52 protein-coding genes are annotated in these 57,671 nt (G+C 36.7%); 28 read left to right on the top strand and 24 right to left on the bottom strand.

The genetic code is table 11. From position 1 onward, the window contains the following. Positions 1 to 66 precede the first annotated feature (66 nt). The 3 genes from VXS03_RS09685 to phnW form a co-directional block, all read right to left on the bottom strand. Entirely contained in the window at positions 67 to 465 is a 399-nt protein-coding gene (locus VXS03_RS09685) for a hypothetical protein (RefSeq protein ID WP_327763490.1), read from the bottom strand. A gap of 304 nt (positions 466 to 769) precedes the next feature. Beyond that, positions 770 to 1,582 (bottom strand): phosphonoacetaldehyde hydrolase, encoded by an 813-nt coding sequence (phnX, locus tag VXS03_RS09680; RefSeq protein WP_327763488.1) that lies wholly within the window; start codon positions 1,580 to 1,582, stop codon positions 770 to 772. A 50-nt stretch (positions 1,583 to 1,632) separates the two neighbouring features. After that, a complete protein-coding gene (gene phnW, locus VXS03_RS09675) occupies positions 1,633 to 2,748 on the bottom strand; it encodes a 2-aminoethylphosphonate--pyruvate transaminase (protein WP_327763618.1) in 1,116 nt (371 codons plus the stop codon). Between the two features lie 274 nt (positions 2,749 to 3,022). Between phnW and VXS03_RS09670 the strand changes: the two genes are divergently transcribed. The 4 genes from VXS03_RS09670 (at position 3,023) to phnR (ending at position 7,923) form a co-directional block, all read left to right on the top strand. Further along, a complete protein-coding gene (locus VXS03_RS09670; RefSeq protein ID WP_327763487.1) occupies positions 3,023 to 4,033 on the top strand; it encodes a putative 2-aminoethylphosphonate ABC transporter substrate-binding protein in 1,011 nt (336 codons plus the stop codon). Positions 4,034 to 4,210: 177 nt separating this feature from the next. Continuing rightward, positions 4,211 to 5,287, top strand: a complete 1,077-nt coding sequence (locus tag VXS03_RS09665; protein WP_327763616.1) for a putative 2-aminoethylphosphonate ABC transporter ATP-binding protein — start codon at positions 4,211 to 4,213, stop codon at positions 5,285 to 5,287. Between the two features lie 24 nt (positions 5,288 to 5,311). Continuing rightward, positions 5,312 to 7,051 (top strand): putative 2-aminoethylphosphonate ABC transporter permease subunit, encoded by a 1,740-nt coding sequence (locus tag VXS03_RS09660; protein WP_327763485.1) that lies wholly within the window; start codon positions 5,312 to 5,314, stop codon positions 7,049 to 7,051. 146 nt (positions 7,052 to 7,197) lie between these two features. Then, a complete protein-coding gene (gene phnR / locus VXS03_RS09655; protein ID WP_327763483.1) occupies positions 7,198 to 7,923 on the top strand; it encodes a phosphonate utilization transcriptional regulator PhnR in 726 nt (241 codons plus the stop codon). Positions 7,924 to 8,011: 88 nt separating this feature from the next. On the opposite strand, the gene VXS03_RS09650 is transcribed toward phnR, so the two are convergent. Continuing rightward, complete coding sequence (locus VXS03_RS09650; RefSeq protein WP_327763481.1) at positions 8,012 to 9,430, bottom strand: FAD-dependent oxidoreductase; 1,419 nt, start codon at positions 9,428 to 9,430, stop codon at positions 8,012 to 8,014. 652 nt (positions 9,431 to 10,082) lie between these two features. Between VXS03_RS09650 and VXS03_RS09645 the strand changes: the two genes are divergently transcribed. Next, positions 10,083 to 11,036 (top strand): TerC family protein, encoded by a 954-nt coding sequence (locus VXS03_RS09645; protein WP_327763480.1) that lies wholly within the window; start codon positions 10,083 to 10,085, stop codon positions 11,034 to 11,036. A gap of 90 nt (positions 11,037 to 11,126) precedes the next feature. Here the strand turns inward: VXS03_RS09645 and VXS03_RS09640 are convergent, their stop codons facing one another. Together VXS03_RS09640 and VXS03_RS09635 are read right to left on the bottom strand one after the other, a co-directional pair. Beyond that, positions 11,127 to 11,858: an HAD family hydrolase gene (locus tag VXS03_RS09640; protein WP_327763479.1), complete on the bottom strand. Its 732-nt coding sequence runs from the start codon at positions 11,856 to 11,858 to the stop codon at positions 11,127 to 11,129. 147 nt (positions 11,859 to 12,005) lie between these two features. Continuing rightward, positions 12,006 to 13,787, bottom strand: a complete 1,782-nt coding sequence (locus VXS03_RS09635; RefSeq protein WP_327763478.1) for a L,D-transpeptidase family protein — start codon at positions 13,785 to 13,787, stop codon at positions 12,006 to 12,008. Between the two features lie 619 nt (positions 13,788 to 14,406). Here VXS03_RS09635 and VXS03_RS09630 point away from each other — a divergent pair. Both VXS03_RS09630 and VXS03_RS09625 read left to right on the top strand, forming a co-directional pair. Beyond that, positions 14,407 to 15,939: a YjjI family glycine radical enzyme gene (locus VXS03_RS09630; protein ID WP_327763477.1), complete on the top strand. Its 1,533-nt coding sequence runs from the start codon at positions 14,407 to 14,409 to the stop codon at positions 15,937 to 15,939. Between the two features lie 17 nt (positions 15,940 to 15,956). Continuing rightward, entirely contained in the window at positions 15,957 to 16,829 is an 873-nt protein-coding gene (locus VXS03_RS09625; RefSeq protein ID WP_327763476.1) for a YjjW family glycine radical enzyme activase, read from the top strand. On the opposite strand, the gene VXS03_RS09620 is transcribed toward VXS03_RS09625, so the two are convergent. Both VXS03_RS09620 and folE read right to left on the bottom strand, forming a co-directional pair. Further along, positions 16,820 to 17,755 (bottom strand): LysR family transcriptional regulator, encoded by a 936-nt coding sequence (locus VXS03_RS09620; protein WP_327763475.1) that lies wholly within the window; start codon positions 17,753 to 17,755, stop codon positions 16,820 to 16,822. The two genes, VXS03_RS09625 and VXS03_RS09620, sit on opposite strands and share 10 nt — an antisense overlap. Before the next feature lie 88 nt (positions 17,756 to 17,843). After that, on the bottom strand, positions 17,844 to 18,497 hold the full coding sequence (gene folE, locus VXS03_RS09615) for a GTP cyclohydrolase I FolE (RefSeq protein ID WP_327763474.1): 654 nt from the start codon (positions 18,495 to 18,497) through the stop codon (positions 17,844 to 17,846). Between the two features lie 310 nt (positions 18,498 to 18,807). Between folE and moeA the strand changes: the two genes are divergently transcribed. From moeA to VXS03_RS09600, 3 genes are read left to right on the top strand one after another with little or no spacing between them, the layout of a single operon-like run. Beyond that, positions 18,808 to 20,040: a molybdopterin molybdotransferase MoeA gene (moeA, locus tag VXS03_RS09610; protein WP_327763614.1), complete on the top strand. Its 1,233-nt coding sequence runs from the start codon at positions 18,808 to 18,810 to the stop codon at positions 20,038 to 20,040. 47 nt (positions 20,041 to 20,087) lie between these two features. Beyond that, positions 20,088 to 20,855, top strand: coding sequence for a molybdopterin-synthase adenylyltransferase MoeB (gene moeB / locus VXS03_RS09605; RefSeq protein ID WP_327763472.1), 768 nt, complete (start codon positions 20,088 to 20,090; stop codon positions 20,853 to 20,855). Positions 20,856 to 20,880: 25 nt separating this feature from the next. Continuing rightward, the gene (locus VXS03_RS09600) at positions 20,881 to 21,120 is read left to right on the top strand and encodes a glutaredoxin family protein (protein ID WP_369925039.1); all 240 of its coding nucleotides are present in this window, start codon (positions 20,881 to 20,883) and stop codon (positions 21,118 to 21,120) included. A 97-nt stretch (positions 21,121 to 21,217) separates the two neighbouring features. Here the strand turns inward: VXS03_RS09600 and VXS03_RS09595 are convergent, their stop codons facing one another. Next, positions 21,218 to 22,060 carry a CvfB family protein gene (locus VXS03_RS09595; RefSeq protein WP_080157312.1) on the bottom strand — a complete coding sequence of 281 codons (843 nt, stop codon included), beginning with the start codon at positions 22,058 to 22,060 and terminating at the stop codon, positions 21,218 to 21,220. Between the two features lie 326 nt (positions 22,061 to 22,386). Between VXS03_RS09595 and VXS03_RS09590 the strand changes: the two genes are divergently transcribed. Next, positions 22,387 to 23,781 (top strand): hypothetical protein, encoded by a 1,395-nt coding sequence (locus VXS03_RS09590; protein WP_327763471.1) that lies wholly within the window; start codon positions 22,387 to 22,389, stop codon positions 23,779 to 23,781. A gap of 59 nt (positions 23,782 to 23,840) precedes the next feature. Here VXS03_RS09590 and cfa read toward each other — a convergent pair whose 3' ends face one another. Continuing rightward, a complete protein-coding gene (cfa, locus tag VXS03_RS09585) occupies positions 23,841 to 24,983 on the bottom strand; it encodes a cyclopropane fatty acyl phospholipid synthase (protein WP_327763470.1) in 1,143 nt (380 codons plus the stop codon). A 379-nt stretch (positions 24,984 to 25,362) separates the two neighbouring features. Between cfa and VXS03_RS09580 the strand changes: the two genes are divergently transcribed. Then, positions 25,363 to 26,829 carry a protein adenylyltransferase SelO gene (locus VXS03_RS09580; RefSeq protein WP_327763469.1) on the top strand — a complete coding sequence of 489 codons (1,467 nt, stop codon included), beginning with the start codon at positions 25,363 to 25,365 and terminating at the stop codon, positions 26,827 to 26,829. Between the two features lie 103 nt (positions 26,830 to 26,932). Here the strand turns inward: VXS03_RS09580 and gpmA are convergent, their stop codons facing one another. Further along, complete coding sequence (gpmA, locus tag VXS03_RS09575; protein WP_327763468.1) at positions 26,933 to 27,625, bottom strand: 2,3-diphosphoglycerate-dependent phosphoglycerate mutase; 693 nt, start codon at positions 27,623 to 27,625, stop codon at positions 26,933 to 26,935. A gap of 499 nt (positions 27,626 to 28,124) precedes the next feature. Further along, on the bottom strand, positions 28,125 to 29,312 hold the full coding sequence (metC, locus tag VXS03_RS09570; protein WP_327763466.1) for a cystathionine beta-lyase: 1,188 nt from the start codon (positions 29,310 to 29,312) through the stop codon (positions 28,125 to 28,127). A 162-nt stretch (positions 29,313 to 29,474) separates the two neighbouring features. Here metC and VXS03_RS09565 point away from each other — a divergent pair, with 162 nt between their 5' ends. The 3 genes from VXS03_RS09565 (at position 29,475) to VXS03_RS09555 (ending at position 31,697) form a co-directional block, all read left to right on the top strand. Beyond that, complete coding sequence (locus VXS03_RS09565; protein WP_327763465.1) at positions 29,475 to 29,957, top strand: hypothetical protein; 483 nt, start codon at positions 29,475 to 29,477, stop codon at positions 29,955 to 29,957. 80 nt (positions 29,958 to 30,037) lie between these two features. Further along, complete coding sequence (locus VXS03_RS09560) at positions 30,038 to 30,286, top strand: hypothetical protein (protein WP_327763613.1); 249 nt, start codon at positions 30,038 to 30,040, stop codon at positions 30,284 to 30,286. 247 nt (positions 30,287 to 30,533) lie between these two features. Then, positions 30,534 to 31,697 (top strand): hypothetical protein, encoded by a 1,164-nt coding sequence (locus tag VXS03_RS09555; protein WP_327763464.1) that lies wholly within the window; start codon positions 30,534 to 30,536, stop codon positions 31,695 to 31,697. 88 nt (positions 31,698 to 31,785) lie between these two features. Here VXS03_RS09555 and VXS03_RS09550 read toward each other — a convergent pair whose 3' ends face one another. Continuing rightward, positions 31,786 to 32,325 carry a DUF3332 domain-containing protein gene (locus VXS03_RS09550; RefSeq protein ID WP_327763463.1) on the bottom strand — a complete coding sequence of 180 codons (540 nt, stop codon included), beginning with the start codon at positions 32,323 to 32,325 and terminating at the stop codon, positions 31,786 to 31,788. Between the two features lie 426 nt (positions 32,326 to 32,751). On the opposite strand from VXS03_RS09550, the gene VXS03_RS09545 reads away from it, so the two are divergent. The 6 genes from VXS03_RS09545 (at position 32,752) to VXS03_RS09525 (ending at position 38,427) form a co-directional block, all read left to right on the top strand. Further along, complete coding sequence (locus tag VXS03_RS09545) at positions 32,752 to 33,054, top strand: helix-turn-helix transcriptional regulator (protein ID WP_327763462.1); 303 nt, start codon at positions 32,752 to 32,754, stop codon at positions 33,052 to 33,054. 178 nt (positions 33,055 to 33,232) lie between these two features. Then, positions 33,233 to 33,544 (top strand): helix-turn-helix transcriptional regulator, encoded by a 312-nt coding sequence (locus tag VXS03_RS20290; RefSeq protein ID WP_412547357.1) that lies wholly within the window; start codon positions 33,233 to 33,235, stop codon positions 33,542 to 33,544. A 9-nt stretch (positions 33,545 to 33,553) separates the two neighbouring features. Next, entirely contained in the window at positions 33,554 to 34,324 is a 771-nt protein-coding gene (locus VXS03_RS09540) for an EAL domain-containing protein (RefSeq protein WP_327763461.1), read from the top strand. A 347-nt stretch (positions 34,325 to 34,671) separates the two neighbouring features. Further along, entirely contained in the window at positions 34,672 to 36,288 is a 1,617-nt protein-coding gene (locus VXS03_RS09535) for a phosphoethanolamine transferase (RefSeq protein WP_327763460.1), read from the top strand. A 76-nt stretch (positions 36,289 to 36,364) separates the two neighbouring features. Continuing rightward, the gene (locus VXS03_RS09530; protein ID WP_327763458.1) at positions 36,365 to 37,048 is read left to right on the top strand and encodes a response regulator transcription factor; all 684 of its coding nucleotides are present in this window, start codon (positions 36,365 to 36,367) and stop codon (positions 37,046 to 37,048) included. A 2-nt stretch (positions 37,049 to 37,050) separates the two neighbouring features. Further along, complete coding sequence (locus VXS03_RS09525) at positions 37,051 to 38,427, top strand: sensor histidine kinase (protein WP_327763456.1); 1,377 nt, start codon at positions 37,051 to 37,053, stop codon at positions 38,425 to 38,427. 32 nt (positions 38,428 to 38,459) lie between these two features. On the opposite strand, the gene VXS03_RS09520 is transcribed toward VXS03_RS09525, so the two are convergent. Beyond that, entirely contained in the window at positions 38,460 to 39,410 is a 951-nt protein-coding gene (locus VXS03_RS09520) for a LysR family transcriptional regulator (RefSeq protein ID WP_327763454.1), read from the bottom strand. Positions 39,411 to 39,507: 97 nt separating this feature from the next. On the opposite strand from VXS03_RS09520, the gene VXS03_RS09515 reads away from it, so the two are divergent. From VXS03_RS09515 to VXS03_RS09505, 3 genes are all read left to right on the top strand, one after another. Next, positions 39,508 to 40,458 (top strand): MFS transporter, encoded by a 951-nt coding sequence (locus VXS03_RS09515; protein WP_327763452.1) that lies wholly within the window; start codon positions 39,508 to 39,510, stop codon positions 40,456 to 40,458. A 6-nt stretch (positions 40,459 to 40,464) separates the two neighbouring features. Beyond that, positions 40,465 to 40,719, top strand: coding sequence for an MFS transporter (locus VXS03_RS09510; protein WP_327763451.1), 255 nt, complete (start codon positions 40,465 to 40,467; stop codon positions 40,717 to 40,719). Between the two features lie 391 nt (positions 40,720 to 41,110). Continuing rightward, entirely contained in the window at positions 41,111 to 42,751 is a 1,641-nt protein-coding gene (locus VXS03_RS09505) for a SulP family inorganic anion transporter (protein WP_327763450.1), read from the top strand. A 226-nt stretch (positions 42,752 to 42,977) separates the two neighbouring features. Here the strand turns inward: VXS03_RS09505 and VXS03_RS09500 are convergent, their stop codons facing one another. Further along, a complete protein-coding gene (locus VXS03_RS09500) occupies positions 42,978 to 43,421 on the bottom strand; it encodes a hypothetical protein (RefSeq protein ID WP_327763448.1) in 444 nt (147 codons plus the stop codon). 326 nt (positions 43,422 to 43,747) lie between these two features. Here VXS03_RS09500 and VXS03_RS09495 point away from each other — a divergent pair, with 326 nt between their 5' ends. Next, the gene (locus VXS03_RS09495; RefSeq protein WP_327763447.1) at positions 43,748 to 44,692 is read left to right on the top strand and encodes a DMT family transporter; all 945 of its coding nucleotides are present in this window, start codon (positions 43,748 to 43,750) and stop codon (positions 44,690 to 44,692) included. A gap of 83 nt (positions 44,693 to 44,775) precedes the next feature. Here the strand turns inward: VXS03_RS09495 and VXS03_RS09490 are convergent, their stop codons facing one another. Beyond that, complete coding sequence (locus tag VXS03_RS09490; RefSeq protein WP_327763445.1) at positions 44,776 to 45,009, bottom strand: hypothetical protein; 234 nt, start codon at positions 45,007 to 45,009, stop codon at positions 44,776 to 44,778. Positions 45,010 to 45,277: 268 nt separating this feature from the next. Here VXS03_RS09490 and VXS03_RS09485 point away from each other — a divergent pair, with 268 nt between their 5' ends. Together VXS03_RS09485 and VXS03_RS09480 are read left to right on the top strand one after the other, a co-directional pair. Next, on the top strand, positions 45,278 to 45,964 hold the full coding sequence (locus VXS03_RS09485; RefSeq protein ID WP_327763443.1) for a pilus assembly FimT family protein: 687 nt from the start codon (positions 45,278 to 45,280) through the stop codon (positions 45,962 to 45,964). A 157-nt stretch (positions 45,965 to 46,121) separates the two neighbouring features. Further along, the gene (locus VXS03_RS09480; protein WP_327763442.1) at positions 46,122 to 46,424 is read left to right on the top strand and encodes an antibiotic biosynthesis monooxygenase family protein; all 303 of its coding nucleotides are present in this window, start codon (positions 46,122 to 46,124) and stop codon (positions 46,422 to 46,424) included. A 94-nt stretch (positions 46,425 to 46,518) separates the two neighbouring features. Here VXS03_RS09480 and VXS03_RS09475 read toward each other — a convergent pair whose 3' ends face one another. Beyond that, positions 46,519 to 47,220 (bottom strand): proline dehydrogenase, encoded by a 702-nt coding sequence (locus tag VXS03_RS09475; RefSeq protein ID WP_327763441.1) that lies wholly within the window; start codon positions 47,218 to 47,220, stop codon positions 46,519 to 46,521. A 3-nt stretch (positions 47,221 to 47,223) separates the two neighbouring features. Further along, entirely contained in the window at positions 47,224 to 50,373 is a 3,150-nt protein-coding gene (gene putA / locus VXS03_RS09470) for a bifunctional proline dehydrogenase/L-glutamate gamma-semialdehyde dehydrogenase PutA (RefSeq protein WP_327763440.1), read from the bottom strand. A 251-nt stretch (positions 50,374 to 50,624) separates the two neighbouring features. Here putA and VXS03_RS09465 point away from each other — a divergent pair, with 251 nt between their 5' ends. Then, positions 50,625 to 51,260 carry an SDR family NAD(P)-dependent oxidoreductase gene (locus VXS03_RS09465; RefSeq protein WP_327763439.1) on the top strand — a complete coding sequence of 212 codons (636 nt, stop codon included), beginning with the start codon at positions 50,625 to 50,627 and terminating at the stop codon, positions 51,258 to 51,260. Between the two features lie 54 nt (positions 51,261 to 51,314). Here the strand turns inward: VXS03_RS09465 and VXS03_RS09460 are convergent, their stop codons facing one another. From VXS03_RS09460 to VXS03_RS09435, 6 genes are all read right to left on the bottom strand, one after another. Next, a complete protein-coding gene (locus tag VXS03_RS09460; protein ID WP_327763437.1) occupies positions 51,315 to 51,944 on the bottom strand; it encodes a LysE family translocator in 630 nt (209 codons plus the stop codon). Between the two features lie 99 nt (positions 51,945 to 52,043). After that, positions 52,044 to 52,424 carry a hypothetical protein gene (locus tag VXS03_RS09455; RefSeq protein WP_327763436.1) on the bottom strand — a complete coding sequence of 127 codons (381 nt, stop codon included), beginning with the start codon at positions 52,422 to 52,424 and terminating at the stop codon, positions 52,044 to 52,046. Positions 52,425 to 52,785: 361 nt separating this feature from the next. Beyond that, a complete protein-coding gene (ykgO, locus tag VXS03_RS09450) occupies positions 52,786 to 52,920 on the bottom strand; it encodes a type B 50S ribosomal protein L36 (protein WP_080157270.1) in 135 nt (44 codons plus the stop codon). A gap of 290 nt (positions 52,921 to 53,210) precedes the next feature. Continuing rightward, positions 53,211 to 53,843, bottom strand: coding sequence for an HD domain-containing protein (locus tag VXS03_RS09445; RefSeq protein ID WP_327763435.1), 633 nt, complete (start codon positions 53,841 to 53,843; stop codon positions 53,211 to 53,213). A gap of 314 nt (positions 53,844 to 54,157) precedes the next feature. After that, positions 54,158 to 54,826 (bottom strand): cold-shock protein, encoded by a 669-nt coding sequence (locus VXS03_RS09440; RefSeq protein WP_327763434.1) that lies wholly within the window; start codon positions 54,824 to 54,826, stop codon positions 54,158 to 54,160. A gap of 374 nt (positions 54,827 to 55,200) precedes the next feature. After that, complete coding sequence (locus VXS03_RS09435) at positions 55,201 to 56,910, bottom strand: L,D-transpeptidase family protein (RefSeq protein ID WP_327763432.1); 1,710 nt, start codon at positions 56,908 to 56,910, stop codon at positions 55,201 to 55,203. Positions 56,911 to 57,671 lie beyond the last annotated feature (761 nt).

Genomic DNA, 57,671 nt, shown 5'->3' with positions numbered 1-57,671 from the left:
GCCAACAACTACACAAAATTGAGATATTAAAAAGGTGACGCTAGCGTCACCTTTTTATTAACTACTTTAATCAAGAGTAAATAATAATTGCTCCGTATTGCCTTGTACGAAATCAACCGTCCCTTTTATTTCACTCTTTAATTCAATTAATTGTTGTTCTTCAAGCGAATATGGAAGATAAACAATAAGCCGCATAATACCTTCTAGTTTCGCTAAAGATGACAACTGAATTAAATTATCAATATCACTCATATGGCTTGATAATACTTTTAATGCTTTTTTTTCTAATTGATCAGCACAGGGTAAATGATTGTCCCCTATTGTGTTAATTGTTAGTTTAAAGAAAGGAATTAAATATGTTAAAGCATCCATAAATGATAAACGTTGCTGGCATGATTTAGATAGAAACTTCGTGTAATCAAAAATCACATCCTTTTCTATAACCTTATCAACTACTGTTTCCATAGCTATCCTTAGTCAGAAACATACAATTCATTTAGGTATCGTGAATAGGACTACCTAATGTAATTACTATACGTCGATATCAATTTTAATTGTACGCTTCACGATTAAAGTCTGTGATGGACATCTCATTCTATTTACGCTAAAACCAACCAAAACACAATAAAAACACAATAAAAACAATTATTTAACAACAAAGCTACAATGAATGCTTTATAAATAATTCAATATATATAAAATCATTTCATCTTTACAAAAAATCGTTAGTGCCAATAATTCACATTGAAGCCATGCGTTATTTTTTATATTACGATGGCCTTTCTCCCTGTAATAATCGGCCATTAATTTCATGAATAACACGAGGTAAATCTGCTATGGTATCAATCATATAATCTGGTTTTGAAGCTTGAAATGCCTCTTGTGCCCGTTGTCGTACTTTCTTCAATGTGGTTAAATCAGCCTTTTCATATTGGGCTAATGTCATTCCTGCTTCATTACCTGATAACAATAATGCGACAGTCCACATTCCTGCATTTTTTCCCTCCATAATTCCCGGTACTGAGTCATCTATTTTTACACACGTTTTTACATCATCAATACATAACTCAATCACATTCTTTAATGCCATATAAGGACCCGGTCGCCCTCCAGCCGCAAGATCATCCGTTGCAAGAATACAATCTGGTGTAAAGCCATTGGCCGTTAACGCAGGTAATAACGCATCCAATACGGCTCGTGGATAACCAGTACAAGCACCGATTTTAATCAATTGTGAACGTAACTCACTCACCACTCGTTCAGTCTGCGGAATCAATTCAGCATGATCAGCCACTTTGGCTATTTGTAAAGGCATAAAAGTACGATAAATAGTATCAATATCAGTGATTGTCATTGCACGATTAAATTGACTTTGCCAACGAGCGGCGACCTCTGGTAATTCACCAACAGCTTTTATATGGTCCCATTTTCCAAGCCCCATCGGTACTCGCGCTTCTGCCAACGTAATATCAAAATCAAACCCTCGTCGAAATGCTTCAACAAAAATGGTCGTTGGTGCAAAAGACCCAAAATCAACCACCGTTCCTGCTAAATCAAAAATAACCGCTTGAACTTGTTTCATGAATATTTCCTTATCTATTAAATGGAATAAAAAACAAATGGACGTGAGTTTTAATCGTCATTACACCAATACATTGATGTCTTGATAGCTATAATTAGTTGTTTAATATCATTGGGGTAAACATCGCCTATATTGCCGATACGGAAGCAGTCAGCATCTGAAACCTTACCAGGGTATATCACAAAACCTTTATTTTTCAGTTCATTATAAAAAAGTTTAAAGACGTATTGCTTGTGTATCGGAGAGAGAAAAGAAGTGATAATAGGAGAATGTACATTTTTACTTAATAAACAACGAAAGCCTAATTGCTGCATTCCTTTCACTAATAAAGATTGATTTGTTTTATAACGCTGATAACGCGCATTTACTCCACCTTCTTGTTGCAATTCAATCATTGCTTGATGAAAAGCACGTACTGTATGTGTGGGAGAGGTAAAACGCCATTTCCCCTGTTGCTGTTGCATACATTGCCATTGTGCATAAAGATCTAATACTAACGAACGTGCACGCCCCTGACACAATTCAAGCTGTGATTGCTTTGCAATGACAAAAGCAAAACCTGGTACACCTTGAATACATTTATTGGCTGAACTGATCATAAAATCAATCCCTAAAGCACCCATATCAAACGGAATACCGCCAAAACTCGACATAGCATCAAGGATCATAATTTTATTGCGTGTCTTAACAACATCACAAATGGCATCAATTGGATTTAATATTCCCGTTGTTGTTTCACAATGCACCATCGCAACATGAGTAATAGCAGGATCAGAATCTAAAATATTCGCAACTTGAACAGCCTTGGGACATTCTGTTTCGGCAAGAGTCATAACACGATGATTAATCTTTAAATATCGTGCAATCTCCCCCATTCTTTCCCCATAAGTACCATTACTAATGACTAATAATTTATCATCATCAGTCATTACAGTGCCGATAGTTGCTTCAACGCTTGCACTACCACTACCTTGCATTAGCACTGACGTATAACCTTGATGTTGTGTCGCTAAATTCACCAGTTCAGCACGAATAACTTCGACGATATCATGGTTATAATCATCATCCCATGTACACCAATCTTGCAGCATTGCAGCACGAACAGTCGTTGTGGTCGTCAGTGGCCCTGGGGTTAATAATAGGTATTGGTTGGTTGTGTTTTCCATCATAATTTCCGCTTGGACTATACCAGATTGCAAAACTATAACGGCATCATGTTAATCCTGTAAATCCCCCCTCGATAGAGTTAATAAAATATTCATAAACCCATTTTTCCATTTTTTAAGTGTCAGAAAAAAGCAATAAAAACGCATTAAAAATGCCATCGTCTAATAATCGAACTGTCATATTTCAGTTCTAGCATCAGTAGCATTCAAACTGGTACATACCAATACGATTTAACATCAATAGTGCGACATTTCATATCATGGAGAGAGTTTAATGAATAACCACTGGATGCTTGCCCCTTTAACTGCCATTGCAATTCTATCAACACCACATGTTTTTGCAGCAGAGCAATTGACAGTCTACAGTGCCTTTGAAACAGATATGCTGACCAAATTTAAGCAAGGCTTTGAAAAAGAGAATCCTGATATTACGATTAAGTGGGTTCGTGATTCGACAGGAATTATGACGGCAAAGTTACTTGCAGAAAAAAACAATCCTCGAGCAGATGTCGTATGGGGGTTAGCGGGTTCATCAATGGCATTACTAAAAGATAATGGCATTTTAAAGCCTTATATTCCAAAAGGTATTGAGGCAATTAGACCTAATCTTATCGATCCACAACCTAATAAAGCATGGTTTGGTAATGATGCCTTTTTTATAGCGGTTTGCTATAACGAAATAGTCGCAAAACAACTTGGTTTAGAAAAACCAACATCATGGCTAGATTTACTTAAACCTCAATATCAAGGCCATATTGCGATGCCGAACCCAGCCTCATCAGGTACAGGCTATATGCAAGTGTCAGCCTGGCTGCAAGCGATGGGAGAAAAAGCTGGCTGGGATTACATGACAAAGCTTAATAAAAACATTAGTTATTATACTCATTCAGGGTCTAAACCGTGTGTTCAAGCAGCTCAAGGGGAAGTTGCAATCGGTATTTCAATGGCTATTCGAGCTGCAACATTGAAAAATCAAGGTGCCCCTATTGATATTATAATGCCTAAAGAAGGTGTCGGTTGGGAAGCAGAAGCGGTTGGTTTGGTTAACACACAATCTAAAGCCGCAAAGCGTCTAGTGGATTGGTCAGTATCTGCAAATGCAAATAAACTCTACAATCAATTTTACCCCGTTGTCGGCATCAAATCGGAATCTCACTCAATTGCAAACTACCCTGATGTAGAGCAAGCAATGGCCCATCTGGATTTTTCAAAAATGGCGTCTAATCGTACCGCTATTCTTAAATTATGGTCACAAAAATTTGATAGTAAATCCGAACCAAAATAGTAACTAGACAGCCATTTCATAAACCATCACCCATAGGAATCAGTTGCTATGGGTTTTTTCTTATTCATCGCAAATACAACGAGTCACGGTTGTCTTATTATCGTCAAACTTACGTCATTGAAGTGTCATGCTTTACCTCTAAATTTGGTATATACCAATATTACAGAGCTAAACAATATGGATACTTATCTTAGAGTCGACAATGTATGCAAATATTTCGGTCAATTTACCGCCTTAAATAATATTTCACTCAAAATTAATAAAGGTGAATTTATCTGCTTTCTTGGTCCTTCTGGATGCGGTAAAACAACATTGCTTCGTACCATTGCTGGAATAGATTTAGCCAGTTCAGGTTATATTGAACAAAACGGTATAGAAACAACCTTTTTAGCGCCTGAAAAACGTGATTTTGGTATTGTTTTTCAATCTTATGCATTATTTCCTAATCTTACTGTCGCTGAAAATATTGGTTTGGGATTAAAAAACCAAGGAAAAACAAATAAACAGACAGAGGACGTAGTTCAATATTGGTTGGATCTTATAGGCTTACCGGATTCTGGTTTCAAATATCCCAATCAGTTATCTGGTGGTCAGCAACAACGTGTAGCCCTAGCTCGCGCATTAGCATTATCGCCTGGATTACTGCTATTAGATGAACCTTTGTCAGCCCTCGATGCGAAAGTTCGTACTCATTTGCGTGATGAAATATGTCAATTACAACGCAAGCTAGGTATTACAACGATCATGGTCACACATGATCAAGAAGAAGCACTAGCAATGGCTGATCGTATTGTAGTAATGAACCATGGCGTTATCGAACAGATTGGTACACCACAACAAATATATCAACAACCGGCCTCTCGTTTTGTTGCCGAATTTGTTGGTAACATGAACTTTATAAACAGTTCTGTTGTCAGTGATAATTATATTCGAATTGGTGAAACACTACTGCCAAAACCTTGTAATACACTTAAACGTGGCGATAGATTTGAACTAGGTTTACGCCCTGAAGACCTGCATTTCATAGAACATGGCCAACATTCTGAATCCTCTTTTCCCGTTCAAATTGAAGATCTTGAATTCCAAGGAACTTACGTTCGTGCTAATTGTAAAATAAGTGGCGTTCATAATCACAAAAATATTAAAGTCGATGTTCCTATTCGAGAATTACGTCGCTTAGCATTAAAAGAAGGTCACTACATCAACGTAAATATGGCCCATCAGCTTGCTCATATTTTTAATGCTCAATACTAATTATTGACAATAGGAATTAATATAATGGCTTCAACATGCCCACCCCAAATTATAAATACATTACGCGCGAAAGCACTAAAGGATAAATTAACAGAAATACAGCGAAATTTAAGTCGTGATAATATTATTCTCGCTATTATTTTAATTTTATTAACGATCGGTATGAGTTTATTTATTCTTGCTCCATTATTTACAATGTTACTAAAAAGCCTGCAAAGTAATAATGGACAGTTTATTGGCTTAAGCAATTTTAGTGACTACTTTTCCTCAACTGCAATGTGGCAATCATTAAGAAACACATTGTTTATAGGAACAATAGTCACGAGCTTAGTTAGCTTTTTAGCTTTTGGATTTGCTTATTCCTTAACACGTAGCTGTATGCCATTTAAAAGTATATTTAATATATTAGGCTCAGTGCCGATTCTAGCCCCCTCATTATTGCCAGGAATTAGTCTTATATATTTATTAGGTAATCAAGGCATAGCAAAAGACATATTAATGGGTCATTCGGTATACGGCCCTATAGGCATTACAATCGGTTTAACATTTTGGTGTTTCCCTCACGCTCTAATGATAATAAAAACCTCATTACGCACTTCAGATGCACGCCTTTATGAGGCAGCACAAGCTTTAAACACATCTCCAATAAAAACCTTCTTTATTGTCACATTACCCGGAGCAAAATATGGTTTGATTAGCGCTACAATTATTGTATTCACCCTCGTCGTGTGTGATTTTTCGGTTCCTAAAGTCATTGGTGGCAACTATAATATTTTAGCTACCGATATTTTTAAACAAGTCGTTGGACAACAAAATTTTTCTATGGGTGCAGTGACAAGTGTCATGCTATTAATACCAGCCTTATTTGCTTTTAGTGCTGACCGCTGGGTACAAAAAAAGCAAAAAGGGTTATTTGACTCACGTTCAATTGCTTATATTCCACAAAAAAATATATTTCGAGATACATGTTGCTTTTTATTTTGCAGCATCATAAGTGTTGCTATTATTACTATAATTGGAATGGCGATTTATGGTTCTTTAATTACATTTTGGCCATGGAATTTAAATATCAGCCTACATAATTATAATTTTAATCAATTTAGCGCTGACGGCTGGCAACCTTATTTTAACTCATTAAAGTTAGGTTTTTTAGTTGCTATTATTGGTACTTTAACTGTTTTTATTGGAGCCTATTGTATTGAAAAAGGCCGCTGGCTGGGGCCATTACGTCACTTATTACAAATGTTAGCTATTATCCCCATGGCGGTACCTGGAATGGTATTAGGATTAGGCTATATTTTCTTTTTTAATACCAACTATAATCCTCTTTCAATATTATATGGAACGTTAACTATTTTAGTCATTAACACTGTTACCCACTATTATACTGTAGGGCATATGACTGCAATTACGGCGCTCAAACAACTCCCGGCAGAAATCGAAGCTATTTCAGCATCTATTAATCTTCCCCAATATAAAACATTTTTTAAAGTTACTTTACCTGTATGTTCCCCTGCAATTTTAGAAATCATGGTTTATCTTTTTATTAATGCAATGACAACAACATCTGCTGTTGTCTTTTTATATGGAACCGATACCATGCCAGCTTCAGTGTCGGTATTAAATATGGACGATGCAGGACAAACAGGTCCAGCGGCAGCAATGGCAGTTATGATTTTATTAACCGCAGCATGCGTAAAAGTCGGGCATAGCGGAATTGGGCATCTGCTAGAGATATACACTCAAGCATGGCGTAGACGCTAAGAAAATTTAAATACATTAATACCATTATAAATGTAATCTTTAGCCATGATATCTATGTTAATGATAATTAATGTCATTGTAACTTAAATCATCATGGCTTATTCTTCATCAATCCATGCTGAGTCGTTAATATAAAGAGAATTCTGGTGCAATATTTAAAAATTAAGGATGCCATAAACCAACAAATAACAATGGGATTACTTTTACCTGGTAATAAACTTCCGGCAGAAAGAAAGCTTGCAGAAGCATTCAATACTACTCGTATCACTTTAAGAGAATCATTGGCTTTATTAGAATCTGAAGGAAAAATTTATCGCGAAGATCGTCGTGGTTGGTTTGTCTCCCCTCCTGCTCTTATTTATGATCCTAATTACACCACTGAATTTCCAACAATGGCTATTGCACAAGGCCGTCAACCACGCTCCGAACTATTATCAGCGCAACAACAACTTGCAAACCCACGCATTGCAGCCCTTTTAAATATTACTGAAAAAGACAGTGTTTACCGCATTGAGCGATTACGATTTCTAGATGAACGTCCCGTCGTTGTGGTTACCAATTATGTTTTACCTGCATTTTTTCCTGATTTACTTAAACACGATATTACGCATTCATTAACAGTAACCTATCGTGAACAATACCAACGGATTTATACAAAAACTCGATTCCGTATTAGTACAACATCCCTTAACGGCGATACAGCAAGTGCTTTACGAGCAACAACTGGTAGCCCCGCAATGTTTGTTGAGCGACTTAATTTTGATCAATACGATAACTTGATTGATTGTGACTTAGAATATTGGCGTCATGATGCTATATGCATTGAATCTCTAGCAACATTGTCATCGGCAGTTTCACACAAGATAGTCTAAATTAATGGTGCTAATTTTTAATAACATCGCTAAAAAATGAGCTAGTAAAATACTAACTCATTGATAAATTATTGGTAGGCATTAAGAATTAGCTTTTATCTGCTTTTCCTGCAGCATTAGCAAATTTCGCTAATTGTTTATCAATCCATAATGGTGGTTGCTCATTATCTTCAGCTTTCTCTTTCCGTCGAATTGCATTACGTACCATCATTGCTCCAATCCAACGTATAGGCTCTGGTGGAAAATAACCTTTAGGACCAGAAACGAGCCCACATTGGCTCCATTGATTTTTCTGCTCTAGTACTAATGATGCTAATATTTGACCACCTATCCATGTTTGTCCAACACCATTACCGGAGTAACCTAATCCATACACAATATCTTTATTATTGTTTAATTGCCCAAAAAAAGGCAACCCGGTAGTAGAACGATCAGAAGCTCCAGTCCAAGTCGCGACAAAAGGCTGTTGCTTTAATGATGGAAAAATACGATCAAAAGATTGACGTAATAATGACGTATAACGACTTGGCTGATCAAAAATTGCTGAGATCTTATTTGCAAAAGAAAAATGATTTCCGCCTTTACCTAACATTAAGCGGCCATCTGATGTACTACGGTAATAATGCACGAAGATACGTGAATCGATCACCGTCTTGCCATCTTTTAAACCTGTGTCCGCAAGCTGTTGTGGTATTTTATCAGTAATAGCCATATCAGAAGACACCAGCACTACGCTACGCTTAAACTGTGGAAATTTCTCCAACATCCATGCATTTAATGCCAATACAACTTTATTCGCAAAGATATCTGCATTAGGGGTTGAGATTGTCACCGGTGAATCTGTACTGATTGATTCCATTGGCGTATTTTCGTATATTTTCACTCCAAGTTGTTCAGCAACACGCTTTAAACCTCGAACAAGTAATGCGGGTTGAACGCTTGCTGCCGCTGGTGAAAAAAATCCCTCACGATGTAATGCTGAGCCAGCCGCTTGTTGAACTTGTTCATATTGCCATTGTTGCCAGCTATTAATTTGGTGTTTATCCAGTTGCGCTATTACTGCATCCATTGCCCCTTGTTGCGCACTATTTGTTGCAGTATATAAAGTGCCATTTAGTCGTAAATCTGCCTCAATATTATTTTCACGACAAAAATCATCTATTGCATATATAGCTTGTTCGGAAGCTTTTACTAATCGTGCCGCTTCTTGCTCACCATAAAGTTTCTTCATTGAGGTGTATTTAGTTGACCATGTCAGCATACAGCCACCATTACGGCCAGATGCACCACTACCACATAACCCTTTATCAATAACAACAACATCTAATTCTGGTTGCTGTTGTTTTAATAAAATGGCAGTCCATAGGCCAGTATAACCACCACCAACAATACAAACATCGGTTTGAATATCATCTTCAAGTGTAGTGGGATAACTGTTTGGTTCTTGTGCAAGAGCTTCACTAAACCAGTAAGGTATAAATTCTTTGTGTTGCGTTGAGGTGTCCATTAATCATCCTTTTATTGGTATAGACCAAAACAAAATCAATAATATCTCGCTAATATGACGAATGAGTGACCACCTCTATCCTGCAACATAAACTTCATTTTAAAATTCATACCAATACACCAAACATAAATTCCATATACCAATACAATAAACGATATTTTATTCACCAAATTTCCACATTTCCGTATTAAATTAAGGCGACTTTAAATTTTATGTAAAATTAACCATAAAAACGACTGGAAACTTATGAGCTACAAGTCTAAAATTGCCTCGTTTGGGGAGTAGTCACAATTGTTCGCCTGTCGTCATCTCGAAGTCATAAACTTCCGGCAGCCGTAAATGGATTTGCTCGCAGTAACTTTTGTCTGCAATAGACGCCACTGCTAGCACCATTTTGACGAGACCAATGCCATTATCGCTTACATAAAATGTAATCGAACCTATGCAACTTAATTGCATGGGTTTTTTTAATGTGCGGAAGGTTTTGTTTAGGCTCGCCTATGGCATACCTTTCGTATTTTATTCTGTGTAATAACATATTGTTATGATTACTGTTTCATTTAATTTGATCTTTTATAAATATCATTAAATAAACAATAAGACTAATAGCAATAAATTATCGCATTAGATATTTAGATAAAGAGAGAACTCTATGAGTATTTTTAGTTATGAAGGGTTTGCTGTATTAACAGTATTAATGCTTGCGCTCGATTTGTACCAAACACGTGGTGGTAAAATATCGATTAAAACAGCGGCACTTTGGAGTGTCTTTTGGGTCTTTTTAGCCTTCGTTTTTATGGGCTTTATTTACCTATATTGGCCTCAAATGGCACCAGAGAGCACATATACAAATAAACAAGCAGCAACGTCATTTATTACTGGTTACTTATTAGAGAAATCATTAAGTGTCGATAATTTATTTGTTTTTGCATTAATATTTGGCCAATTTGCCGTACCTGAACGTCTTCGTCCTCGTATTCTAATGTTAGGTATTGTTGGTGCACTTTTCCTTCGTGCGGGTATGATTGGTGTAGGTGCAAAGCTGTTAGCCGATTATCACTGGATCCTATACATCTTCGCTGTTTTCTTACTTTACACAGGCTTTAAACTTTGGCGTGAAGGAGAAGAAGAACAAGAAGATTTCTCAAATTCAGCGCCAGTGCGTATTGTAAAACGCTTCTTTAGAGTCTCTGATGATTATCATGATCATAAAATGTTTGTTAAAGACAGCAAAGGTTGGCTTGCAACACCACTATTAGTTGTCGTCGCAGTTATCTCACTAACCGATGTGATGTTTGCACTAGACTCAATTCCTGCAATTTTCGCCGTTACCCAAGAAGCATTCTTAGTCTTTACAGCTAACGTATTTGCCCTACTTGGTTTACGTTCACTATATTTCGTATTAGAAGGCATGTTGACTCGTTTCTGTTATTTACGAGTAGCCTTAGCATTTATACTAAGCTTTATTGGTATCAAAATGTTACTTGTTGGTTCGCCATATGCGATTCCAACAGTGATTTCACTTTGTGTAATTATTCTTTCTATTACAATTGCTATCAGTGCATCATTATGGAAAACACGTAACATAGAAACCACTGAGCACTAAGCACTTCTGATAAAATAAAAAATGCCACTGCTAACTAAAATAGATAACAAGTGGCATTTTTATTCTGTACTTATGATAGTTAACTATTGGCTAAACAAAATGTTGAGCTATCACATTCAACAGTTGTTGTGGCTGAGTCACAATATATGATGGTGTGATTTGCGAAAGCTTGTCGTGATCACTTGCTTTACCGGTATCAACCCACACACTAGTAATTCCTGCCCTATTTGCACCTGCAATATCAGCCGCTAATGAGTCTCCCATATGGAGAACATCACTAGGCTCACACTCCACCAAATCCAATGCTTTTTTAAAGATACTTAATGCAGGCTTCTCTTCTGGTTCTTCCCCACCAATAATAATATGATCAACATATTGATCCATCTCAGTGGCAGCAAGTTTAGGATGTTGAGAAAAGATAGGTCCGTTAGTTATCACCACCAGCTTATAGTGTTGGCGTAACGTCGCTAGCATTGCTTTAACTTCAGGAAAGAAATCAAATCCAGCCATACGTCCATCATCAAATGCCGCTTGAATAGTCACTGCTTGCTCAAAAGAAAGGGTTATCTGTTGCTGGGTAAATAATGTTTGTATTAATGTTTGGCGAAACAATAATTCATTATCTAATAGCGCCACTAGTTGTGGAAATTCGTTATTTAGCTGCTTATAAATTCCAGCAATATAGCGTTGACAAAAAACATCTGCATTCAACATCGGAAACTGTGATTCTACATAGCGTTTTAACGTTGCCAATGCTTTCTTATCTGCAACTGATGTTGCACATAATGTTTCATCCATATCTAAAAAAATAGCCTTTAACATTACGTCCCCATTGTGCCGTACGTGACGACACTCTAACTATATTGTTTTGAAATAATAACTAAATTCTACCCTTAGTTATCACATTGCGCACATAAAAAAGCCAGCATCTAAGTGCTGGCTTTAACAGATTACGTAATCAATAATAATTTAGTGGTTTACAAAGTCTTTCATGGTAATAAATTTACCTTTAATTGGCTTCGCTTGTGGTGAGTCATAGCCATAAATATCACTACGCATTTGTAAGTGGCCGTCTTGATCAACCCATGCAGTTAAGTAAACAAAATCAACATCAATACGTTTAGATAAGCTCACAACTTTGTGCTGCTTAGTATCTAGCATTGTCTTAAATGGCTTAATGCTGCTTCGATTTTGATAATTAATAACGTAATTAGCTAAATCATCAGCACGTTCAACACGTACACAACCAGAACTTAAGTCACGCTTATTTCGGCTAAATAAACCATGAGCAGGTGTATCATGCAAGAAAATAGCATAGTCATTTGGCATTAAGAACTTTACATTACCCAATGAGTTATGAGGACCAGGACCTTGCTGGAATTCATGAGGGAATGTTTTTGGATTCACTGTAGCCCAATCAATGCTACTTGGTGGAATAACCGTACGATCACGCCAGCTGTTTAGTATTTGCATGTTATGTGCTTTCAGGTAATCACGCGATATCTTCACTTTTGGAATAACATCGTTTTGTTTGATAGTAATTGGCACATTCCAATATGGGTTCACAACCATCGTTGTGATAGCTGATGAGAATAGGTTTGTAGGGCGAGTATCACGGCCGACAATAACTTTAGACTCAAAAACTTTTTTACCGTTATCGAACACTTCTAACTTATAGTTTGGAATATTTACCCAGATATGCGCACGAGTGTCATTATGACGGTTTAAAGCAGATAGACGTAACGTATTCAATGCCAGAACACGTGCAATATCGCTATAAGGCATCACTAACTGTTTAACAGTACCAGCACCAATAATACCATCAACACTTAAACCATGGCGTTTTTGGAAAGTCTTCAGGCTGTTAAACATAATGCCTGTGTTGGTAATTGTTGGTTGAGCTAACAAAGTATCTCGATTAGCAGCTGACATATCACCAAGGTTATATAGAACCTCAACAATTTCATGCCCTTTTGGTAATACAGCCCCTTGACGATATACGCCTTTAAAATTTGATGCTACGAGATGATGCGGCGCTAAATTTTCAAACTTTTGAATAACTTTCATCGTTGACTCAAAATCAACATATGTAGGGCGGTACATTGTTAATTTAGCAAGAGTCATTGGGTATGCGTCATCACCTTTCGCATATTCCATCATGCTATGGGTCATATTGACGGGTTTAGATAAGAATAAAACATTACGATGTTGGGCAATGTAATTCTGAAATGCGCGATAAACATAGTAAGTATCTGTCGCTAATAAATCGTAGCCACGTAGATTACCTTCTTGTTCAAGTTGCTTCATTTCCGCCAAACGCTGTGCAATGCCAGGTAGCATTTTGCTATCAGCAATGACTTGAAGCTGTAGTGTAAGCTCATTACGTAGTGCTACTGTATTCCAGAGCGGATAAAATTTATTTTGCGCATAAGCTTGTTCAATTTGTAGTGCAAAACACACGTTACTCGTTGTATCACCGCATAGCATTTTTGTACTTTGCAAGTTGATATTATTCAATGAAGACCAATCAACACTGCCAGTAGTTAGCGGTGCTTTTCGTGCATCAGAAGGCATTTTAGGCAATACCGTACTAGAACCGACAATGGGCACATTGTTATTTTGTGATACAGCAGCGACATTGTCTGAAACAACTGGGCTTACCTCAGCAGCAAAAACGCTACCTGGCACCATCAGTGACAACACTAAAAGTTTGCTAACACGCTTAGCAACAACACGTTGAGGATTAAACATCGTTTACCTATAAAATAGAACGAAAAACACCATACCTAGCATTACAGCTTATCTTATTGATATGCAATGACGGCAATCCATAGTTCATAAAAAACTAACAGGGTATATTTAGACAAATTTTGACAAATGATACAATTCAAAAAATGAAACTTTAAAAATTAATTATGCCATATCATAATTTTTTATTTACAAATCTAACAAAACAATAAAATAACACACTGATTTAAAAGATTTTAAAAATGGTTGTTTTATTTTAACACTAAAAAAACAGTTTTTTATTAAAAGTTTTATCTAATGTAAAAAAATAGCTTTTTCGCTTTTTTGCTCAATAATTGAACGCTATTGTTAGTTTATCGATACAACATTATCCTCACCACCGCTTCACATATCTCCATAATCAATAACCTTTCGTTATAGTTTCTATAATTTCATATCTTTACGTTTGCTTTGAGCTTAATTCAATATTGATGTGTATTTTTAACGACTTCAATTTTGCATGTCTACGTCAATACGGATTTCCAATATAGAAAGATATGATTCTCCCTTTTTCACTTCTGGAAAAATAAAACTTACGATAAATTAGCCCCATAAAACTTATGGATATAAGAAGAACATAGCAATGACATCACAAAGTAAGATCAAAAACATCATTACTGACGCAACACTTAGTGCAAAACAAAAAACGTTGTTCCTGTCATTAGAAGCCGAAGCGCTCGTCGATTATATGCCTATTTCTGACGCAGTCTTAGCCGCTAAAGAAGCTGGAATTATTTGTGATATGTTTGAAGGTAACGCTCCTTTTAAACCGCGTTATGTTCTTCCTGATTATGCTAAATTTTTACAACAAGGTTCTGAATACTTAGAGCTTAAACCTGCAACGAATTTAGATGAAGCCATCAACCTGCTGACTATTATTTACCATCATGTGCCTTCTGTTACCAATATTCCTGTTTACCTAGGCCAGCTTGATCAAATCTTACTGCCTTTTGTTAGCGACATTAGCGAAGACGCTCTTTACCATAAACTGAAAAACTTTTGGATAATGTTAGATCGCACCCTTCCAGATGCGTTTATGCACGTCAATATCGGCCCAACGGATAATATTGTTTGCCGCATGATTTTGACGATTGATGCAGAACTTAAGCAAGTCGCACCTAATCTCACCTTTATGTATGACCCAACGGTCACGCCTGACAGCCTGTTACAACAAGCCTGTAATAATATCTGTGAATGCAGTAAGCCACATATTGCTAACTATCCAATGTTCTCAGATGCTTTTGGCAAACAGGGATTCGGTATTGTAAGTTGCTATAACTCTCTTCCGCTTGCTGGTGGTGCAAACACCCTTGTCCGCCTTAATCTAAAAGAAGTGGCATTACAAAGTAATAGCATTGAAGATTTTCTGACATCGACCTTGCCTCGCTATAGCAAATTGATGTTTGAACTCATTGACGCACGTTCAACATTTTTGCATCAAGAATCAAACTTCTTTACTGGTTTCTTAACCACTGAAGGTTTAATTAATGAAGATCGTTTTGCCCCTATGTTTGGTATTTATGGCATGGCAGAAGCCGTTAATATTCTGATGGCGAAATCAGGCTCAACGGCACAATATGGTCATAATGAAGATGCTAATGCCATCGGGTTAAAAATCAGTGCCACATTAAGTGACATTGTAACAACAACCCCAGTAAAATATGGTTTTAATGGTCGAGCATTATTACACTCTCAAGGTGGTATTAGTTGTGATCACGAAGTCACACCTGGCATTCGTATTCCTTACGGTACTGAGCCCGATCCTGTAATGCACATTAAGGCGTTAGCTGCTCATCATAAATACTATACATCGGGTATCAGTGAAATTTTAACTCTTGAAGAAACCATTAAGAACAACCCACTCGCATTAATGCAACTATGTAAAGGTGCATTAGCATTAGGTTTCCGTGAATTCACAGCAAACGTTGCCAGCAATGATCTTGTACGTGTCACGGGTTACATGGTTAAACTATCTGATATTGCGAAATTCAAACAACAAGGTTCACGCACAAATACAACATGGTTAGGTACTGAAGCTTCTGAAAATACACATATTCTAGAGCGTCAACCGCGTGTTGTTAGTCGTGAAATGTCACCTGTTTACTCATCAAAATAAATAAAGAACGCCATATTATGATTTCTGCTACTATCAGCAAAATATTGAACTACTCATGTGTTGATGGGCCAGGTAATCGAATGGTGCTGTTTTTGCAGGGGTGTAACTACCGCTGCAAAAACTGTCATAATCCACAAACTATCGATATGTGTAATCAATGTGGTGATTGTATACCAAGTTGCCCAACGCAATCATTACAACTCACCACACAAAACAATAAACCGTTTGTCGTGTGGAACATGTCAACTTGTACGGAATGCGATACCTGCTTAACCCTGTGCAGTAAACAATCGACGCCAAAAACACAGCAGTTAACAGTCACTGAAACCTTGGCATTAATTAGAGATAATTTATTCTTTATTAATGGCATTACGGTAACGGGTGGCGAAGCAACATTACAATTACCATATATAATTGCCCTCTTTAAGGCGATAAAGTCCGATCCCGGCTTACAACATCTCAGCTGTATGATCGACAGTAACGGGAGTTTAAGTATTACAGGGTGGCAATCAATCACCCCTTACCTTGATGGAGCAATGATTGATTTAAAAGCGTGGAATAACACCACTCACCGATGGTTAACTGGCCGTGATAATGACCGAGTATTAACGAGTATTTATTGGTTAAGTCAACACCAAAAATTATACGAAGTACGTTTATTGCATATTCCAGAGATCACCGATTATGAGCAATACATCGATGATATTGCAGAGTATTTAGCAACATTAAATAATGACGTTCGTATCAAGCTTAATGCATTTCAACATCATGGTGTCACTGGCGAATCATTAAATTGGACACCGTGTAACCAAACCGACATTGAAACATTAGCAATGCAGCTAACCGAACGTAATATCACTAATCTAATACTGCCAACCGTTTATATATAGCGACCAATTTTATGGCCAACAGTTGTAATTTGTTGGTACAGCCACCGTAACGCAGGATCGTTCATACTTGGCTGATACCACACTAAACTGTAACCCACTTGGCCATAATTAAATGGTAATTCTTTCATGGTCAACGATTGTGCTTGCGCTGCCACTTCTGCCCACCTCTTTGAACACGTAAACAATAGTTTAGTATTTTTACACAATGTCGCTGCTGCACCAAAATCAGCAACGTTGACCATAACTTTACGTTTTCTATGTTGCTGAATAAGCTGCATTTCAAAAAATGGCACACTGAGATCATTATCAACAATTCCAATATGCTCATAATGTAAATAATCATCAATGGTCAGTGGCTGAGTCGCCAATGGATGTTCATTAGACATTAAACACACCATTTCATCAGTAAATAAGGTTTCCCAAACTAAGTTATTATCGATATTTGGTGGCTGGCTAAGATCATGAGGCAGAATAATAAAATCCAATACCCCTTTTGCTAGCCCACTAACTCCAATATTATCTTTAGACCAAATATCTAATCGAATATTGGGTGCTAACTTTAATACTTGCTCACATAACGGTGCAGCAATTAACTCAAAAGTGCTTTCACGCATCGATAATGAAAAACTACCGGCATAATGCGCAACATCAAATTGTTCCTGAGTCATGATTTGATTCATGTCATTGATCATTTGATGCACTGTCGGCCCTAAACGACGCGCTAATGGCGTTGAAACCAACCGATTACCATTACGATAAAATAGCTCATCATTTAATGTATCTCGAAGCTGAGTGAGCGTTTTACTAACGGATGATGGACTAACACATAATCGATGAGCACACGCTGTCACACTGAGGGTATCTAACATTACGTGCAAGGTAATAAGGTGCTTCATGCTAATGCGTGATAGTTTAATTAAATCCATTTACTATCTCTTGAATATAAATAAAAAATGCCAGCCAACATTCATTGACTAGCATTTAAATAACAATCAGTTACAGCTAACACTGCGCTTAACGAATACCACTTAAAAATTCAGCACGGGTAGCAGGATTACGTTTAAAAATACCGCCAAGTGCCGTCGTTGTCGTTACACTGGTTGCATCCATTACACCGCGAGATTTAACACAGTAATGGGTTGCATCAATAGTCACGGCGACATCTTCACTTTCAAGTAGTGTTTGTAGCGCGACTAAAATTTGTTGCGTTAAACGCTCTTGCACTTGTGGGCGCTGAGAAAAGAAACGCACAATACGGTTAATCTTTGATAAACCGATAATTTTCCCACGTGGAATATAAGCAACTGTTGCTTTACCATCGATAGTAATTAAATGGTGCTCACAAGTACTGGTTAATGTAATGTCTTTTACTCGCACCATTTCATCACAGTTCATTTTATTTTCAATCACTGTGATTTTAGGGAAATTGGTGTAATCCAAACCTGAAAAAATTTCATCGACATACATTTTTGCAATACGGTGCGGCGTTTCAACCAAGCTATCATCCGTAAGATCTAACGCTAAGAGTGAAAGGATCTCACGCATATGGTATTCAATTTTTTCTTTCTTTTCTTCTCGACTTACTACATCAGCCGTCATCGGAGTTTCTAGATCACGGGCGGCTAAGGCGTCACGTACTTGTATTGCAGATACACTTAATGCTGTCATTCTTTTCCTCCAGCTGACCTAGGTAGAATAAAAAAGACATACCCTTCTGACCTTGCCAGCGCTAAAATCCTTAGCAGAATACCTCCAAATGAGAATAATTTCACCACCAAATTACCTCCTAATCCCTTCTTCCAGCGTATTTTAGTATATTCAATCCCTTACAGCGGTAGTCAATAAAGGGTAAACTACCCAATAACTAGCAATCTGAACAATACTTAGTAAGAAACTGAGTAAAACATACAACCTCAAACTGAGAATTTTTCAGACCTGCTCACTTTCATTATCACGAATAAATAAAATGGATACGATTATGGGATGCTGCGACGTACCAGGTTTAATGACTGTTGAAACTGCGTTAGATAATATTATGACGCAAGTTTCACCACTAACGACAATCACTACAATAGCACTTGCTGATGCCATGGGTATGGTGCTTGCTGAAGATATCCTTTCCCCTATTAATGTACCGCCTTTTGCTAATTCTGCGATGGATGGTTATGCCCTTCGTGCCGCGGATCTTGAACATACTGATACTTTAACCATGATTGGTAAGTCATTTGCAGGGATCCCATTTACTGGCACCTGTGAAGCAGGTCAATGTGTCCGCATTATGACAGGTGCTGAAATTCCAGCAGGCGCTGATGTTGTTATCATGCAAGAAGAGACCCATGTAAATGGCAATAGCATTCAGTTTACGATCAAGCCAAAAGCAAACGACAACATTCGTCCTATTGGTGATGATGTTCATTTAGGTGAAACGGTTTTAGTAAAAGGTACTCGCTTAACTGCACGTGAAATGCCACTGCTCGCATCATTAGGTATTGCATCTTTTGCAGTATATCGTCGTCCAAAAGTTGCCTTTTTCTCAACCGGTGATGAATTACGCCCAGTGGGTGAATCTCTTGCAGCAGGTCAAATTTACGATAGCAACCGTTATGGTATCAAAGCGTTATTAGAGAAGTTTGGTTGTGATGTATTAGATCTTGGCATTATCCCAGATTGCCCAGAACAACTTCGCCAAGCATTCCTTACCGCATCAACCGATGCCGATGTTGTGATCACATCTGGCGGTGTTAGCGTAGGTGAAGCGGATTACACCAAAGATATTTTAGACCAAGAAGGTCAAATCGGTTTTTGGAAAATCGCCATGAAACCGGGTAAGCCCTTTGCTTTTGGTACTATCAATAATGCATGGTTCTGCGGCCTTCCTGGTAATCCAGTCTCAGCAATGCTGACCTTATATCAATTAGTGCAACCGATGTTAGCTAAACTAGCCGGCCATAGCCAATACCAACCACCGGTACGTTTACAAGCACAGGCAACGTCAATGTTTAAGAAACGCCCAGGCCGTACTGACTTCCAACGCGGTATTTACAGCATTAATAATGGTCAATTTGAAGTAACAACAACTGGCAACCAAGGCTCTGGCGCGTTCAGTTCAATGCACCATGCCAATTGCTTTGTGGTACTTGAACAAGATCGTGGTCGTGTGGAAGCGGGCGAGCTCGTTACTATTGAAATGTTTAATCACACCATGTACTAATTTGTCGTTAATATACGAATAAACAGCTAATAACGGTAATTTCACTTATGACAACAAAACAACACACCAGTGCTGAATTATCAGATGCAGAAATGTTGCGCTATAACCGCCAAATTATTTTGCGCCAATTTGACTTTGAAGGCCAAGAAGCATTAAAAGCCACTTCAATGTTAATCTTGGGTGCTGGCGGTTTAGGTTGTGCTTCATCGCAATACCTTGCTGCCGCTGGCGTGGGTAAAATCACCCTTATTGATGACGATAAAGTTGAAGTTTCTAACTTACAGCGTCAAGTTTTGCATACAGATGCGACGGTTGGCATGCTCAAAGTTGAATCAGCGAAGCAAGCATTAACCGCCATTAATCCTTATTTACATGTTGAAACAATTGCAAAACGTTTAACTGATGATGAATTATTACCACTCATTGAACAACATGATTTAGTGTTGGATTGCTGTGATAACGTTGATACACGTAATCAATTAAATCGCTTATGTTTTAAGACTAAAATACCCTTAGTTTCAGGGGCTGCTATTCGCATGGAAGGCCAAATCAGTGTTTATAGCTACCATGATGGTGAACCTTGCTACCAGTGCTTAAGTGCCCTCTTTGGTCAGCAAACATTAACCTGTGTTGAAGCTGGCATTATGTCACCCGTTGTTGGTATTGTTGGCGCTGTACAAGCCATGGAAGCAATAAAAGTGGTCACCAATGTTGGCACACCATTAACGGGCAAGATCTTGATGCTCGATGCTATGAGCATGAGTTGGCGCGAAATGAAATTGATGAAGCAACCAAACTGCTCTGTGTGTAGCTAATCAAATAGAGCCAAATAGCGAAGTAATGATGATGAAACGTATTACCCTGTTTACTCAGAAAAACTGTGCGCATTGTAAAGATGCTCAGCAGTATATGAAAACAAAAGGTTATCCTTTTCGTTTAGTCGATGTAGCAAGTCCACAAGGCAGAAAAGAATTAAGCCGAACAGGCGCTCGCTCTGTCCCCGTCATTAAAGTTGGGGATAGCGTGCTTATGGGCTGGAATATGACTAAGTTCGAAAAGCTATTGCACGACAACGATTAATATAGCCATAACAAAAATGCATAAAAAAACCGACATTATTTACTATTTCTAGTTAAATGTCGGTTTTTTTGTTCACTAATCGTGAAACTAGTAGTGATTAATCGTTATCATTCAGACGAATACCGTCTTTTTCGATCACAATTAAGCCTTTTTTGTATAAACCACCAATCGTTTTCTTAAACGTTGCTTTACTGGTACGGAATACACGGAAAATATCTTCAGGGCTTGATTTATCACTTACTGGAATAAAGCCACCTTTGATCTCTAAAGACGTAAGGATCTTATCCGCTAAATCGTCAACTTTACCTAAGCCTACTTTTTGTAGTGATAAGTTAATTTTGCCATCTGGACGAATTTCTTGAATATACGCTTTTAGTTGCTTGCCAATAAACAGTTTACCAAAGGCTTCTGTTTTAAAGAACAGACCCCAATGCTCACCGTTAATTACTGCTTTGTAGCCAAGTTCTGTCGTTTCAGCGATAACAACTTGTACTTCTTGGCCTACTTTGTAGTTTGCAGGTGTTTTATCAAGGAAACGGTTGAACTTAGTCGAGCCAACAATACGACCTGATGCACGATCCGTGTAAACACGAACCATCACTTCTTCGCCTTCTTCTAAGCGACGACGTTGCTCACTAAATGGAATCAGTAGGTCTTTACGTAAACCCCAATCAGCAAATGCACCAATTGTCGTTGCACCTACAATACGTAATTTAGCAAAACCACCCACTTCAACTAATGGTTCATCCGTCGTTGCAATGACTTCGTCTTCAGAGTCAAAGTAAATAAAAACTTTAAGCTTGTCGCCGAGCTTAGTACCTGCTGGCACTGTGTTCTTTGGTAACAAGATATTACCGAAATCATCACCACCATTTAGGAACACACCAAAATCTACCAATTTGATAACTTCTAGAGTGTTGTATTGTCCAATTTTAATCATGTATCAGGTACTCTCTTTATAGGCAACAACACGCTTAGAGTGCAGTTGGTTCAATATCTTTATCAATCAATTTTTTAGCCGCAATAATTAATTCACTATCACTGACTAGGCAATACGTTATAATGAACGGGTTGCGCTTATGATATCGGCATTATACGTGATGTTGCGACCCTTCGCCCAACCTATCTGCAATTATTTGATGTTTTTTCATTCTATTAGCATCAATAATTGTGATTTATAAATAATGGACAAAAAAATATTCTCATATACTCTCAATGACAACCAATTTATGCCATTTAGCATTCGCCTGGGAGGGCTAATTAAAAGTGATTACTGTCGATAAAAAAGATGGGCATAAACTCAAAATATCTCATGTGATTCAAGAAACAACTAATCGACAGCTTGATATGTACATATTTATCCCAGGAGAGCTTGGGTTAAATGCCAATATCATCTCTGAAGAAGAATTTTATCATAATGCCATTCATGGCAAACGGACTTATTTCAGTGATATAAACCATCTACCTTTAGTTCACAGCCGCCTTGCAAGTCGAGGTAAGCTGTCTATCGAGCAATACCGTTTAAGCTTAAGTCTCTATGCCTATCAATATGCGTTAGCCTTGGAAAAAACCACACAGCAGTTATTAGGTGACAGTAGTGAGTCTAAACAAGAAGAGATTGAAGAAGCGGCACAATTAGCGGTTCGAATTTTAAAGCGATTGCGTCGTAACATTCCAACAGATAAAAAACTGCTCAAATATTACGAGAATATTGATAACTATTTATCTTGGTTTACAGAACAACGACTTCTACAGCTTATCGCTCATTTACCCCGTGGAGCTGAGTATAATGAAATTAAGCCACAGTTATTAGAAATCTGCCAAAAAGAATCTCAACACCGTACTGATAACAATTATAACTCAGTAAGGGCGATGCAAGATCCAACGCGGATGTCAAATAAAATGCGATTATTACGTCGCTTAATTGAATACCCTGTCACCATGAACGAAAAAACAATCGAACTGGGTAAAAATACTCGTAAGATTGTAACGGGTGCTGCCGCGGGTATTGTGATGATCTTCGTGACTTTAATCTTGATAAAAGCACGCGGTATGTTGGGTGATATTACCGCCTCTTTCATTGTTGTACTGTCATTCATTTATGCGGCACGTGAAGTTTTTAAAGATGACTTAAAAACTATGTTATGGAGATGGATGAGAAAAGGCAAAGCACGATGGAGAAAGCAATTTTTTGACGCCAATACGGGTAATGTTATAGGACAACAACTGGAATGGTTAGAGTTCATTAGTTATGACAGTTTGCCGGATATTATTCGTAAAACCCGCAAACATAATGTCTCTCATCGTGAAGAAACTATTTTGCATTACAAAAGTACCACCAGAATGTCACCCACAAAGTTTTTAAGTGGTTACGAGCAAACGCGTGAATCTATTATTCTTGATATGCGAGCGATTGCGACATTAATGGAAAAAGGCTCACAGCGTCTTTATCAACTCAAAGATGGCCAAGTGACCAAAGAATCGGTAGAGAAAAGACATCTAATTAACTTGATCACCAAAGAAACAGATGAAGATAAAACCGTACGTATTCAACGATGGAAAATCATCATGAGTCGTTCAAAAATTGTCGATATTGAAGCTATTATTACACCTGAGCCTAAAAAATCGAAACCTAAACAAACACTCAATATAAAGAACTAACCTACAAAAATGCCCTCAACTTGAGGGCATTTTTATCGGTCACGAGCTACGCTAAAATCTCAGTTAGAACGTACGCATAACGGTAAATCAGCACCTTTTTTCGTTAACCCAAATTGCCAAACATTGAGGTCACGGCAACGAAAAGCTCCCGCACATGACAATAAATAGTAACGCCACATACGATAGAATTTCTCACCATAATGTGCTGAAATTTTAGGCCAATTCTGTTCAAACTTATCATTCCATGCCACTAATGTTTTATCGTAATCCGGGCCGATATTTTGCACATCTTCAATATTAAAATAACCTTCTGCTGCAGAGCCAATCTGCGTCATTGATGGCACAACACCGTTTGGAAAAATATATTTGTTTATCCACGCGTCTGTTTCTGTTTTTGAGTTTGGGCTACCAATAGTATGTAATAAAAAGATTCCATCATCAGCAAGATAACGGTAAGCAGCGTTGAAATAATCAGGATAATTGTCAGGACCAACATGTTCCATCATTCCAATAGATACTACACGATCATAAGGCTGCTCTGGCTCATGTAAACGATAATCTTTAAGGATGAATTTCACAGGAAGATTTAGAGCATCAGCTCGCTGCTGACCTAGCGCAGATTGTTCTTTTGATAGTGTTAAACCATCACAAATTACACCATAATTCTCTGCAGCATAATTCATAAAACTGCCCCAGCCACAACCAATATCTAATAACCGCATGCCTGGTTTAAGACCCATTTTACGACATACTAAATCCAGTTTAGCCTCTTGAGCACTATCAAGATCGATTGCATCTTTCCAATACCCACAGGTATATGTCATTCGCTTATCAAGCATTGACTCAAATAAATCATTACCTAAATCATAATGGAAAGGTACATCCTTAGTAACTCGATCAATACTTTGATGATTAAAAAGGTGTTTTACTTTTGATGCGCCAATTTTTAAACCAACCGCAAGTTTCGTCGATAAATCTAGCTTTTCATCAATACGAGCATGTAAAACACGGTTAATCATTTCATCAATCGCATTACAACTCCACCAGCCATCCATATAGCTTTCACCAAAGCCTAATGAACCATCGGTTAATACTCGATCATATAATCGCTCATCATGAACTTGAATATCCCAAGGTCGTGAGCCATTAATAGTTACATCAGCATGGGATAATAGGTTTTGGAAAAACTTTTCATTTTTCATCGCGAATATTCCTTATATAACAATTTGTATGACAAATTGCCTTTAAATAAGGTTAGCGACAAGGTTAATTCTTGAAAAATAAGATTTAATAAATTATCAGATGCATTATTTAAATCTAAAATTACAAAAAATATAGCCGTAAAATCCTATAAAATAATCCCCCCACATATAGAAGTGCGTTATTTATAATATATTTTCAATGAACATCATATGAATGGTTAATAAATTCATGCTTATTACGTTTTTTATTAAAAGAATTATCAATTTTATAAAAAATAAACTCTGACACGATTTAACTAATACCCCTACTTTTCATCCCTTGTTTATTTATCATAACTCGATAAGCTTAAATAACGCTCTTTTAGTTTTAGGTATGCCCATGAAAACATTATCGACACTGACATTTACTAATAGCTATGGTGATCTTCCTGATAGTTTAGGAACGCGAGTTACTCCACAGCCTTTAGATAATCCTTTTCTGGTGCATTTTAATCCACTCGTAGCAGAAAAACTTGAGCTAGCTTCCATAACAGCACTTGAGCAAAACTTTGTTGATGTATTTAGTGGTAATACAACATTGGCAGGATTCTCACCTTTAGCAATGAAGTATTGCGGGCATCAATTTGGTCAATATAACCCCGATCTTGGTGATGGACGAGGACTATTACTTGGTGAAGTCATAACCAGTAATGGAGCTAAGTGGGATTTGCATTTAAAAGGCTCGGGTAAGACACCCTATTCAAGAATGGGTGATGGACGCGCCGTTTTACGATCTTCTATTCGTGAATACCTTGCCAGCGCCGCGATGGAAGGTCTTGGCATTTCAACAACGCATGCTTTAGCTATTATAGGTAGCGAAACACAAGTTGTACGAGAGAAAATAGAGACCGCTGCTACACTAATTCGAGTCGCTGAAAGTCATCTCCGTTTTGGGCATTTTGAATATCTATTTTATAGTGGCCAACATGCCGAACTACAACAATTAGCGGATTATGTTATTGAACAACACTTCTCTGAGTTAACGACAACAAGCGCTCCTTACGCAGAGATGTTTAAACAGATCTGTCATCGTACAGCAACAATGATAGCGGCATGGCAAGCGGTAGGATTTGCGCATGGCGTGATGAACACTGACAATATGTCGATCCTCGGGCTGACATTTGATTATGGTCCATTTGGGTTTATTGATGATTACGACCCTCATTATATTTGTAATCATTCAGACTATTCCGGTCGTTATGCTTTTGATCAACAACCTTCAATCGCCTTATGGAATTTATCAGCCTTAGGTTACGCCCTCACGTCTCTCATAAATAAAACTGATATTGATCATGGGTTAGAACATTATCAACACCAATTACAACAACAATATAGTCACAATATGCGTCAAAAATTAGGATTAACATTAACTGATGATGTAGACAGCGCATTATTTGCAGATCTATTTCAATTGTTACAGCACCATCATGTTGATTACACTTTATTCTTTCGAACATTGTCATACATTACGGTTACAGACTTGCCCCATAGCAGTTCTTTATTTAACGAATTATTCCAATGTACAACTGAATTAAATAAATGGTTAGAGCGTTATCAGCAACGGGTGCTACTTGAACCTAATGATAGCCAACGTTTAGCTATTATGCAGCAACATAATCCTAAGTACATTTTACGTAATTACCTTGCTCAACAAGCCATTGAAAAAGCACAACAAGGTGATTATAAACTCATAGATCAATTAATGACGGTATTAGCCTGCCCCTTTGATGAGCATGAAGACGCAGAAATATTAGCTCAACTGCCGCCACATTGGGGTAAGCATCTTGAAATCAGTTGTTCATCATAATAACGATGACGGTTAAATTTATACATAAAAAAAACCTCACTTCAACGATAATGTGAAGTGAGGTTTGATCATAGACATTGACTCATTAAGTACTTAGGTACTCTTATAAATAATAATATTTTATTGCTTTCAAATCGCCGTCTAATTCATAGACTAGCGGTACTCCAGTAGGAATTTCTATTTGTGTTATTTCATCATCAGCAATATTACTAAGATGTTTCATTAAAGCCCGTAAACTATTACCATGAGCGGCAATAAGGATATCAGCCCCACTGTTTATTTTAGGAACGATTTCCTCATTCCAAAATGGAATTACACGTTCATAAGTATCTTTTAGTGATTCACCAACAGGCAATTCATCAATAGTAAGATTTGCATATCGCTTATCGTTACCTGGGTAATAGTAACTGTCTTTAGCAACTGCTGGTGGTCGTGTATCGTAGCTTCTACGCCAAGTAAACACTTGTTCATCACCAAATTTTTCTGCGGTTTCTGCCTTATTTAAGCCTTGCAGATTACCATAGTGGCGCTCATTTAATTGCCAGCAATGATCAACAGGCAACCATAATAAATCCAGCTCCTCTAATACAATTGATAATGTTTTTATCGCTCGATTCAACATTGAGGTATAACAAAAATCAAATTTGAAATTATGTTCTTTTAGTTTTTCACCCGCAGTATGTGCTTCTGCCTCACCTTGTGCCGTTAATGGTACATTCGCCCAACCTGTAAAACGGTTTTCTTTATTCCACTGACTTTGACCATGACGGATTAAAACTATTCGAGTATTTTTCATAGCAACCTCTATATTTTATTTTTTTGATATTAAGATCGGCGCTAATTACTGTAATGGGAATATATTTATTAATAATCTTATTAATAGTAATTAAAAATAAAAGAAACCCTAATCTAGAAGTAATAATAAACAGTAAATTTACTGCTTAATACTCTCTCATACTTTTCATTAGGTAATATCTTTATTAGTAACGAATATCTTAAACATTAAATCTTATTGATAATCATTATTATCTATGGCAAGAAAGATATCACTCGTGTTTCATCATGGCAATACTGGTAAATTCCGTAGAATGAATTAAAAGCAGAATAAAGAACAACAGAACCCCATTGGCTAACACCAACAACGATCATAAGATTATGTTTTTTAAATAAATAAAAATTTTATAGCGGCAAATAAAAAACAGATAATTTAATACAAAATTTATAGCTATCGTTGCAATAGTTAAAAACGATTAAACGCCTTAACACACTGATGCTAGGCGTTTAATTAATAAAGATTAAACTATCCGCATTAACCCTTGCGCAAGATCATCAACTAAATCATCACAATCTTCTAGTCCAATATGAACGCGTATTAGAGTACCGTTAAAATCAACCTTACCCGCAGGACGAATACGATTAAGTTCTTCAGGCTGATTGGCTAAAATAAGAGATTCATAGCCGCCCCATGAATACGCCATACTGAAGTGTTTGAAATTATCAAGAAAATCTGCGATCTGTTGGCTATCAAGACGTTTCTTCAGTATAAAAGAAAATAAACCACAGCTACCTTTAAAATCACGTAGAAAAAATTCATGTCCCTTACAGCTAGGTAAGGCAGGATGGTTAACCCGTTCAACTTGAGGGTGCTGTGATAACCACTCTGCAATTTTTATACTGCTTTCATGATGTTGTTTTAAACGCACTCCCATTGTACGTAGACCGCGAGCTGCAACATAAGCAGTATCAGCATCCACCATTTGTCCCATTAGATATGAACGTTCTTGTAATTGATTCCAGCAACGACTATTTGCAACTGCGGTACCTAGCATCGCATCAGAATGCCCTACAATATATTTGGTTCCTGCTTGAACAGAAATATCCACATCATGATCGAGAGCTTTAAATAACACTCCAGCAGCCCATGTATTATCAACAATGATCACCACTTCAGGATTGATAGCCCTAACAGCTTTAACAATAGCGGGAATATCTTGCACTTCCATCGTGATTGAACTGGGAGATTCTAAAAATACCACTTTAGTGTTGGGCTGAACTTTGTCTGCAATAGCTGCGCCAATAAGAGGATCATAAAATGTCGTATCAATATTGAGCCCTTTCAATACTACATTACAGAAATCTTGAGTCGGTTCATAAGCTGCGCCTGTCATTAACAGATGATCACCCGCTTTTACAAAAGCTAAAATTGAATTTGCTACAGCCGCGGCACCACAAGGATAAAGATAACATCCGGTGCCTCCTTCTATTTCAACCATCGCTTGTTGTAACGAGAAATGGGTTAATGTGCCTCGACGGCCATAAAACAATTCACCATTGGTTCGATTGATCGTAGCCTGCTTTTTATCTGCAACAGAATCAAACACTAATGAAGATGCTCGTTGAATAACACTATTTACAGCACCTAAACCAAATTGCTTTGATCGACCTGCCGTGATCAGTTGAGTATTTATTTTATGACTAGACATGTTGCTCCCTCAATGTGTCGCCAATATGTGATTATTTATTGTATAGCATGAATAATCACATCAAACTAGAAACTAAAAGGTATTAATTACTACTCTTCGATCATCACAACATAACCTTAATAAGGTATATTGTTCATATTCTATATTAATGGCCATCATCCAATGAAAAAGATATTTCATCTAATAATCCTTGTAATGCTCTTTTCAAGCAATGCTTTCGCTGACAGTAATATCTGGTTAAATAGTAATAAGAAAAGTATTACGCCAAATGCAATAATAAAAAACAATCAAATTTGGTTACCAACAAATCAGACTCAAACACCTAATTTCGTTATTTATTATCAAATGGATCAGAATAAAATCACGCAAGCATTAACGAATAATCAAGGTGTTGTGATCCTTAAAAACAATCAACTTTGGCTTAATGAAACTAGCACTCAGCCTCCATTTGCAATCTTACGTAGTGGCAATCAAATTTGGTTACAAGATAATCATGGCACTGTTGCCAATGCAGTTATGAAGCAAGATGGAACGTTATGGCTATCCACTAATAACAGCACAGTTGCGAACGCCTACATTGAAGGTAACAATCAACGTCAAGATGGTTTCATCATTGCTGCACTATTACTATCTCAACAATTATGATGATGTAGACTAGTGAAATTGGTCTTTTTTCCTTAAAATGCACTATTGCAACAAGTCATCACATAAAGAGTAAAGAAATGATTAATAATGAACTAAGTGTTATCGATAGCCTTGAAGAACTAGAAACGTTTTTACTTTCTGTAGAAAACGGCGGCCTTGGCTTACAAGGTGTCGAAGGCATTGGTATGGCGACTAATAACGCTGATGGTCGTCACTTTGTTGCTGTTTTTAATAATCAACACCAACTTATTTATGGCCGTTGGGTAAGCGATGATGTATTTAAAAACGGTAAAGAATTAGTGAGTAAAGGCCATCGCCGCACACATTAATTAATACAGTTTTCTCTTCGACATACAAAAACGCCTTAATAATAACAGGCGTTTTTTTCATCAATAAAAAAAACCAATATACAACGGTTTGCTATTTTATAAGTCATTAGACTATTATCAAACGACAACATAACAATATATTCATCTTGTAAATATCGTTATTCATTTTAATATTAAATAGTTTATTTTTAACGCTACGGCAAGATAACACCAACACGCCACTTATAGAAATAGTAAGGACATTATCATGCCATTATCCTCATCCAAACCATTATTATCTATGGTGGTTATCGCCAGTTCTTGCATGATAAGTTTTGCTGTTGATGCTCAACCACAGCAATGCAATCACTTAACTTCTGCAATAGATAAAACGATTTGCACCTCCCCAGCATTGACTAAAATGAATAACGAACTTGAGCAAGAGTACACGAAATTAAAAAAATCACAGACGCCTGTTGATCAAGTCGTCACGACAAATACACAAAATCACTGGCATGAACAAATAAAAAAACAGTGCACTCAACAAAAGTATATGGAAGGTTGTATTCAGCTTAATATTCAACGTCAATTATATGATATAAAGCATAACGCAACAGCATTAGTAACCGTCAGTAAAAAATGGCAACGCTTAAATGGTTCACTACGAGAATACGCAAACAGCATTAAAAATAATACCCAACAATGTTCCGGTATTACTCGTCGTCCCCCTAAAAATGTGACTCAATTAATTCCTAGTCAATATGTTTACGCAAAATCTTTGGTTAATACCCAATGTAATACCGTAATAAGAACATTCGTAGGATGTAGCACCCTTAAAAATAACCGTTGTAGCAACTGGCAACTCAAACTTGTTGCTACTGATGCAAACAATCAACATCCTTATATTGTTGGCACATTAGCAACCACCAATAGGACAGGTAATAGTGGCGCAATTTTTGTACCTTATAAATTTAGCCCCAATGGTAAAAATGTCATTTTAAAAGCCATGATGCGGCCAGCAGGAGCTGGTGGTGGTAGTATTAATTATGGTTATGATGTAATTATTCATAATGACAAACAACAACTATCTACAACAACACAACATTACTTGGCACCAGCTAATGCTCATTTCTATAGTAATGGTACCCGTGTGGCTTATTTAGAAAATTCGCCTTTATTACCTAATTATCCGCAACCTGGTGGTGGTTCAAATAAGGGAAAATTAGTCATTAAAGATGTCAACACCGATGAAGTATTGATGACAAAAGAACACACCGATACCAGCTACGCCATTAAAAATATCAATACTAAAAACCATACAATGACAATCACTACCACTCGCCATCGATTTAGCAGTAAATGTCCAAGAACTGAAGATTCTCTAAATTGTAGTACTCGCACTACTACCCAAGAAAAAATAGCATTACCTTAATTTTTACAAATATATTAGTCATAAAAAACCGCATATTAAAGTAAATATGCGGTTGAAATATAAGGCTTATTAGATAATAAATCGATGACTACGCTTGCAAATCAGCATACTGATCAAGATCAGCAATCGTAACGGACGTAATAAAGTTACCATCTAAATAAAATTTAACTGATTCACCAACTTTTTCTCCACGTAATAATGTTGTCGTACCATTATTGTGAGAAACCTGCATTTCTAAACTATTATCATCGAGCTGCTTAAATGTCGCAGCTTCAATATCACTTTGCTGAACACTAGCCAAAGGCACTGTTGTTAGTGAACGATCTAACATCGGATTTAGTTTAATGTATGTTTTTACCTTCATATCGGCTACAGCGGGTGATTTACCAGTAATTGGATTCTTACCGGTCCAGAACTCAATCGAATTAAAGATAAATAAATCAGCTGCTGCTGCAATACCGTATACAGGGCTTAATAACGCATATAATCCAGCGCGGCCATAACGGTTATCAACGGCTGACAAGTTAGCTTTAGTCACTACCTTTGATACACCCATTTGACCCATGCAGCCCGTTAAGGTTGTAGCCAATACTGCAACCACTACTGCTTTAAGTGCAAATTTTTTCATTTAAACCAACTCCGAACATATAATTTGATGAGTTCAAAAACGAGCGGATTATAGAGTTTATTATCTTTATTACGAGTAAATAAGTAATAGCAAATGTTTCATTTGAAACAGCGCTGTCACATTTAAGCGCACTAAGACTAGACTTTAATTATCACATATTGAGAATTTTAAAATAATCTTATAAAAAAATAAAAATAAATTAGATAATTATTTAATAAAAGTGATAATTAATTCAAAGCAACAACTCACTTTTTGGGACTGATCACCAACAATAGTATTCCAAAAAAGAATTAATCTATGCCAAATTGTATTTTACTTATGTGTCCTATTTTTAATACAAAAACAATTTTTAGCTATTATTTCATTTAAAAAAAATAGGTGCTTATTGTAGAATATGTAAATGTTCTGCTAACTAGCAATTTTAAAATGAATATAAAAATACTTAGGCTTAGGTATTCATTAAAACTATCACAAAATGATATGGCCTTGGTTCTAGGCATTTCTAGAAGTACCTTAGTTAGAATTGAACGAGGTGATATATCACCTAAAGCAGATGTTATTAAAAAATTATCCGTTTTATCAGGAAAAGGTATTAGTTATTTTTATCACCCCCAAGATAAATATATAGAAAAAATACAAAACATTCTTATTGAAAAAAATGTGGATAATGAAATTTTATCATTATTAATCAATCAAATAGAAGAAGATATTGTTAGCGAAAATTTATGATAGAAAGACATTATGATAAAAGCTTAGTTTCTGTAAAAATAATGCGAAACTTTATACAACAAAAAATACTAAATGATGATTTATCAGATATAGATCAACTTCTAGAATTATATTATTTAAAAATTGAAGAATTATCATCACTTATTGAATTAACATCTGGAGATACCCCCTAACTTTCATGCATAACAACATTAAAGCGGCACGAAAAGAATCAAAAATATCACAACTCGAAATGTCTGATCTATTAAAGATATCAAGACAATCTTACATTGATATTGAAAATGGAACACGAGTGCCACGTTCTGATATATTATTTAACATTTCTTTGATAACCAAAAAAAACATTACCTTTTTCTATAATGAGTGCCATCCAAGCAAGATAGATACACTTATTTCTTTATTCCAAGGAAAAACAGATATAGAAAAAACATACTATATTGAACTACTAGAGTTACTGATCGAACAAAATAAAAATAACCTTTTGTCTTAATGGCCTAACATGAACAGCATTACATCTCTGAAAATACAAATATCTGATGCAATTTCAACGGATAAAATACAACCATTTATACAGCCAATCGTTAATATAAACAGAAAGTTAGCTGGCTTTGAAGTGCTAGCACGATGGATTGTATCTGAAAATGAAATTCGATTACCGTTGAAATTCATACCAATAATAAAAGATGACCAACAACTGTCTGAAGATTTAACTATCAGTTTATTACAGCAACTGATTAAGCATTTTACAATACACTGTAATAATGATTTATTTCTGTCTATAAATATATACAGCCATAGTTTGACCGTCACTGTAGTTGATCTATTAACCAAATTAAATGATTTCATCAATGTTGTTATTGAAATATTAGAAAACGATGATATTAGCAATATTAACAACTTTAAAATAATCCTACACTACTTGAAGATTAAAGGTATAAAAATAGCACTAGATGATTTTGGATGTGGTAACAATATCAATGATCGATTATTTGACTACCCTTTTGATTACGTAAAAATCGATAAATTATTTGTCAGTGATATTGACAATAATCGTCAAAAGCGGGAATCATTGCAATCAATGGTGCAATTAATACATTTTTTTAATTTGCCAATCATTGCTGAAGGAGTAGAAAATGAACATGTTTTTAAACTATTAACAACATTAGAAATAGAAATGTACCAAGGATATCTATTTTCTAAACCCGTACCTCTAACTGATAAACAATATCAGCAACCACTACTAATAAGTAATAATTTCGAAAATAAATAATAATTCATTAATTATGGTGCTTTACTCTCTAAAATATAAAAAAACAATAAAGCACCGTTAATTTTAAATTTAATTTTATTCGCGTAAAATCCCTACAGAGAATATTTAGCTGCATTTATTTTACCAATAGAAGTACCTAGATCACATGTGAATGACGTAGCTCATGCATAATATATAAATAAAAACTTTAGGTTCTATAAATAAAAATGAGAACACCCTTTATGAAATAATTAATGTTCGTTAACACACAAAATGATCGATAGTATGCTTTCAGCACTCATTCTTAAGTAAGTCTTAAGTTACACTCTAGATAATAACTGCATTCGTTAGCTAATAAAGAGTAAACAATGCGCAACATTTTTCATTTAAAAATGACGACTTTTATAGTTTGGCTGTCACTTTATTTTACGTTATGTTTTAACTTTCCAACATTAGAAAAGATTTTCTCTTTAAGTAATACAGTCTCTAACCCTGTATTTCCTTATACTGCACCTATTGTTTTAATTGCTGCTTTTATAATCATTTTCAGCTGTTTGTGTTGGCCATATATTTTTAAAGCCATCATGATTTTTTTAGTCATAACATCATCAATGGCTTTATTTGCTGAGGTCAGTTACCACACCTTATTTGATAATGCTGTTATCGAAAGCATCTTTCAAACACGTTCAGATGAAGCGCTGTCGTATGTTAATTTACACTCGATAACCTATATTATTGTATTTGGTTTGATACCTAGTATCTGGATCGCCTGTGTAAAAATCACTAAGCGTGAAAGTATTTTTAAAGAGATTATTGCTCGAATTATTCTTATTGGCATTGCAACGACAGCATTGTTGATTATTGCTCTGACTAACTATAAAAGTTATGCCGCAGTTGGTCGTAATAACCATTATTTAAACCGTATGATTATTCCAGGTCATGTGTACGCAGGCGGAAAATACTTATACAAAGAGTTTATTTACAAACCTCTGCCCTATAAAGAACAAGGCTTAGATGCAAAACTACTACCAACTAAAAACCACAAGCCAACTTTGTTTGTTATGGTGTTAGGCGAAACCGCACGTACTTATGACTACGCTTATAACGGCTATAAACGAGATACTAATCCTTACACTAAAAACGAAGGTATTATCTCATTTAAAAATGTAGAATCTTGCGGTACTTATACAGCACTATCTGTTCCTTGCATGTTCTCTAATTTAACTCGCGCTCACTACAATAAAGATCGCGCTTACAGCCAAGATAATGCCATTGATATTATTCATTGCGCAGGCGCAGAAGTATTATGGATTGATAATGATGGTGGTTCAAAAGGCGTCGCAGCGAGAGTACCGTATGTGGCTACTGATACTTCAAAACATAATCAATACTGTGATGGTACGAGTTGTTACGATGGCGTTATGTTAAGCAAAGCGGCTGCCTTTATTAATAAAGATGATAAAAATAAATTATTAGTTTTACACTTAATTGGAAGTCATGGTCCAACCTATTTCCAACGTTATCCAAAGCAGTTTGATCGCTTCAAACCATCTTGTAACCGTAGCGATATTGAAAACTGTACTGACCAAGAAATTAAAAACGTTTATGACAATACTATTCTCTACACCGATTATGTCGATGAACAAGTGATTAAGTTATTGAAGAAAAACGAAGCTAAATACAATGTAGCAATGCTATATATGTCCGATCATGGTGAATCACTCGGTGAAAATGGATTCTATTTACACGGAGCACCTTTTCCAATCGCACCGAAAGAGCAAAAACATGTGCCATGGTTATTATGGATCCCAACTCAATATGCTCAACAAAAAGGCATTAATCTTAGCTGCTTAAGAAATAAAGAGAATGTTGGCAATCTATCGCATGACAATTTGTTCCATAGTTTATTAGGGCTTTATGGTGTTCAATCTACAGTCATTAACCCAGCGCTTGATATCAGTGCAAGCTGTAGAGTTCCATCTTAAACGACTAAGATAACAATATAATTTAATGTATACTTATACATCCTGTATAGGTATACATTTTCCATTTGAGTATATAATGAAACTATTGATCATCGAAGATTCATCCGCATTACGTCGCAGTTTAGCAGTAGGATTCAATAACTTAGGCATAACAACAGATGAAGCTAGCAATGGCACTGATGGACTTAGCTTAGCACTCAATAATCCTTATGATATTATTATCTTAGATCTCATGCTGCCTGGTATTGATGGCATGGATATACTCAAACAATTAAGAAAGTCTGCCATACAAACACGGATTATTATTCTATCAGCAAACAATCAACGCCAAGATCGTATTGATGGCCTGCTTCAAGGCGCTGATGATTATCTTACCAAACCCTTCTCTTTTGATGAATTACACGCAAGAATCCTTGCTGTTTCCCGCCGTGGTTTAATTAATAACTTCACAAACACTATTACGATTAATGACTTTATATTAGATTCAAATAAAATGACTCTGCGTTATAAAACAACAGATGTAGAATTAACGCCAAATGAATTTAAAATAGTTGAATACCTATTCAATCATAAAGATCAAGTTATAAGTGCATCAATGATCAGTGATAATATTGCTAATAATTTTGATTATATTTCTAAAAATACTATTGAAGCGCATATATCAACAATACGAAAAAAAATAAAATTAAAAATGATTAATGCAGCCTTTCCTATTAAAAATAAACGTGGCTTTGGCTACTATATTGATGAGGATAAATAATAATGAAAACACGCTCAATAAAAAGAAACCTCATTAATTCTATTTCAGCGATTTTTGGCTTATTTATTATCATTGTATTTACTTTTGTTGATGTTAGTGTAGATGATTGGGTTCAAGAACAATTTAAAACTGAGCTAAAAGAAAAAACCAGCCAAATTAAAATATTAGCGCATGATGACATCACATCCAGACTGGATAATCCTGGAAGTAATTATGTTTATCAAATCTGGAAGAACAACCAAACAATCAAACGTTCAGCATCCCTTCGTCCTTATCCTGAATTAGACTTAATCCATACTAAAATCCCTGTAAATTCATATCGTTTAGTTGATGTAACAATGCCAAATAATGAGTCGGGACAAGCACTACTATCTTCATATTTGCAAAGAAATAAAGATGGTTCAAGTGACTATATGTATATTACAGTCTCTACATCAACGAAGAGTCTAGATCGTATTACGGGTATATTAGATATATTACTCATTGGCAGTTTTTTATTATCAATGATCATCATGAGGATCGTTGCTAAAAAAATTGTTCAGCAAGGCTTACATCCTTTAGAATCTTTAAATAGACAAATTAAAAAATTCAACAATAATAATGCTTATTCAAATAACAACTTTTCGTTTTATGAACAGAAGCATTATTCTGAAATAGATCTAATCATCCAAGAATTAAATAATTTCCTTATAATTCACCGTAATAGTATTGAAACTGAAAAGCGAATTACTTCTGATATTGCTCATGAGATAAAAACGCCTATTGCAGAGCTCATTACGTTAACTGAAGTCCACCAGCGTTTTCCTAATGACGCTCGATTAGCAGAAACTTTTACTGATGATATTTTACATATTTCCAATAGAATGCGGGTTATTGTTGAAAATTTATTATTACTTCAACGTACATCATCAACTATTGAACTCTACAAAGAGCCAATTGACATCACCTTATTACTAAATAGTATTCAGCAAGAGCTTACGTTTAAATATCAAAATATTTCTAATAGAATACAACTTAAAACATCGCTAAATACAGTGATCATTTCCGATGGATTTAGCCTAAAAACTATTCTTACCAATATTATTGATAATGCTTTATTTTACAGCCCACCAGCCTCTGACATTCAAATTAACTTACTCAATAATGAGCACAATATCATTATTGAAGTGATAAATATGGCTACAATTAGTTATTCAGATACTGAAATTGAAAAGTTAATTCAGCCTTTGTACCAATATGATAGTTCAAGGTCAGATGATAATCGCTACGGCTTAGGGCTATCTATTGTTAATAATATTTGTAAGATTAATCAATACCCTTTGTCAATCACACAGACCACAAAGGGTGAATTTATCGTTACAGTATCTATTGTTAAATAAAGAGAATAAAACCGCACCTTATCGATAGGTATCTACATATTAGAATGTTCTGTATTTGAATCTATTCCGATCATTTGTTGGATCCCTATCGTCATTATTTCCATAAATAGCCTTAGTCTTTTTGCATAATAATTTGAATAGGGATAAACAAAATAAACAGGTAATGGATCCGCTTGCCAATGCTCTGCCATATGGATAAGTTGGCCGGTCAGTAAATAAGGTTTAACTAACCATGATGATATTACACCGATACCAAGCCCACCTTTAATACACTCCAAGGCTGAATAAAGATTATCGGTTGATAGAATCGGATCAAGCCCTAATATCGATAACTCATTTGATTGCGTATTTTTTAGTATTAGCTCATGATTATAAAATGTACTAACCGCAATCCAGGGCCATTGCTGTAACTCAGAAATACCCTTAACATCACCATGCTCTTTTTTTACTTCAGGTGCTGCAACAATAATACGTGGTACATAGCCAATCAGTTTTGCCACAACATTAGGATTTGTAATCGCACCAACATGAATAGCACAATCAATATTATCGGCAAGAAAATCAGGTGATGTGTCATTTAAAAGCCAATCAATACGCATTTCAGGATAAAGGGTTAAATATTCCATTAACGGTTTGATTAATTGTTGCTGTCCAAAAGCATGTGGTGCTCTTACTCTCAATCGGCCTTTAATTTTTGTAGTATCACTCCCTACCGAATCTTCTAATATCGACCACTGTTCTAATAACTGCTTAGCATACTGGTAACAAGTGTCTCCCTCATCGGTTAATTTTAGCTGGTGCGTCGTGCGCAGCATTAGCTTGCACTTAAATATCTGTTCTAACGATTGTAACCGTCGACTAACGGTAGGTTGAGTCGTCTTTAACTGTTTAGCTGCAGCACTTAAACTTCCAGCTTCAACAATTCTCACCCACGTTGTCAATAACAAAATACGATCGAGATTTTTAGGGTTATTTATATTCATACGCTGAGTGTATAACAATATTACGATAATACCCTCTATAAAAGCACGTTCTGTTCAGGCATATTCCTATCGAACATTTTCCACTCATGGATACACAATGACAGCGCAGACCAACATAATAAAAAACATTGAAATATTACCGATTAAACAACTTTTGGGTTTATCCGTTGGCGCAGGGTTTAGTGTCGCTTCAATTTATTATAGCCAACCTATCATTGGCTTATTATCACATGCATTTCAGTTAAAAATCAGTGAAGTCGGACTGGTTCCAACGTTAACGCAAATCGGTTATGCGCTAGGTATTTTTTTTCTAGTTCCTCTTGGTGACATGATCAATCGAAAAAAACTGATCATTACTAAATTAGGATTGCTTTGTGGCGCACTGGGCGTATGCAGCCTTAGTGCTACCTTTCCAAGTTTATTAATAACAAGCTTACTCATTGGAATATTAGCAACAACAGCACAAGATATCGTGCTCGCAAGCACTGCAATCGCACCACCCAGTCAAAGAGGAAAATCAGTTGGTATTGTCATGACAGGCTTATTGTCAGGTATACTCTTATCGCGCGTCTTTAGCGGTATTATTGGTCAATTTTGGGGATGGGAAGCTATCTTTCAACTAGCCGCCGCCTCTATCATGATGTTAATGGTGTATTTTTGGGTTTCATTACCCACTATGCCAGCTCAAAATACACTTACTTATCAACAGATAATGCGATCATTAAAACCATTATGGCATCAATATCCGCAATTAAGACAATCCGTTATCGCTCAAGGATTACTATCAATTGCATTTAGCGCATTTTGGACAACCCTCGCGGTATTTTTATTACATAACTACAACTTAGGCAGTGCCACTGCGGGGCTGTTTGGATTAGCCGGAGCCGCGGGAGCTATCGCAGCACCATTAGCTGGCGGATTAGCCGATCGTTTAGGTGCAAATAAAATACTCTTGTTAACAATTAGCACTGTAATATTATCGTTTATCGCGATGTTATTTATTCCTGTTCTCGCCAAGCATTTTCAGATCGCGTTTTTAATTGTTTGAGTCATCTTGTTTGACTTTGGTATAAATGCATCACTAGTATCACATCAAACAATTGTGTATAGCCTAAAGCCTGAAGCCAGAGGACGCCTTAATTCGATCTTGTTTACATTTGTATTTATCGGCATGGCAATAGGATCTGCTTTTGGCGGCTATCTTTACCAGCATGCAGGATGGAACGGCGTTTTAATGCTTGCTATCGTAACGCCATTAATCGCATTAATTGTTCGATTAAAATCAAACTTAAGTACTCACACAGCCTAAATCTTTATATCAATGAAGTGATGAGGTAATACTCTTCACTTCATCTTAATAACACATCATATATTCTATATGTCCAGTATGTTGATCCCATTGCTCACTGACTTTTTTAAAGCCTTATGACACACAAAATTAGTCACTTACTTCATTTTGTTTATAAAATCATTATCATGGTACCCTTATCACACATACCACCTAACCACTTGAAAAATAAAATAAAATAATTTAAAAAATAAGATTATCATTATTGCTTTTATCTGTGACTATAATGCATTTATCTTCGTCAATTCAAAGTGTTACCAAAATCTTTCTGAATTATCTATTTTGACATTCCTATAAAGAATGAGATTATGCACACCGATAATATAACGTCATCTTGATATCGGAGTATCAAATGCAAAATAGAGTACATAATATGATGACGTGGCGTCAGGATATTTTTGCAGGATTATCCGTCGCTGCCATTGCCCTCCCCGCTCAAATGGCGACCGCACATTTAGCTGGGTTTCCTGTTATTTATGGATTATACGTTTTTGTTGTATCCAGCCTTGGCTTTTTCATTTTTGGTAGTAACCGTTATTTATCTTGTGGTGCTGATTCAACCATAGCCCCTATTTTTGCAGTGAGTCTTGCCAGTTACGCCACATTATTCAGCGTACAATATATGGCATTAGCGTCACTATTAGCATTGCTTGTTGGAGCGATATTACTGGGGGTATATGTATTTAAATTAGGTTGGGTGGCTAATTTATTGTCTTATCCGGTCACACTAGGTTTTTTAGCGGGTGTGTCGATTCATATAATTGTTAGCCAATTGCCGTCAATATTAGGTTTACCACACAGTTCAGCATCGCCATTTCAAACGCTTTACCACTTAGCGCAACACATCACACAACTGAATCTCATCACGACATTCATCGGTGGTGGCGTATTTGCCTTTATCTTTTGGTTTAGTCGCCAATATAAACGCTTCCCCGCTGCACTGATTGCCTTGGCTATCAGTATCACCATTGAAATAGCCTTAAATGCAAAGAACATTGATATTCCAACCTTATCAAATCCCGCAGGCTTTGAACTTCATTGGGCTTTTATTGGTTTACCTTGGCATCAAGCATTAACGATTTTCCCATTAGCATTATTAATCGCAATGATTTGTATCGTTCAAACCTCTGCAGTATCAAGCACCATTAAAGATCGTAATACGACCCCTAACTTTAACCGTGACTTTGCTGGCATCGGCTTAGGTTCGGTATTATCAGGTTTAATTGGTGGCTTTCCAGGCAATGCGAGCCCACCACGTAGCATGTTAATTCAACAAGGTGGCGCACATTCAAAATGGGCGGCGTTATTTTCAGCGGCTGTTATTTGTGGGGTCTTGTTATATGCACAAAGCGCTTTTCATCTGATACCTAAAGCAACATTGTCCGGTATTTTGGTGTATGTCGGTTTAAGTATTTTTAAATGGAATGAAATTAAACGCATCTATCATCAAAACCGCCAAGAGTTCTATTTGTGTTTAACAACCATCTTGATGATCGTGACTTTTCGTATCGATATTGGCGTTATGTTTGGTGTTTTCTTGTCATTACTTCATAGTATTTTTATTATTACTCGCCCAAACTGTGAAGAATTATTTCGAGAACCACACTGTGATCACTGGGGACACCGTTCACGTTTAAATCCAGAACATAACTTATCCGCAGAAGAAGATGTTGCTGTACTTCACTTTTCAGCACCTTTATATTTCACCACTTTTTCATACTTTGAAGAGCGTATTTTAAACTTAGCCAATACCCGTCCTCTATTGCGTTTAGTCATTATTGATGCCAGCAGTATTAGTGATATGGATTTAACTGCTGTTGATAAAATTGAAGTATTGAATCAAAAACTAGCTCATCGAAACGTCACATTACTGTTTGTTAATATTGAACATCCAAGGTTTAGACGTTTAGTTAAGACTACCGACTTACTAACGATATTAGGACAAAAAACCGAATATACCAGTATTGAGGCCGCAATTACGGCTTGCCGTTAAACATAAAAAAGATGGAAAAAAAAATGGGACAGCCATAACTTATACATAATGAAAGTGTAACCAATTTTATTACATAACAATTGGTTATCGAAAAAGCAGTCTTATGGGTGTCCTGTTTTTTTTTGTTGCTAGACTGAGAACAATGATATGAGTTGTTACGGCTTATCACTACAAAACTTAAGGTACGTGCCAACGTTGCGGCACATACCTAGTCTAATACGTAATATTAGCTATTTGCTTGTTGCTGCAATACTTTCTCAGCTTTCACTAAATCGGCAAAAGTCCAACCAACTGCTTCAGTTTTACTCATTAATTCACAGATATCAGCGATTTGAAATACATCTTCTGAGTTATCAGTATAAGTAACCACTAATTGCTGGCCTTTCATATCCCAAGCTTCGGGATCTTTTTCACCAATTAGGCCGTCTAAATAATCACCTAAGCAGCAATGCACAACAAAAAAGTGCTGCATTTGTTCATCTGAAACACCAAGGATAAGAGCCGCTTCAACATAGTCATACATATATGTATCTGATTCAGTATCCACAAAAAACTTAGAACCTTCAGCATCCCAATACTCAAAGTCTGTCACTTTAGCCGCTACATAACACTCAATTGCATTCACAACGACACAGTAATCACCAACCATTGACTCATATTTGTTAGACATAACGACCTCTTAAATGATGCTTACACATGTAAACACCTAATGACCGAGCAATTATACCCAATACGAACAGTGATGAAAGCTAACATGAATAACTAAAATAATAAAAACCACACTAACCTAATGAATATTAATCGTTTTAACATTCAAGTATCTAATTAAAAAACGAGGCAGATATACATAAAAGCAGATTTTTATAAATATACAGATTAATGAAATAAATATAGATGTCAGCTCAATACCTTATCATTTGATATTTATCATACAATATTGCTCATGCTTCACTTATATTGCCTGAGATTTAAATCATTACCTAAAGAACATTCATTATGACTAATAATAAGCTAGGCCTACTTTATAGTAGTATTACACTTTTATTCTGGGGAATATTGCCTATAGCGCTAAAACTATCTGAAAAATTTATTGATGCAACATCTCTAAGTTGGTTCCGTTTTTTCATTGCTTTTATTGTTATTTTTATTCTTCAACTAACCTCAAATAGTTTGCAGCAATTTCGAAAAATAACACTAAAAGAGGTAATTAAACTGCTCTTTGCTGGTGTATTTTTAACACTTAACTACGTTACTTTTGTATTAACGTTAAAATACTTATCGCCAGGTGAAGCACAATTAAATTTTCAAGTTGCCCCTTTTTTCCTTGCTTTTGGTAGCCTATTATTTTTTAAAGAACGCTTAACCGCTATCCAACTTTCTTGCCTCTTTACACTAGCCGTAGGTATTATTCTTTTCTTCCATCCCAATATTAGTGGGCATATTAATACAAACAGTAAAGTTCTAATTGGTGTTGGCATTATTGAATTTTCAGCAATGTCTTGGGCATGTTATACCCTATTGCAAAAGTCATTAATGGCAAAATTATCAACGTCGAACGTTTTACTGTGCGTGTTTGGTGTAGGTATGGTTCTCTTAACACCTTTGACTGATTTTACGCGGCTATCAACTTTAACGGGATTTGATTGGAGCATTGCTTTATTTTGTGCGCTTAACACATTAATTGCTTATAGCGCACTAGCAAAAGCTTTGGTTTTCTGGCCGGCAGCCCAAGTCAGTGCTGTTGTTGCTGTTGCACCAGTGATCAGTTTTATGTCGACTGCATTTGTGGTCACCATGGGATGGTGGCCAAACATTATCAAAGCGCATTCTCTAAGCTCTTTATCAATTTTAGGTATTATTGTTATTGTAGGCTCAGTTGCAACCATGCAATTATTACCGCATCTATTGAAAAAAAACAAGCCTATTGAACAGCTTAATTAACTATTTGTATATTATCATTACTGACAAAAAGGGTGGCTTATTAGGCCACCCATCAAACACGCTATTACAATGTGTGAAAACGACTACATCGCTCTTTCTACATTAGATACATAATCTGGCAAATTTGTTACATAAGGTGCAAACCATGCCCCTTTAATACAATGTGATTCACTGTCTACAATACAAATATCATCATTCAGACTTTCAACAACGCCCAGAACAAGACCATCAGCTTCACCAGTAACATTGATTGATACATCAAACCAGTATGTAGAACTCTCTTTATTACAATCTTTACCAGAAAAAACAGCCTTCATATGTCTCTCCAAATCACAAATTTATTAACGTGACTATCAAGCTCAAAGATAGGAATGATCTCATGTAACCATCTGAATATAATAATGATCATGCTATCTATTCGCTTGAACTGGCATCAGTTTATACCTTGATAGAATTACCAACTTAGTCATTGATCACATAACCGAACGTTAAAATCCCAAATACAATCACAATCTCTATTATTAGGTATTTATCATTTCTAGTAGTATTCTTAAAAAGAATACACAGCAGCTTTACGAGTGAAAAATGAATAAAGGATTTACACTAATAGAACTAGTTATTGTTATTGTTATTCTCGGTATTTTAGCTGTCACAGCAGCCCCAAAATTTATGGGGATCAGCTCTGACGCCCGTAAAGCAAACCTAGAACAACTAGCCTCTACACTTCAAACTTCGGCAAAATTAGCTCATACAAAAGCTATTCTTGCAGGCAAAGATAATACTTCCGCCATAATTAAAATTGCAGATAGTGATATAAGAATGGCTCAAGGCTATCCTACTGCAACAAAAGATGGCATTGTTCAAGTAATAACAGATGCTAATCAATGGCATCCAGTAGTGCCATCAATAAAAATTTTAGCAGGCTTACATAAATCTGTAGCTGGCTTAATCATGTTCTCTCAATATCCAATTAATAAAATGTCAGCGGCTGAAGCTTTCAAGACTCAATGCTTTGTTCTATACACGGATTTAAGTACCATAGCAGAATCTCAAACAGGCACACCATCAAGTCCCAGTCATAGTAGCAATAAATATGAGTTAGGATTAATCAAAAAGACGATATGTTATTTACTCTCATGGGTAGGTGCAGATCAGTATGTCGGCTTTTGTCGAAAACCTAGCGATAACAATAACAAAAAATCAGGAATACAAATTAATAAGAATTTTGGTACAGACGGACCTGAAATTTCCATAGTTTCAAAAGGATGCTAATTTTATTACTGTTACGTACGATAAGCTGAATTATGATAGTAATAATTAGTTATTACTTTTTTAGCAAAGACATATTCTATTTTTATCAGTGGTGAAATTGACCACTGATATGATAATAATAATGACTATCAACAGTAAAAATGACTAAGGGCATCGTATGTACATTGCAATGAACCGTTTTAAAATTCGTTTGGGTTCTGAACAAGAATTTATCGATATCTGGAAAAATCGTGAAACTTATCTTGATACTGTCCCTGGTTTTCAATCATTTGATTTACTACAAGGGGCGTCTAATGATGAATATACCTTGTTTGCATCTCATTCAGTATGGCACTCTCGCCAAGCATTTGAAGATTGGACACAGTCAGAACAATTCCGCAAAGCCCATGCTAACGCGCGTGGCAACAAAGATATTTATTTAGGCGCACCAAACTTTGAAGGTTTTGAAAGCTGCCTTTAATCTATAAAAATCATAGCTAACATAAAGCCCCTACTACATAAACGAACTGTGGATCTCATTTAGAAATGGTTCGTTTATTCATAGAGGGCTTTATTTATCCAATATCCCCACTTCCAAGCTCTAACAAGGTTGCATTTCCCCCTACCGCAGTAATATTAATCGTGCGCGTACGTTCAGTAATAAATCGTAAACAATAATGCTGACTGCCAATAATAGGCAGTGTAATACCATCAACTTCAGCAACCAATTGAGCCAATAATCCTTCTCGTTGTGCTAACTGCCGCGCCAATTGTTGCGCACCTTGTACATCACCACAATAAGCAACACCAGCCGTTGATGGGTGCTGAACGAATGCATCTAGCGCGCTATCACTGACCACGGTGATCACATTAGCGAGGATTTCAAAATGCTCAAGTTGAGTAGCAATTCGTTCGGCATCCTGAGAATCCGCCAAACACACTAAGACTGAATTACCACATACCAATGCTGCAGTTACTTGCCCGACAATTGCTTCTTCGGTTATGCCCTCTTTCGCAGTAACAATAAATACACCTCGCCCACCACAATAAAGGGTATTGCTCTCACCTGTTGGTCCGGGCATTAATGTATGTTTAGCGATATATTTCAGCGCATTTGCACATTGAAATTTAACCATTGCGGCAGACTTTAGCGGCAGTTGTTGTGCCCAACGTTGTAAAATTTCAGCTCGTGGTTCAAAACCAAGCTGATTCCATAACATCATTGCAGCATGGCTCGTATCAATTAACCGCTGCACTGTAGCTACATTATGCTGCATCAATTACTCCTTATGATAAATAGGTTGCACACACTCTTGAGTAAAACGGTATAAATAATGCGGCCCCCCTGCTTTAGGACCTGTCCCTGACAATCCTTGCCCACCAAAAGGTTGAACACCAACAGCTGCACCAACTTGATCTCGATTGATATAACAATTTCCCACTTGGGCACGTTGCTCGATATCAAAATAAGTACATTCATTACGACTATGAATTGCCATCGTTAATCCAAATCCCATCTGGTTTATTTGGTCAATAACTTGATGTAATTCATTAGCTTTAAAGCGCACCACATGCAAAATAGGGCCAAAGTTCTCTTGTTGAAGTAAATCAAGATTATTAATTTCAATGGCTGTCGGAGGAACAAAATCACCAAATTGACACTCTGCAGCCAAGGGGGTTTGTGCAATCAATGTTGCTTGATGCGTTAATGCTTCAATATGCATTTGCAGCTTTTCACGAGCGATGGCATCAATCACGGGGCCTACATCGGTGCTATGGTATTGAGGACAACCAACACTCAGCTCAGCCATTGCGCCTTTGATAAGCTCAATCACTCGATCTGCAATATCTGCTTGAACAAACAATACCCGTAAGGCAGAACAACGCTGACCTGCAGAAGCAAATGCCGAACGAATAACATCACGCACCACTTGTTCAGGTAATGCAGTACTATCAACAATCATGGCATTCTGCCCTCCCGTTTCAGCAATAAATGGGACTGGTGCACATTCCCTTGCTGCTAAAGTACGGTTTATTGTTTGTGCTGTTGGGGTCGAGCCTGTAAATACCACACCTGCAATGCGTTCATCGGATAATAATTGTGAACCTATCTGCGCGCCACGCCCAGGTAACAGATGAATAACCCCTTGTGGTAGCCCTGTTTCCAGTAATAACTCAATCGAACGATAAGCAATTAATGACGTTTGTTCCGCAGGTTTTGCAACCACAGTGTTACCAGCAGCGAGTGCAGCACTGATTTGGCCAATGAAAATAGCTAATGGAAAATTCCATGGACTAATACAGACAAAAACGCCTCGTCCTTGATAACGTAATTGTTGCTCAATACCGTCATAAGTAGTGATCTGTTGCGGTGATTCAAAATTAAGGATTGCTTGTTGAGCGTAATAACGGCAAAAATCCACCGCTTCACGTATTTCATCAATCGAATCTTGAATGGTTTTTCCCGCTTCACAGTGACATAACGCAACTAATTCATGCTGGTGTAACGCTAATTTATTAGCCAGTTGTAATAAATAACCGCACCGAACAGAAGCGGAAGATGTAGACCAATTAGCAAACGCATCAGCCGCCTGTGTTATAGCCATTTCAACATATTCTTCATTGGCAAAGGTTACTTTACCGACAACTTCACGGCGATCATAAGGTGCCGTTACCGTCATTATTTCTGTGGTAACATCACTCATCAAATGATATTGAGGTAACGGTCCAGCTTGCCATTGATACTCAGAAAAAGCCGTTACTGCCGCATTAAATGGCTGCCATTGCGATTCAATATCAATATTAATCGCAACTGAATTACGCCGCGCATCACCAAAAATATCAGGTGGTAAAGGAATCAGATTGTTATGTAATGTTGAACGTTTTTTCAGTGTATCAACAGGATGCTCAATGAGTGTTTCAATCGGACAATCAGCATCAACTAGCCGATGAACAAACGAACTATTAGCACCATTTTCTAATAATCGCCGCACCAAATAAGGCAATAGATCTTTATGACTACCAACGGGAGCATAAATACGTACCGCAATATTGTGCATCGCCATCACATGGTTATACAGCGCATCTCCCATACCATGTAGACGCTGAAACTCGAACTTATCATGTACAGCCATCGCAACAATAGCACTAACAGTATGAGCATTATGGGTAGCAAATTGCGGATAAATAACCCCTTTGAGAGCGGGAGATAACAGCAGTCTTGCACACGCTAGATACGATGTATCAGTCGCTTCTTTACGAGTAAATACCGGGTAAGCGCTATACCCTCCTTGCTGACTTATTTTCAGTTCACTATCCCAATAAGCACCTTTTACAAGTCGTAATGGAATACTATCACCCTGTTTTTTGGCTAGTGCCGCCACCCACGCTAATACAGCTAAGGCTCGCTTTGAATAAGCTTGAACAACAATGCCAAATTGCCCCCAACCTTGCAGTTGTGGTGACTGATATAACTTTTGAAATAATAACAGTGAAAGCTCCAACCGATCGGCTTCTTCAGCATCAATCGTAATTCCAACATTATGTTCACGCGCACAGCACAATAATGACAATAACGCGTCATACATTTCAGTAACGACACGTTCGGTGTTAGCAACATCATAGCGAGGATGTAGTGCAGATAACTTAATAGACACTGTCGAATTTAAGGAATGATGAAGCGCCCCATCGATGGTCGAATAACTGTCACGCCCCACAGCAACAATCGCCGTCATATAATCTTGATAATACTTAGTGGCATCATCAGCCGTTAACGCCGCTTCACCTAACATATCAAACGAATAACTAAAGCCTTGATCGCGCTTTAACTGACCTTGCTTCATTGCCTCGGTGATATCACGCCCTAATACAAACTGATGACCCATAATTTTCATGGCTTGGTGCATGGCTTGGCGGATCACTGGCTCCGACATTTTATTCACTAATCGATTAATAACATCCACAGCAGAACCATCTTTCGATATCTCTAATCCGACAACTTTTCCAGTTAACATCAACCCCCATGTCGAGGCATTTACAAACAAAGAATCTGAATGTTTGAGGTGAGACTTCCAATCTGCAACGCTTAATTTATCCCGAATCAAAGCATCAGCTGTCGCGGCATCAGGAATACGCATTAATACCTCAGCTAAGCACATCAATAACACTCCTTCTTTGGTGTCTAAGCTATATTCAAGCAACAATGCATCTATCATTTGAATCGCATTTTTGTCCGCGCGAACACGAGCAATTAATGCTGTCGCATGCTGATCCATATCTCGATGTTCTTGTAATGACGGTGTCGCTAACGGTATTAATTGCGCTAACCACTCTGACTCATCAACCGCATAGTGAGGAGAAATCAACGCCCACAACCGATCAAGAGGCTGTTCAATAAAAGATGGCTGTAAAACATCAGCGGCATTAAACATAATAAATTCCTCGATATAATCTGCGTTATAAATCAGCTTTTGTGGCGTGATTATCTTTCTTTAACTATGACACTACCTTTTAATTACTACACTACATAACAAAAAAGTAACAATATGAGGTCAATATCAAAATATTCCAATAAAAGATATTTGAGTTTTTATTTAATTTGCGAGGCTTTCATTCATTACGTGCTGGCTATTTTTGTATAAACATGCAAACTATTATCATTATCAACAACAGGACTATAATAATGAATAATATAGCCATATGGGGTGCAAGCAGTGGATTAGGTGCAGCCATGGTCGACTACTTCCATGAGCAAGGCTTCAATGTGATAGCCATTGCCAGAAACCCAACCAAAAACCCTCACATTGCACAATACGATCTGATGTCTATTGCTTGCGATGCGACAGATAAAACACAAGTTGAGAATACAGTCGCTATGCTGCCTGACAGTACGCTCAATATTTCAACAATGGGCAGCTTTCATGCAGATATCCCTGTGGATTATATTGGTCATCGTTATTTGATTGATACGCTTGAAAAAAGCACCTCAAAGCGCCTATTACTGGTTACATCTTTAGGCTGTGGCGATTCATGGCAATTTATGTCAGATCGCGCTAAAAACGTCTTTGGTGGAGCATTACGAGAAAAAACACTGGCGGAAGCATGGCTTAAAAGCAGTGCATTGAATTTTACGATCCTGCGTCCGGGTGGGCTTAAAGATGGAGCGCCAACACACAACGGTCAGTTATCACAAAATAAAGAAGTACATGGTGCGATTACTCGCGGAGAAGTGGCACGATTAAGCCATGAGTTACTGTTAAATAACGATAGCATTAATCAAACATTTCAGTGTGTAGATCCTAATATCGCGCCTTACTAAACATCACAACTCACAACAATAAAAGATAAGGAGGTAATGCCATGCCTACCTCCTTTATGAGGTCATCACTTTAACGCCAAAGGCAGCAAATAACCCACCAGTAATATAATTAATTTGCCCAGAAACGCGTGCATAAACATTTTTGGCAGATTGATGTGAAAAGACAAACGCTAAAAACAGATGCCAACTAAGTGTAATTAACGACATTGTTAACATTATTGCCAAAAGCAACATCGAATTCATATTTTCAGGTATAGAAATACTAAACAAACTAACCACAAAAAAGCCTGTTTTCGGATTCAAAATGCTAGTAATAAACGCTGAACTAAACACCTTTTGTTTTGATAGTGATATGCTTTGAATGTTTTCAGTATCCTCTCTTATTCTCTTTATTTTACGGGTTAAATAGATCTGGCGAATACCGAGATATAATAAATAACTACCGCCTACCAATTTCATCAAACCAAATAGTGATGGAAAATGAGACAAAAGAAGCACTAAACCAGAACCACCAAAAAATGCCCATAATAATGTTGCACAACTCACTCCAAAAGCTGAGAAAACCGCAACTCGACGTTCATAATTAAGCGCAGCATTAATAGTTAAAAGTACATTCGCTCCCGGTGTCGCTACCGCTAGCATCCAGATTAAAGCAACATGAAAAAGTACTAATAAATATTCCATTATTTACTCCCTAATTACATCGTTTATGGGTTATGAAAGACATCCAATAGTACGTTAACAGTGTTTCATTGTAGAATAATTATTTTATAGTTGTATATGCTAGCTACTCTTTTCAATATCCTCAATTAAGCCTTGCTTCTTTAATTCAGATGTAATTGCTCCCTTTGTTCGACCATGCATCTCTGAAAGCTCATTAATTAAAGCACCATTATTGAAAGCGGCGATTAATTCATCCCTTTCATTATTAGTCCAAGCCAATCCTGCATTTTTAGGAAGCCCCTTCGCAAGGTTGAGCCTTCGTTTGTTATCAATTGACATCTTCCCCTTTTGGGATGTTTTAACTAAAGTCATCATCGTAAATAATGACCGAATAACCTCTGGATCATTATAAGGAGAGTATTCTGGTAACGTTTCACCTGTTATAGGATCCACGCCATTGGCTAATGCTTCAACGTTTTTTAAAGCCGTAATAATGTCCATATATCCTCGATTTTTATTGTATTAAACAACCAGCCCTAGATTTATTTTTTACAATATAAAAAGCAGTCTCAACCAGACACTATTTATATTTAATAATCGATGGAAATCACAAAACAATGACAACATATAATGGCGAAGCATAGAGAAACATGAACATAATATAGAACACAGTATGGACACAACATAGAAGCCACAGCATAGGACAGCCATATCTATTCTATTAAATATCCAATAGCAAAAAAGCCCCCATCTTTAAAATGAGGGCTTTTGGGGGCGAATTTTTGATCATCAAAATAATATTTATCTAACGCTATACTATTAACAACAAAGAAACTCTGGTTATCCCTGCTATTTTTAAGCGCTATTTTTTCTTACCCTGCACTGCTTTAAATCTTGGATTAGATTTACAAATCACATAAATACGACCGCGGCGTTTAACCACCTGACAATCTTTACTGCGATTTTTCGCACTTTTCAACGAACTAAGAACCTTCATTAACTTTCACCCTTTAACATCATGAGAAAAATTGTTGTCTTAACGAGCCGTCTTATCATCCAATTAAACGGCGTGTAATTGCCATAGTATTGAACGCTAATAAGACCCCCGTCAACAATAGTTATGTTATAACATAACAACAAACACACTGTAAACATAATAAAAAGGGGCAAGAAGAAAACGAAGGCAACCATGATAACAATCGTTATGGTTCCCTACCGCTCTTACTAAAGCTTTATTACAGGAAATAAATTAATAGGTGTTTACCTAATGGCAGATAATAATGAGGGTTAAACCTCATTCGCTAGCTGATCTAAATAGCTCTGCATAAAGCTTGTTCTTTTTGCTGCTTCTGCTTTCGCCGAATGGGTTTGCATTGTGTCTGCCAGTTTTAATAACTTGGTATAAAAGTGATCTATGGTGTAAGTCCCATCGTCAGGTTCTCGATTAGCGCAGAAAGGATCAACTGTTGAATATAATGTTCGCCCAAGAGCAGTACTCACTTGAAGGCACCTTACAATTCCCACCGCACCTAGCGCGTCGAGCCTATCCGCATCTTGAACAATTTTAGCCTCAATCGTCATTGGTTTTACATTGGCACTAAAACTGTGAGCGACAATTGCGTGGTGTATATCTTGCCAATATTGTTTGGGGTAACCAATTTCATTCAAAAACTCAATCGCCTTTTCCGCTGCAAAAAATGAACTTTGGTTGCGTTGATAATGTCCTTTGGGGAAGGTGAAGCAGTCATGTAAATATGCAGCAGGAATAACAATGTCGGCGTTTCCACCTTCTTGTTTACTTAACTGTTTAGCTGTCTTAACAACTCGCAGCACGTGATTGATATCGTGTGCCGCATCAGTAACCATTTCTATTAATATGAACTCAAGAAATTGTTTTTCAAATACTTCTAAATTACCCATCTACACCTCAAGCCGCTAACCAACAATACAGGACACCCACATCTATATGCTTTCAAGTTTCAACATACTAATAATAGATTCCCTACCGTCCACACAAATATTCACCAACAAAACATAGGACAGCCATATCTGTTCTATTCAGTATCAACATCATTATTATGGGTATTTAGTGGAAAATAATGATAATAAATTTAGTTTCGCAAAGGATAACAACATAAGTTATTGTCTATGTTCTTAAATGGAAAGTTATGGGTGTCCTGTCTTTTGATCTTTTCCCTTTTAAACGCCGAACAATAAAAATGCTTTCATTTAAATCAATTAGATATACCAATAAGCACCATCAAAACAATAAATATTGCAATAAGAATTAAACAACCTTTATTATTAGAATCAAGTTGTGCATTAAGGATATCTTTTTGTTCTGACAATATATTATGTTCACGCTTTTCAAACGTCGAAATACAATCAGCATATTCTTCTATTAGCTTTTTTTGTTCATCTTCACTTGATACAAAGACTTGTTCAAAAACCAATGCAATATTCCCACCATAAGAGTGCATAGTGTATTTATAATTTCCATCTTGAAATGTTTTTTTATCCAATTGAAGGTCTAGTATCGCATTACCTCCAACGGCTCCAGTGAGTAACTTCAATTGATACTTAGCTTCACTAGGATTTTTATAGTATTTAGTCTGTGTATACGCAGTTTTAACAACGACGCCAGATTTAGGCTCTGAGGTGTGTATCATGAAAAAAGGCAGCATTTTCATCGCAGTTAAAGACTGATATATTTCAACTTTGATCGCAGCTAACCCTTTTGGGGTTGGTTTTTGTTCAAAAGATACCTTGGCATTTTTAATCAGTAGATCTTCATCACTCTTATTATTTAAACTTGAATAATGTAAAAAATAACTTTCACCATCATTCCCTTGTACAAATCCGTACTTTTTATTTTTTAAATACGAAACAACAGTGCCGTCCATCGTTTTTTGTTATCCTTTTCACTTAGCTTATAAAAACCACCTTATTTCAAATAGTATCCATGAAAGTCTTTAAATTATCTTTCTATAAAATCAATAAATTATAGGTCGATTTTTATTTCGAGAACTTCATCGCATTAACAACACGAATAATCGTCATTTTAAAAAATAATTTATGAATCTACTAATTTTCAATGCCTTAATTCTCCTAAAATAACCAATAACAAAAAAGCCCTCATACTTTAAAAGTGAGGGCTTTTTACATGAAACTTTAGATCTTCAATATTACATTTATCTGACTGCACTGAGCGGTTAGCAAAGAAGATCGGATTTTCCCTGCTATTTTTAAAAGAGTTATGGGTGTCCTATGTTTATTTTTAGCTACTTTGGCCATTCAATGCCAACTTAATACGTTGATGCGTACGGTAGTTTGGAGTCGAAATAAATTGATTCTGAATTGGTTTAGCTCGAGGGTTATCATAACCGTAGATATCATGGCGCATCTCTAACTGGCCATTAGGTGTTACCCAAGCTGTTAAATAAGCCACATCAAGATTCACACGCACCTTTAAGCCAATCTCGCGGTGCTTGTTCGAATTAATCATATCGTCGACAGAGGGCAAACTTGGCATATTTTGATAAGACAAAATAATTTTCGCCATCTCACGAGGTTTTTGTACACGCATACAACCAGAACTTAAATCGCGATGGTGACGTTTAAACAATGGATATTCTGATTGTGACTCGTCATGCATATATACAGAGAACGAATCAGGCATCAAAAATGCTACCCGTCCTAAAGCATTCTCAGGGCCGGGATCTTGACGGAATTGGTGAGTAAAGGTATGCGGATTTACCGTTGCCCAATCAATTGAACTAGGTGGCACAACAGAACGATCACTCCAGCTGTTAATCACATCCATACGGTTATTCTTTAAGAAATTAGGATTAGCTTTAGCTGATGGAATAGTGTTCTGCACTTTGATGGTTTCAGGCACATACCAATAAGGGTTAATCACAACCGTATTAATGTATGACTGGAACAAATTGGTTGGGCGTTTGGGCATCCCATCGATAATTTTCGATTCAAATATTGGCTTTTGATTATCGTATAGCGTCATTTTGAAATCAGGAATATTGACAATAATTTGCGGGCCATTCCCTTGCAATTGCGCAAAACGTTCTCGTTGTAAATTCAATGCCGTAATACGCGCTAAACTTGAATAAGGGCGTATCAATTGGCTCACAACGTCAGGTCCTATAATGCCATCCATCTTCAAACCATAATTACCTTCAAAAGTTTTTATCGCTTGGTTCATCACGCCAGTATTAGTAATCGTCGCTTGAGCAATAATCTGTTGATACTGAGGCTGAGTTAAATAGCCTAAATTCCAAAGCACTGTCGCCACTTTAGGACCATAAGGGATGGTGTCACCGAGGTAAACAACCTTATCAAAATGAACATTACTTGAATCAAGTGGGTTAGCAGGCAAGCTTAATAGGTGGTTAATCACCCCCATTGTCGAAACAAACTGCGAAGAAGGAATAAGAGAATTGATCTTTTGAACCGTTAATGGGAAATAATTCTGCACCATTTTTAATGTCAAAGGCGTCAATGTTACTGGATGTGAATTGTATAATGGTCGAGGATCTTGCATTAATTGATGCACATAATCCACGTAAACTAGATACGTATCAGTTAATAACAAATCATATCCGCGCTGATCTGGCAATACTGCTAATTTCTTCAACTCTATTAAACGTTGCTTCATGCCTGGTAGCGTATTGGAATCTGCCAGCGCTTGTAATTGCGGCATGATCGCATTGACAAGCACTGGGTTTAACCAATATGGCATGAAGTTATTTTCAGCATATAGCGTATCCAAAATGTTTTCGTTACACACTTTGACCGTTGAGTTTGAACACAAAGATGCGGTGCTATTCACTGTAACGCCGTCTAGAACATGTAAATCTAGCGCATTGGTCACCGCATTATCTGCAGCCAAAGCTGATCCACAAGTTAGTAATGCTGAAACGGTCATTACTGAACGAATCAATGTTGTCATTTTTTTTCGATTAAATTTCATTCAACGGTCCTTTACTAAAAAAGTAAGAATATGCTTTTTTAGAATTAAAATCATTCACCATTAAAAGTGACAAAGATTTCAAGAATGATGAGTAAAAAGTTAAAAAGGAGCCGATTACGATCTATTTATAACCAAATCGAACATAAAACACATACAGCAATAGCTATTTGGTGAAACACTGGTGATCGGCACTCCACCTTCTAGCGAGTATTCATTGTTCAACTAAAGCTTATTCACAGAGCACCGTCAGTATTAAACATACTGAATTACAGTTTTCTTTAAGGAATTACTTCAACGGATTGGGAGTAAAGAATTATGCATAACAGCGCCAATATGACATTGGTTATTATCCGTGATCGAACCTTAAAGGTACCAATGAAACACCTTACATTTTACAGCTAGATATAAACTTCACGATGCGTGGACAGTAGATTCCCTATCGCCCTCGCGGGCATTCACTATAGGGAATGACGGGATTGGGGCTTGGTATTCACTCAGCCTAATATTCGTCATCTCGGAAGTTGAGGAACGAAACTATCCGTGATCTACTCACCTCGTAATAGAGCCTTAAAGACTCCAATGAAACACCTTACGTTTTACAGCTAAATATAAGCTTCACAACGCGTGGACAGTAGATTCCCTATCGCCCTCGCGGGCATTCACTGTAGGGAATGACGGGATTAGGGCTTGGCATGTAGTGGTACATTAAATTTGGCCACCTACTCAGAGGTGATATCATCACCTCATAACATGGATAGGTA

The organism is Photobacterium sp. S4TG1 (assembly GCF_036040035.1).
GTDB lineage: Bacteria > Pseudomonadota > Gammaproteobacteria > Enterobacterales > Vibrionaceae > Photobacterium.
This window is presented reverse-complemented; position numbering and strand designations above follow the sequence as displayed.

Coding starts and splice junctions, on each gene's coding strand:
- phnX (WP_327763488.1), bottom strand. CDS start 1,582: ATGAAACAAGTTCAAGCGGTTATTTTTGATTTAGCAGGAACGGTGGTT.
- VXS03_RS09620 (WP_327763475.1), bottom strand. CDS start 17,755: ATGGATTTAATTAAACTATCACGCATTAGCATGAAGCACCTTATTACC.
- VXS03_RS09490 (WP_327763445.1), bottom strand. CDS start 45,009: ATGAAGGCTGTTTTTTCTGGTAAAGATTGTAATAAAGAGAGTTCTACA.
- VXS03_RS09665 (WP_327763616.1), top strand. CDS start 4,211: ATGGATACTTATCTTAGAGTCGACAATGTATGCAAATATTTCGGTCAA.
- VXS03_RS09530 (WP_327763458.1), top strand. CDS start 36,365: ATGAAACTATTGATCATCGAAGATTCATCCGCATTACGTCGCAGTTTA.
- VXS03_RS09685 (WP_327763490.1), bottom strand. CDS start 465: ATGGAAACAGTAGTTGATAAGGTTATAGAAAAGGATGTGATTTTTGAT.
- VXS03_RS09475 (WP_327763441.1), bottom strand. CDS start 47,220: ATGCAGCATAATGTAGCTACAGTGCAGCGGTTAATTGATACGAGCCAT.
- VXS03_RS09485 (WP_327763443.1), top strand. CDS start 45,278: ATGAATAAAGGATTTACACTAATAGAACTAGTTATTGTTATTGTTATT.
- moeB (WP_327763472.1), top strand. CDS start 20,088: ATGACAACAAAACAACACACCAGTGCTGAATTATCAGATGCAGAAATG.
- VXS03_RS09505 (WP_327763450.1), top strand. CDS start 41,111: ATGCAAAATAGAGTACATAATATGATGACGTGGCGTCAGGATATTTTT.
- VXS03_RS09435 (WP_327763432.1), bottom strand. CDS start 56,910: ATGAAATTTAATCGAAAAAAAATGACAACATTGATTCGTTCAGTAATG.
- VXS03_RS09500 (WP_327763448.1), bottom strand. CDS start 43,421: ATGTCTAACAAATATGAGTCAATGGTTGGTGATTACTGTGTCGTTGTG.
- VXS03_RS09595 (WP_080157312.1), bottom strand. CDS start 22,060: ATGATTAAAATTGGACAATACAACACTCTAGAAGTTATCAAATTGGTA.
- gpmA (WP_327763468.1), bottom strand. CDS start 27,625: ATGAAAAATACTCGAATAGTTTTAATCCGTCATGGTCAAAGTCAGTGG.
- VXS03_RS09645 (WP_327763480.1), top strand. CDS start 10,083: ATGAGTATTTTTAGTTATGAAGGGTTTGCTGTATTAACAGTATTAATG.
- ykgO (WP_080157270.1), bottom strand. CDS start 52,920: ATGAAGGTTCTTAGTTCGTTGAAAAGTGCGAAAAATCGCAGTAAAGAT.
- VXS03_RS09555 (WP_327763464.1), top strand. CDS start 30,534: ATGCCATTATCCTCATCCAAACCATTATTATCTATGGTGGTTATCGCC.
- VXS03_RS09455 (WP_327763436.1), bottom strand. CDS start 52,424: ATGGACATTATTACGGCTTTAAAAAACGTTGAAGCATTAGCCAATGGC.
- VXS03_RS09525 (WP_327763456.1), top strand. CDS start 37,051: ATGAAAACACGCTCAATAAAAAGAAACCTCATTAATTCTATTTCAGCG.
- phnW (WP_327763618.1), bottom strand. CDS start 2,748: ATGGAAAACACAACCAACCAATACCTATTATTAACCCCAGGGCCACTG.
- VXS03_RS09515 (WP_327763452.1), top strand. CDS start 39,508: ATGACAGCGCAGACCAACATAATAAAAAACATTGAAATATTACCGATT.
- VXS03_RS09550 (WP_327763463.1), bottom strand. CDS start 32,325: ATGAAAAAATTTGCACTTAAAGCAGTAGTGGTTGCAGTATTGGCTACA.
- VXS03_RS09535 (WP_327763460.1), top strand. CDS start 34,672: ATGCGCAACATTTTTCATTTAAAAATGACGACTTTTATAGTTTGGCTG.
- VXS03_RS09540 (WP_327763461.1), top strand. CDS start 33,554: ATGAACAGCATTACATCTCTGAAAATACAAATATCTGATGCAATTTCA.
- VXS03_RS09480 (WP_327763442.1), top strand. CDS start 46,122: ATGTACATTGCAATGAACCGTTTTAAAATTCGTTTGGGTTCTGAACAA.
- VXS03_RS09460 (WP_327763437.1), bottom strand. CDS start 51,944: ATGGAATATTTATTAGTACTTTTTCATGTTGCTTTAATCTGGATGCTA.
- putA (WP_327763440.1), bottom strand. CDS start 50,373: ATGTTTAATGCCGCTGATGTTTTACAGCCATCTTTTATTGAACAGCCT.
- VXS03_RS20290 (WP_412547357.1), top strand. CDS start 33,233: ATGCATAACAACATTAAAGCGGCACGAAAAGAATCAAAAATATCACAA.
- VXS03_RS09545 (WP_327763462.1), top strand. CDS start 32,752: ATGAATATAAAAATACTTAGGCTTAGGTATTCATTAAAACTATCACAA.
- VXS03_RS09630 (WP_327763477.1), top strand. CDS start 14,407: ATGACATCACAAAGTAAGATCAAAAACATCATTACTGACGCAACACTT.
- VXS03_RS09440 (WP_327763434.1), bottom strand. CDS start 54,826: ATGGACGGCACTGTTGTTTCGTATTTAAAAAATAAAAAGTACGGATTT.
- folE (WP_327763474.1), bottom strand. CDS start 18,497: ATGACAGCATTAAGTGTATCTGCAATACAAGTACGTGACGCCTTAGCC.
- VXS03_RS09495 (WP_327763447.1), top strand. CDS start 43,748: ATGACTAATAATAAGCTAGGCCTACTTTATAGTAGTATTACACTTTTA.
- VXS03_RS09600 (WP_369925039.1), top strand. CDS start 20,881: ATGATGATGAAACGTATTACCCTGTTTACTCAGAAAAACTGTGCGCAT.
- VXS03_RS09670 (WP_327763487.1), top strand. CDS start 3,023: ATGAATAACCACTGGATGCTTGCCCCTTTAACTGCCATTGCAATTCTA.
- VXS03_RS09520 (WP_327763454.1), bottom strand. CDS start 39,410: ATGAATATAAATAACCCTAAAAATCTCGATCGTATTTTGTTATTGACA.
- VXS03_RS09445 (WP_327763435.1), bottom strand. CDS start 53,843: ATGGGTAATTTAGAAGTATTTGAAAAACAATTTCTTGAGTTCATATTA.
- VXS03_RS09660 (WP_327763485.1), top strand. CDS start 5,312: ATGGCTTCAACATGCCCACCCCAAATTATAAATACATTACGCGCGAAA.
- VXS03_RS09640 (WP_327763479.1), bottom strand. CDS start 11,858: ATGTTAAAGGCTATTTTTTTAGATATGGATGAAACATTATGTGCAACA.
- VXS03_RS09625 (WP_327763476.1), top strand. CDS start 15,957: ATGATTTCTGCTACTATCAGCAAAATATTGAACTACTCATGTGTTGAT.
- VXS03_RS09565 (WP_327763465.1), top strand. CDS start 29,475: ATGAAAAAGATATTTCATCTAATAATCCTTGTAATGCTCTTTTCAAGC.
- moeA (WP_327763614.1), top strand. CDS start 18,808: ATGGGATGCTGCGACGTACCAGGTTTAATGACTGTTGAAACTGCGTTA.
- VXS03_RS09580 (WP_327763469.1), top strand. CDS start 25,363: ATGAAAACATTATCGACACTGACATTTACTAATAGCTATGGTGATCTT.
- VXS03_RS09465 (WP_327763439.1), top strand. CDS start 50,625: ATGAATAATATAGCCATATGGGGTGCAAGCAGTGGATTAGGTGCAGCC.
- VXS03_RS09635 (WP_327763478.1), bottom strand. CDS start 13,787: ATGTTTAATCCTCAACGTGTTGTTGCTAAGCGTGTTAGCAAACTTTTA.
- VXS03_RS09650 (WP_327763481.1), bottom strand. CDS start 9,430: ATGGACACCTCAACGCAACACAAAGAATTTATACCTTACTGGTTTAGT.
- metC (WP_327763466.1), bottom strand. CDS start 29,312: ATGTCTAGTCATAAAATAAATACTCAACTGATCACGGCAGGTCGATCA.
- cfa (WP_327763470.1), bottom strand. CDS start 24,983: ATGAAAAATGAAAAGTTTTTCCAAAACCTATTATCCCATGCTGATGTA.